The sequence below is a fragment of the Acetobacter oryzifermentans genome (genome assembly GCF_001628715.1).
GTDB classification, from domain to species: domain Bacteria; phylum Pseudomonadota; class Alphaproteobacteria; order Acetobacterales; family Acetobacteraceae; genus Acetobacter; species Acetobacter oryzifermentans.
In genome coordinates, this window is record NZ_CP011120.1 from 2,740,172 (window position 1) to 2,796,983 (window position 56,812).

Annotated in this window: 56 protein-coding genes and 4 tRNA genes (2 of these 60 cut by a window edge); 26 read left to right on the forward strand and 34 right to left on the reverse strand. The window is 50.9% G+C overall.

Translation table 11 applies throughout. The features are described from left to right. From ftsH to secA, 14 genes are all read right to left on the reverse strand, one after another. Positions 1-382 carry the start of an ATP-dependent zinc metalloprotease FtsH gene (gene ftsH / locus WG31_RS12915; protein WP_063354774.1) on the reverse strand. The gene continues 1,556 nt to the left of window position 1, outside the view, so the window shows 382 of its 1,938 coding nt (coding positions 1-382); the start codon lies at positions 380-382; its stop codon lies beyond the left edge, outside the window. A gap of 137 nt (positions 383-519) precedes the next feature. Then, complete coding sequence (gene tilS / locus WG31_RS12920; RefSeq protein WP_063354775.1) at positions 520-1,827, reverse strand: tRNA lysidine(34) synthetase TilS; 1,308 nt, start codon at positions 1,825-1,827, stop codon at positions 520-522. Positions 1,828-1,835: 8 nt separating this feature from the next. Further along, complete coding sequence (locus WG31_RS12925; RefSeq protein WP_039891593.1) at positions 1,836-2,600, reverse strand: tetratricopeptide repeat protein; 765 nt, start codon at positions 2,598-2,600, stop codon at positions 1,836-1,838. A 118-nt stretch (positions 2,601-2,718) separates the two neighbouring features. Continuing rightward, positions 2,719-3,201: a peptidoglycan-associated lipoprotein Pal gene (gene pal / locus WG31_RS12930; RefSeq protein WP_006115640.1), complete on the reverse strand. Its 483-nt coding sequence runs from the start codon at positions 3,199-3,201 to the stop codon at positions 2,719-2,721. Positions 3,202-3,524: 323 nt separating this feature from the next. Continuing rightward, entirely contained in the window at positions 3,525-4,889 is a 1,365-nt protein-coding gene (gene tolB, locus WG31_RS12935; protein ID WP_006115641.1) for a Tol-Pal system beta propeller repeat protein TolB, read from the reverse strand. A 23-nt stretch (positions 4,890-4,912) separates the two neighbouring features. Beyond that, on the reverse strand, positions 4,913-5,920 hold the full coding sequence (locus WG31_RS12940) for an energy transducer TonB (protein WP_082823220.1): 1,008 nt from the start codon (positions 5,918-5,920) through the stop codon (positions 4,913-4,915). A gap of 30 nt (positions 5,921-5,950) precedes the next feature. Then, on the reverse strand, positions 5,951-6,382 hold the full coding sequence (gene tolR, locus WG31_RS12945) for a protein TolR (protein ID WP_063354777.1): 432 nt from the start codon (positions 6,380-6,382) through the stop codon (positions 5,951-5,953). A 3-nt stretch (positions 6,383-6,385) separates the two neighbouring features. Next, the gene (gene tolQ / locus WG31_RS12950) at positions 6,386-7,126 is read right to left on the reverse strand and encodes a protein TolQ (protein ID WP_006115644.1); all 741 of its coding nucleotides are present in this window, start codon (positions 7,124-7,126) and stop codon (positions 6,386-6,388) included. 98 nt (positions 7,127-7,224) lie between these two features. Further along, complete coding sequence (ybgC, locus tag WG31_RS12955; protein ID WP_006115645.1) at positions 7,225-7,638, reverse strand: tol-pal system-associated acyl-CoA thioesterase; 414 nt, start codon at positions 7,636-7,638, stop codon at positions 7,225-7,227. Beyond that, positions 7,635-8,711, reverse strand: a complete 1,077-nt coding sequence (gene ruvB, locus WG31_RS12960; RefSeq protein ID WP_006115646.1) for a Holliday junction branch migration DNA helicase RuvB — start codon at positions 8,709-8,711, stop codon at positions 7,635-7,637. Before ruvB ends, ybgC begins: the two co-directional genes overlap by 4 nt. Then, entirely contained in the window at positions 8,708-9,319 is a 612-nt protein-coding gene (gene ruvA / locus WG31_RS12965; RefSeq protein ID WP_063354778.1) for a Holliday junction branch migration protein RuvA, read from the reverse strand. Before ruvA ends, ruvB begins: the two co-directional genes overlap by 4 nt. Beyond that, positions 9,316-9,822, reverse strand: coding sequence for a crossover junction endodeoxyribonuclease RuvC (gene ruvC / locus WG31_RS12970; RefSeq protein ID WP_006115648.1), 507 nt, complete (start codon positions 9,820-9,822; stop codon positions 9,316-9,318). Before ruvC ends, ruvA begins: the two co-directional genes overlap by 4 nt. A 6-nt stretch (positions 9,823-9,828) precedes the next feature. Next, the gene (locus WG31_RS12975) at positions 9,829-10,578 is read right to left on the reverse strand and encodes a YebC/PmpR family DNA-binding transcriptional regulator (protein WP_006115649.1); all 750 of its coding nucleotides are present in this window, start codon (positions 10,576-10,578) and stop codon (positions 9,829-9,831) included. A 39-nt stretch (positions 10,579-10,617) separates the two neighbouring features. Next, positions 10,618-13,344 carry a preprotein translocase subunit SecA gene (gene secA, locus WG31_RS12980; RefSeq protein ID WP_063354779.1) on the reverse strand — a complete coding sequence of 909 codons (2,727 nt, stop codon included), beginning with the start codon at positions 13,342-13,344 and terminating at the stop codon, positions 10,618-10,620. A gap of 226 nt (positions 13,345-13,570) precedes the next feature. On the opposite strand from secA, the gene WG31_RS12985 reads away from it, so the two are divergent. From WG31_RS12985 to WG31_RS13005, 5 genes are all read left to right on the forward strand, one after another. Continuing rightward, entirely contained in the window at positions 13,571-14,491 is a 921-nt protein-coding gene (locus WG31_RS12985) for a peptidylprolyl isomerase (RefSeq protein WP_063354990.1), read from the forward strand. A 78-nt stretch (positions 14,492-14,569) separates the two neighbouring features. After that, complete coding sequence (gene argJ, locus WG31_RS12990; RefSeq protein ID WP_063354780.1) at positions 14,570-15,817, forward strand: bifunctional glutamate N-acetyltransferase/amino-acid acetyltransferase ArgJ; 1,248 nt, start codon at positions 14,570-14,572, stop codon at positions 15,815-15,817. 57 nt (positions 15,818-15,874) lie between these two features. After that, the gene (locus tag WG31_RS12995; protein WP_063354781.1) at positions 15,875-16,504 is read left to right on the forward strand and encodes an RDD family protein; all 630 of its coding nucleotides are present in this window, start codon (positions 15,875-15,877) and stop codon (positions 16,502-16,504) included. Positions 16,505-16,654: 150 nt separating this feature from the next. Then, complete coding sequence (locus WG31_RS13000) at positions 16,655-19,177, forward strand: mechanosensitive ion channel family protein (RefSeq protein ID WP_082823221.1); 2,523 nt, start codon at positions 16,655-16,657, stop codon at positions 19,175-19,177. Continuing rightward, positions 19,170-19,922: a 2OG-Fe dioxygenase family protein gene (locus tag WG31_RS13005; RefSeq protein WP_063354783.1), complete on the forward strand. Its 753-nt coding sequence runs from the start codon at positions 19,170-19,172 to the stop codon at positions 19,920-19,922. Before WG31_RS13000 ends, WG31_RS13005 begins: the two co-directional genes overlap by 8 nt. 30 nt (positions 19,923-19,952) lie before the next feature. Here WG31_RS13005 and WG31_RS15860 read toward each other — a convergent pair whose 3' ends face one another. Next, a complete protein-coding gene (locus WG31_RS15860; protein ID WP_006115656.1) occupies positions 19,953-20,117 on the reverse strand; it encodes a hypothetical protein in 165 nt (54 codons plus the stop codon). Positions 20,118-20,284: 167 nt separating this feature from the next. On the opposite strand from WG31_RS15860, the gene WG31_RS13010 reads away from it, so the two are divergent. Further along, the gene (locus WG31_RS13010) at positions 20,285-20,698 is read left to right on the forward strand and encodes a hypothetical protein (protein WP_035353019.1); all 414 of its coding nucleotides are present in this window, start codon (positions 20,285-20,287) and stop codon (positions 20,696-20,698) included. Positions 20,699-20,764: 66 nt separating this feature from the next. On the opposite strand, the gene WG31_RS13015 is transcribed toward WG31_RS13010, so the two are convergent. Next, the gene (locus tag WG31_RS13015; RefSeq protein WP_063354784.1) at positions 20,765-21,682 is read right to left on the reverse strand and encodes a DnaJ C-terminal domain-containing protein; all 918 of its coding nucleotides are present in this window, start codon (positions 21,680-21,682) and stop codon (positions 20,765-20,767) included. After that, positions 21,679-21,849 carry a hypothetical protein gene (locus WG31_RS15865; protein WP_162853384.1) on the reverse strand — a complete coding sequence of 57 codons (171 nt, stop codon included), beginning with the start codon at positions 21,847-21,849 and terminating at the stop codon, positions 21,679-21,681. The genes WG31_RS13015 and WG31_RS15865 overlap by 4 nt, the downstream gene beginning before the upstream one ends. A gap of 279 nt (positions 21,850-22,128) precedes the next feature. Here WG31_RS15865 and WG31_RS13020 point away from each other — a divergent pair, with 279 nt between their 5' ends. The 6 genes from WG31_RS13020 (at position 22,129) to WG31_RS13045 (ending at position 26,217) form a co-directional block, all read left to right on the forward strand. Next, positions 22,129-22,431, forward strand: a complete 303-nt coding sequence (locus tag WG31_RS13020; RefSeq protein WP_035353127.1) for an accessory factor UbiK family protein — start codon at positions 22,129-22,131, stop codon at positions 22,429-22,431. A 57-nt stretch (positions 22,432-22,488) separates the two neighbouring features. Next, positions 22,489-22,989, forward strand: a complete 501-nt coding sequence (locus tag WG31_RS13025) for a type III secretion system chaperone family protein (RefSeq protein ID WP_035353015.1) — start codon at positions 22,489-22,491, stop codon at positions 22,987-22,989. Continuing rightward, on the forward strand, positions 22,989-23,810 hold the full coding sequence (gene proC / locus WG31_RS13030) for a pyrroline-5-carboxylate reductase (RefSeq protein ID WP_035353012.1): 822 nt from the start codon (positions 22,989-22,991) through the stop codon (positions 23,808-23,810). The genes WG31_RS13025 and proC overlap by 1 nt, the downstream gene beginning before the upstream one ends. Before the next feature lie 57 nt (positions 23,811-23,867). Continuing rightward, on the forward strand, positions 23,868-24,509 hold the full coding sequence (locus WG31_RS13035) for a hypothetical protein (RefSeq protein WP_006115669.1): 642 nt from the start codon (positions 23,868-23,870) through the stop codon (positions 24,507-24,509). A gap of 88 nt (positions 24,510-24,597) precedes the next feature. Next, positions 24,598-24,672: transfer RNA gene (locus WG31_RS13040), tRNA-Gln, on the forward strand. Positions 24,673-24,936: 264 nt separating this feature from the next. Beyond that, complete coding sequence (locus WG31_RS13045) at positions 24,937-26,217, forward strand: MFS transporter (protein ID WP_063354785.1); 1,281 nt, start codon at positions 24,937-24,939, stop codon at positions 26,215-26,217. 71 nt (positions 26,218-26,288) lie between these two features. On the opposite strand, the gene WG31_RS13050 is transcribed toward WG31_RS13045, so the two are convergent. Next, positions 26,289-26,558, reverse strand: a complete 270-nt coding sequence (locus tag WG31_RS13050; protein ID WP_003623313.1) for an HU family DNA-binding protein — start codon at positions 26,556-26,558, stop codon at positions 26,289-26,291. A gap of 111 nt (positions 26,559-26,669) precedes the next feature. On the opposite strand from WG31_RS13050, the gene WG31_RS13055 reads away from it, so the two are divergent. Next, the gene (locus tag WG31_RS13055) at positions 26,670-27,629 is read left to right on the forward strand and encodes a rhamnan synthesis F family protein (RefSeq protein WP_063354786.1); all 960 of its coding nucleotides are present in this window, start codon (positions 26,670-26,672) and stop codon (positions 27,627-27,629) included. On the opposite strand, the gene WG31_RS13060 is transcribed toward WG31_RS13055, so the two are convergent. Together WG31_RS13060 and WG31_RS13065 are read right to left on the reverse strand one after the other, a co-directional pair. Beyond that, positions 27,626-30,445 carry a glycosyltransferase gene (locus tag WG31_RS13060; RefSeq protein WP_063354787.1) on the reverse strand — a complete coding sequence of 940 codons (2,820 nt, stop codon included), beginning with the start codon at positions 30,443-30,445 and terminating at the stop codon, positions 27,626-27,628. The two genes, WG31_RS13055 and WG31_RS13060, sit on opposite strands and share 4 nt — an antisense overlap. Positions 30,446-30,575: 130 nt before the next feature. Next, positions 30,576-31,997, reverse strand: a complete 1,422-nt coding sequence (locus WG31_RS13065; RefSeq protein WP_063354788.1) for a beta strand repeat-containing protein — start codon at positions 31,995-31,997, stop codon at positions 30,576-30,578. 318 nt (positions 31,998-32,315) lie between these two features. Here WG31_RS13065 and WG31_RS13070 point away from each other — a divergent pair, with 318 nt between their 5' ends. Continuing rightward, the gene (locus WG31_RS13070) at positions 32,316-35,513 is read left to right on the forward strand and encodes a glycosyltransferase (RefSeq protein WP_063354789.1); all 3,198 of its coding nucleotides are present in this window, start codon (positions 32,316-32,318) and stop codon (positions 35,511-35,513) included. A 141-nt stretch (positions 35,514-35,654) separates the two neighbouring features. On the opposite strand, the gene WG31_RS13075 is transcribed toward WG31_RS13070, so the two are convergent. Further along, positions 35,655-35,729 (reverse strand) — tRNA-Gly (locus WG31_RS13075). A gap of 196 nt (positions 35,730-35,925) precedes the next feature. Here WG31_RS13075 and WG31_RS13080 point away from each other — a divergent pair. From WG31_RS13080 to ubiM, 9 genes are all read left to right on the forward strand, one after another. Further along, entirely contained in the window at positions 35,926-37,953 is a 2,028-nt protein-coding gene (locus tag WG31_RS13080; RefSeq protein ID WP_063354790.1) for an NAD(+) synthase, read from the forward strand. A 75-nt stretch (positions 37,954-38,028) separates the two neighbouring features. Next, positions 38,029-38,625, forward strand: coding sequence for an imidazoleglycerol-phosphate dehydratase HisB (gene hisB, locus WG31_RS13085; protein WP_006115677.1), 597 nt, complete (start codon positions 38,029-38,031; stop codon positions 38,623-38,625). Positions 38,626-38,779: 154 nt separating this feature from the next. Next, positions 38,780-39,436, forward strand: a complete 657-nt coding sequence (gene hisH / locus WG31_RS13090; protein WP_063354791.1) for an imidazole glycerol phosphate synthase subunit HisH — start codon at positions 38,780-38,782, stop codon at positions 39,434-39,436. Further along, entirely contained in the window at positions 39,436-40,761 is a 1,326-nt protein-coding gene (gene hisA / locus WG31_RS13095) for a 1-(5-phosphoribosyl)-5-[(5-phosphoribosylamino)methylideneamino]imidazole-4-carboxamide isomerase (RefSeq protein ID WP_063354792.1), read from the forward strand. The genes hisH and hisA overlap by 1 nt, the downstream gene beginning before the upstream one ends. After that, positions 40,761-41,537 (forward strand): imidazole glycerol phosphate synthase subunit HisF, encoded by a 777-nt coding sequence (gene hisF / locus WG31_RS13100; protein WP_006115680.1) that lies wholly within the window; start codon positions 40,761-40,763, stop codon positions 41,535-41,537. The genes hisA and hisF overlap by 1 nt, the downstream gene beginning before the upstream one ends. 8 nt (positions 41,538-41,545) lie before the next feature. After that, positions 41,546-41,980 (forward strand): phosphoribosyl-ATP diphosphatase, encoded by a 435-nt coding sequence (locus WG31_RS13105; RefSeq protein WP_063354793.1) that lies wholly within the window; start codon positions 41,546-41,548, stop codon positions 41,978-41,980. A 6-nt stretch (positions 41,981-41,986) separates the two neighbouring features. Further along, positions 41,987-42,361 carry a histidine triad nucleotide-binding protein gene (locus tag WG31_RS13110; RefSeq protein ID WP_006115683.1) on the forward strand — a complete coding sequence of 125 codons (375 nt, stop codon included), beginning with the start codon at positions 41,987-41,989 and terminating at the stop codon, positions 42,359-42,361. Between the two features lie 33 nt (positions 42,362-42,394). Beyond that, a complete protein-coding gene (locus WG31_RS13115) occupies positions 42,395-42,991 on the forward strand; it encodes a nitroreductase family protein (RefSeq protein WP_063354794.1) in 597 nt (198 codons plus the stop codon). Next, positions 42,988-44,172 (forward strand): 5-demethoxyubiquinol-8 5-hydroxylase UbiM, encoded by a 1,185-nt coding sequence (gene ubiM / locus WG31_RS13120; RefSeq protein WP_063354795.1) that lies wholly within the window; start codon positions 42,988-42,990, stop codon positions 44,170-44,172. Before WG31_RS13115 ends, ubiM begins: the two co-directional genes overlap by 4 nt. Positions 44,173-44,191: 19 nt before the next feature. Here the strand turns inward: ubiM and WG31_RS13125 are convergent, their stop codons facing one another. The 9 genes from WG31_RS13125 to mnmE all read right to left on the reverse strand — a co-directional run bounded on the left by WG31_RS13125 (position 44,192) and on the right by mnmE (position 52,162). After that, positions 44,192-44,608 carry a DUF4186 domain-containing protein gene (locus tag WG31_RS13125; RefSeq protein WP_063354796.1) on the reverse strand — a complete coding sequence of 139 codons (417 nt, stop codon included), beginning with the start codon at positions 44,606-44,608 and terminating at the stop codon, positions 44,192-44,194. Positions 44,609-44,655: 47 nt separating this feature from the next. Further along, positions 44,656-45,210, reverse strand: a complete 555-nt coding sequence (locus WG31_RS13130) for a phosphate-starvation-inducible PsiE family protein (RefSeq protein ID WP_006115687.1) — start codon at positions 45,208-45,210, stop codon at positions 44,656-44,658. Positions 45,211-45,417: 207 nt separating this feature from the next. Next, positions 45,418-46,113, reverse strand: coding sequence for a glutathione S-transferase (locus tag WG31_RS13135; RefSeq protein WP_063354797.1), 696 nt, complete (start codon positions 46,111-46,113; stop codon positions 45,418-45,420). Between the two features lie 380 nt (positions 46,114-46,493). Then, positions 46,494-46,569: transfer RNA gene (locus WG31_RS13140), tRNA-Lys, on the reverse strand. Between the two features lie 69 nt (positions 46,570-46,638). Continuing rightward, entirely contained in the window at positions 46,639-47,562 is a 924-nt protein-coding gene (locus WG31_RS13145; protein ID WP_063354798.1) for a ParB/RepB/Spo0J family partition protein, read from the reverse strand. Next, positions 47,559-48,356 (reverse strand): ParA family protein, encoded by a 798-nt coding sequence (locus WG31_RS13150; protein WP_006115701.1) that lies wholly within the window; start codon positions 48,354-48,356, stop codon positions 47,559-47,561. Before WG31_RS13150 ends, WG31_RS13145 begins: the two co-directional genes overlap by 4 nt. Then, positions 48,349-48,945, reverse strand: coding sequence for a 16S rRNA (guanine(527)-N(7))-methyltransferase RsmG (rsmG, locus tag WG31_RS13155; RefSeq protein ID WP_006115702.1), 597 nt, complete (start codon positions 48,943-48,945; stop codon positions 48,349-48,351). Before rsmG ends, WG31_RS13150 begins: the two co-directional genes overlap by 8 nt. Continuing rightward, positions 48,929-50,809 carry a tRNA uridine-5-carboxymethylaminomethyl(34) synthesis enzyme MnmG gene (gene mnmG, locus WG31_RS13160; protein ID WP_063354799.1) on the reverse strand — a complete coding sequence of 627 codons (1,881 nt, stop codon included), beginning with the start codon at positions 50,807-50,809 and terminating at the stop codon, positions 48,929-48,931. The genes rsmG and mnmG overlap by 17 nt, the downstream gene beginning before the upstream one ends. A gap of 21 nt (positions 50,810-50,830) precedes the next feature. Beyond that, positions 50,831-52,162, reverse strand: a complete 1,332-nt coding sequence (gene mnmE, locus WG31_RS13165; RefSeq protein WP_063354800.1) for a tRNA uridine-5-carboxymethylaminomethyl(34) synthesis GTPase MnmE — start codon at positions 52,160-52,162, stop codon at positions 50,831-50,833. Between the two features lie 161 nt (positions 52,163-52,323). On the opposite strand from mnmE, the gene WG31_RS13170 reads away from it, so the two are divergent. Beyond that, positions 52,324-52,788: a methylated-DNA--[protein]-cysteine S-methyltransferase gene (locus WG31_RS13170; protein WP_063354801.1), complete on the forward strand. Its 465-nt coding sequence runs from the start codon at positions 52,324-52,326 to the stop codon at positions 52,786-52,788. A 264-nt stretch (positions 52,789-53,052) separates the two neighbouring features. On the opposite strand, the gene WG31_RS15950 is transcribed toward WG31_RS13170, so the two are convergent. Continuing rightward, complete coding sequence (locus WG31_RS15950; RefSeq protein WP_063354803.1) at positions 53,053-53,469, reverse strand: hypothetical protein; 417 nt, start codon at positions 53,467-53,469, stop codon at positions 53,053-53,055. A gap of 332 nt (positions 53,470-53,801) precedes the next feature. Between WG31_RS15950 and WG31_RS13185 the strand changes: the two genes are divergently transcribed. Next, positions 53,802-54,245 (forward strand): hypothetical protein, encoded by a 444-nt coding sequence (locus WG31_RS13185; RefSeq protein ID WP_006115708.1) that lies wholly within the window; start codon positions 53,802-53,804, stop codon positions 54,243-54,245. A 112-nt stretch (positions 54,246-54,357) separates the two neighbouring features. Here WG31_RS13185 and WG31_RS13190 read toward each other — a convergent pair. From WG31_RS13190 to WG31_RS13200, 3 genes are all read right to left on the reverse strand, one after another. Then, positions 54,358-54,434: transfer RNA gene (locus tag WG31_RS13190), tRNA-Pro, on the reverse strand. Positions 54,435-54,513: 79 nt separating this feature from the next. Then, positions 54,514-55,098 (reverse strand): LOG family protein, encoded by a 585-nt coding sequence (locus WG31_RS13195; protein WP_006116589.1) that lies wholly within the window; start codon positions 55,096-55,098, stop codon positions 54,514-54,516. A 48-nt stretch (positions 55,099-55,146) separates the two neighbouring features. After that, a complete protein-coding gene (locus WG31_RS13200; RefSeq protein WP_006116590.1) occupies positions 55,147-56,379 on the reverse strand; it encodes an MFS transporter in 1,233 nt (410 codons plus the stop codon). A gap of 96 nt (positions 56,380-56,475) precedes the next feature. Here WG31_RS13200 and WG31_RS13205 point away from each other — a divergent pair, with 96 nt between their 5' ends. Beyond that, on the forward strand, positions 56,476-56,812 hold the 5' portion of the coding sequence (locus WG31_RS13205; protein ID WP_063354804.1) for an NUDIX domain-containing protein. 239 nt of this gene lie beyond the right edge of the window; the window shows 337 of its 576 coding nt (coding positions 1-337); the start codon lies at positions 56,476-56,478; its stop codon lies beyond the right edge, outside the window.

The following is a 56,812-nucleotide window of genomic DNA, read 5'->3' on the forward strand; positions in this document are numbered from 1 at the left end:
TCTGCCGCATCATAAACAGCCATGCAGCCACCAGCAGAATAATGGGCAAGGAATTCAGGAAGTAACGCAGCAGCGGGCTACCTTCCTGCTCCAGCGGCTTGGCCACAACTTCCACCCCTTTGCCCACCATGCGGGTGACAAGGGAAGGATCAAGCGGCGCATAGGTTTCAAAAGCCGTGCCATCGGTCAACGTGCCGGAAATATTGTGATTTTGCATCACAACAGACCGAACATGCCCTGTATCCACATCAGCAATGAAGTCCGAATACGCCAGTTGCTGTGCAGCGTGCTGCGTGCTCCCCGGCTGGAACATGTTCACAAGCAACAGCAGCAGCAGGATAATGCTGACCCACAGCGCCAGATTGCGGCCTAAATTGTTCATCTTGCCCGTATATCCATACCTAGTGCGAGAATGCCGGAAGAGTCTTTATCTGACCGGCTGCCGCAGAAAAAAGCAACCTCTCCCTTTATTAAATGGGAGGCCACCTGCGTATTCCTAGTCTGCGAGCCGCACATATTTTAAGAATCTTGTGCAACTGCACCATACACGCTGCTGCTGGTAACCGAAACCATAGGGCGAAAAATGAACTCTGCCCCATGCAAATCGGGCTCATCTTCCCCTACCCAGCCCAAATGCGGTACAGCAACGCGTTTGCCTGCACGCCACAATGCAGGAAGAACAGCACAAAACCTTGCTTGCTGCCCATTACGCATTTTGCGCGCCAGCCCATACCCTGCCGCTGCAACCATCAGCCCTTCTTTCTGAACTGATGTAGGAAGGCGCAACACAAACCGGTTGTCCCATACTGTGCCATTTTCTGCCTGCATGGCAGAAGCCATTGCAGCTTCTTCGCGCATCAGAGCCCATTGCTGTTCATGCCGGAACAGCCGCGTTCCAGCTAACGTGGCTTCTGCTGCCATATCTTTCAAGCGCGCCACAGCAGATTGAGAGGGCGGATATTCAGCCCCACCAATACTGCGGATAAGAGCCGCAAGCACATCAACATCTGGCAACTCCGGCCCCAGAATGGCCCATCCTTCCGGGCGCATCACAATATGCTGCGCAAGCTGCGCGGCACGTTCACGTTCCCTGCGCATCCGAAATTGGCCGGATTGCATACCGAGTTGCCAAAAATGCGCACGTTGATCGTTTTTTTGCAGCAAGTAGCGCAAACGCACACGCTCAGCGCGCTGATCTTGATTGGAGGGATCATCCACCCATTCAACATGCGCTTGCCGTAAAGTATTCCGCAGTGCCTGCCGAGAAAACCCAAGCATGGGACGAATAAGACGAATATCCGGCCGCACAGTTATCCAACCCATACCGGCCAGTCCTTCTGGCCCACTGCTGGAGTTTTGACGCATCCAGACTGTTTCAGCCAGATCATCCGCCTGATGTCCCAGCAAAAGATCTGTGCATCCATGTTCCTGGCAAGCAGCTATCAGGCGCGCATAACGGGCCTCTCTGGCTCTGTGCGCCATGGCCGAGCCCTTTTTGAGATCTGTAAGCACTAACAACTGCGCTGGAATATTCATTGCCTGTAGCCGGGCAAGAGTCTGATGCGCTTCCAACCCAGATTCAGGCCGCAAACCGTGATCCACAACCAAAGCCAGCAGGTTTTTCCGCCAAAAAGAGGCCAACCACGCAAGACATAAGCTATCGCCGCCGCCAGAAACAGCCATAGCAACAGGAGGACAATCGGATTGATCAGGAAAAAACGGCCCTAACTGGGCCATACATTGCGCAAAACAAACCGGAGAAACGGGCTGATCGGAAAAAACATCACGCCCAAAAAATACAGGAGCAGACACTTTTCCCGATACCACGCTAACCGTTATTCGCAGCCGCCTCGTTTGGCATAGACTTCTGCTGCGTGTGCAACACGTGTGGAAGGTGTGGGGAATTCTGTTTTCAACTTGGAAAGCGCTTCACACGATGCCTTTTTATCCCCCAATGCCAGAAGGGAAGCCGAAACGCCTAGCAACGCATCTGGGGCACGCCCACTTTTGGGGGCCTGCCGGTAAGCATCATAATATGCCACGGCAGACTGACGATACTGCTTTTGGCCAGCCAAGGACTGCGCCAGCAGGAATTGTGCATCTACCTTAAAAGCACCTTTGGCATTCTTAAGCGCTGATTCAGCATCAGACTGCGCTTCTGCATAATCTTTTTTCTGCAAAGCGGCCTTCCCGCTGGCAAGCAATCCATCTGGCGTGGTGGGCTTTGCAGTTTCCTTGGCTGTTGCATCTGTTGAGGCTGCAGCAGCCGTAGAAGCACCTGCGCCGCCAGCACTTGCCTGAGCTGCAAACTGATTATCTGCTATCTGCTTGGAAAGGGCCGCTGTTTTCTGTTGCAGTTCATTGGTCAGCTGGTCAATTTCACCACGCATATCGCGCTGCTGCTGCTCTAACGTGCTCACCCGGTCCAGCAACTGGGCAATCAGATCATTCGTGCCTGCGTTTGCAGTATCCCGCGCCCATGCAACTGGCACGCACACACTGCTTATTGCGGTTGCCATTGCCAACGCCACAAGCCCTGTGCGGACATGCCGCGATGCTTTGAAGCAGATTTTCATCAGGTTCTTACCCTTCCACAACATATAGGCAGAAACATCATACCACTTTGTTCTGCAAGACAAGTGCTTACAATACAAAACAGGCCGGGCTTTAACACCCGGCCTGTTTCTGCTCTGTCAGCTTTCAGAAAATTCTGAAATCTTATTTAACAGAGGTAATGGCGTTACGGTTCTGAGCCCATGCATCTTCATCATCACCCAGAGCGGTCGGACGATCTTTACCGTAGGAAATGGTGGAAATACGGGAAGAAGCTACGCCCTTGGCCACCAGGTAATCACGCGCTGCATTGGCGCGGCGCTGGCCCAGAGCAATGTTGTATTCTTCGGTGCCGCGGTCATCGCAGTTACCGGCAACTTCAACATTAACCTGCGGGTATTTTGCCAGCCAGTCAGCCTGCTTCTGCAGGGTGTCCTTGGCATCATCGCGCAGGCCGCTTTTGTTCAGGTCGTAGAAAACGCGGTCACCCACGTTTGCAACCAGATCAGCTTCACTGCCGGGAACGGGGCCGCTGATGGTAGGCTGCGTGGTAGCAGCACCATTGGAGGCACCAGTGTTTGCGTTATCGTGGGCGCAGGCTGACAGCAGGGCAACCATACCAAGCGCGGCAACTACTTTTAGTCTCATGTGTCGGATCCTGAGAATTGGTTCCTTGCGGAACTATTCGGGAGAAAAGAGTTTTAACCTTGTATCTCCGCGTCTTCTTCTGCTCCTCTCCGAACCCTTCGAAGAGCCGACGAATTTTGGAGACCAACTTGCCCTAAGCCATAGCTTATTCTGTGGGTCAAGTTGCATCTCTGTATCTCATACCTGCCATACACTGAGTGAGACGAAAAAGACACACTTCTGCTTATTGGTCTTATACGCCTTTATTGCGGCCAAATTATGGACAGCAAAAACCCCATATCACATTTTTGTGATATGGGGTTTTCTTCACAAACAGCCGTTTTTTAGCCGTTTAGTGGAGACCATGCCGGATCTGACGCCGCTTCTGGCGTGGGCAGAACGCGGTCATTAAAGCCCGTAATATCCACCATTCCAATGGTAGAACTAAAGCCCGCACCACCTGCACCTGCACGGCTCTGGCGGCAATATGCCAGCACGCGCCCATTGGGGCAGAAGCTTGGGCTTTCCACCGTAAAGCCCTGCGTCATGATTCGCTCACCAGTGCCATCCGGCGCCATAACACCAAGCGAAAACATACCCCCGGCAATACGGGTAAACGCAATCAGATCCCCACGCGGAGACCACACTGGAGACCCATACGTGCCCTGACCGTAAGAAATGCGGCGTGCACCACCACCGGAAGCCGGCATGATATAAATCTGCGGGCTGCCACCACGATCCGAGTTGAATACGATCTGTGATCCATCCGGGCTAAAGCACGGGCTGGTATCAATAGCCCCAGAAGACGTGATCTGACGGCGCGAGCCAGAGGCCAGATCCACAACATACAGATCAGACCCGCCATTACGGGTGACTGACAGCACAACAGAACGCCCATCTGGTGAGAAACGCGGCGCGAAGGAAATACCTTCAAATTCACCCAGAATCTGCTGACGGCCACTGGTCAAATCAAACAGATAAACCCGAGGGCGGTTGTTGGCATAGGACATGAAGGCAATCTGATCCTTCACTGGGCTAAAGCGCGGTGTCAGGGTCAGCCACTTGCCAGTTGTCAGCATCCGAGCGTTTGCACCGTCCTGATCCATAACGGCCAGACGCGTACGCTGGTGCCCACGTGGGCCAGAACGGGAAATAAAGGCGATCCGGGTATCAAAATACCCTTTTTCACCTAACATTCGCTGGTAAATAACATCGCCAACAATATGGGCAATTCGCCGCCAGTTGGCAGCAGAGGTGGTATAAGCCGTGCCTTGAATCTGCTGATGGCTCAACACATCCCACAAGCGCATTTCCACCCGTACAGAGGAACCACCACCAGAAACGGAACCCGTTACCTGCGCGTGTGCGCCCATGCTTTTGGAAGTCGCAAAATCTGGCGTGCCAGATGTTGTGCTGCCCGGCATAACCTTGAACAAACCTGTATTGTTCAGATCATTCGTCAGCACTTCGGCAATTTTCTCGCCCAAGCCACCACCAAAATTGGGGATGATGATGGGAATAGGCGCTGTGCGGGCCTGATCAACGGTAATTTCAGCTTCTGGGGCGCTGGCAGCCGCAAATGCGCCAACAGGCATGGCCATAATACCGCCAGCAGCCACACTGGCCCCCAGCAGGCTGCGTCGGCGCAGCGCGCCAACCAGCACATCGGCTTCCTGATCGGAAATAAAGGGGCGGGTACTCATCACCATGTGTTTTTCTCCCTAAGGCCTGCTCAAGGCCTGAATACAAACTTCAGTTGCCGTGGCTGCCCCAGCAGTTCCTTGGGAATTGGCAGCTTGGCACATGTTGGGCTTAGAACAGCGGCCCGAGCTCTTTCAGCCAGCGCACGATACGAAGAATCCGCATTCATACGGGCCTGTGTTTCTGGCGCAAACTGCACAATGCGGGCTTCACCCGTTCCATCTACCGTAACCACCAAATGCGCCACAAAACTGGCATAATCTTTGGCGGCAGTATCCTCTGTGTAGCAGCGCCTTACCGCAGCCCCGATAGCTTTTTGCTGGCCAGCACTCAGGCTGCCCGTAATGTTACTACCCACGGGGGAACCACCACCTTTGGGCGAACCGCCAGCAACCGGATTAGCGCGTGCCTTGGGTGCATGCGTCTGCTTCTGATCCGACCGGAACGTATCCAACGTTTCCAGAAGGGAATGAGACTCTGCCTGGCTCTTCTTCGCCTTGTTCGGCTGCGTGATATGAGACGGAACCGCCGCATCCGGCAGGGTATCCGTGGGCTGCGTAATGGGCGAAGGTGGCGCCACACTATTCGTCGGCTGCACCGGAGAAGGTGGAGACGGCGGTGTTTTCACGACCTCAGGAGATGGCTCTTCCGCCTTGGGGGGCAGAGGCACATCTGGCAGCTTTTCAGATTCCGGCACGGGCGGCGGCGGAACAGGCTGTGGCGGCGGAGGTGGCGGCGGGGCCTCCTCATTCGGCACATCCTTCGGAGGCTCTGGCGTTGGCGGAGCTTCCTTTTCTTCCGGCGCAGGCGGTTTGGGTTCAGCCGCAGCCGTTTCTGCCTTGGCGGCAGGGCCGCCTTCCTGTGCATCCGACTGCTCGAACTGCATTTCAATCGTAGGCTGTGGGGGCTCTTCCGGCGGCTTGGGCGGCGGAAGAGTGATCAGCAGCGCCAGCAGAAGCGCGACATGCGCGCCCCCTGACAGATAAAGCGATCGCCGGAGTATAATCTGATCAGACCGGCGTGGCCTTGCCATGGGCATTGTTCGTACCTCTCCACCCTATCGGATGGCTTAATGCCCACTGCTGGCAGGTTGCTGCGCCAGCAGAGCCACATGCGTAAAGCCGCCTTCCGTAATCTGCCCCATAACCTGCATGACCTGCCCGTAATCAATATGGGCATCCCCACGTACAAAAATACGGTGGGATGGATCATTGTTGGAGGCAGTCTTCAACTGGGCCACAAGCTGATCTGCCGTAACGGGGTTGTCCCCCAGATACAGCGTGCCATCAGACTTGATGGAAACGGTAATGGGCTTGCTGTCTGAATTAACCGGGCGCGCATCTGTTTTGGGCAGATCAACATTCACACCGCTGGTCATCATTGGAGATGTCACCATAAAGATGATCAGCAGCACCAACATCACGTCCACCATGGGAGTGACATTAATTTCGGCCATCGGACGCCTGCGGCGGCGTCCGCTTCCTCCCGACGGCATTGCCATATCTCAGGTCCTCTCTTCGGACTGGCGAGAAAGAATGGCAGCAAACTCGGTACCAAAACCTTCCAGACGATCCTGGAAAAGATCCATGCTGTTGCTGATGACGTTATACGCCACATAAGCTGGAATAGCCGTTAACAGGCCAATAGCCGTTGCAAACAGGGCTTCGGAAATGCCGGGGGCCACAACGCTAAGGTTTGTATTGTGTTCAGCCGCAATGGAGCTGAAGGAATGCATAATCCCCCATACCGTGCCAAACAGGCCAACAAACGGCGCAACAGGTGCAACCGTTGCCAGAAAGATTACCCAGCGGCGCAGGCGGTCCATTTCACGCGTGATGGTAATACCAATAGCGCGGTCAACACGTTCCTTAACGCCACCACGCACCAGATCCACACCGGGAATACGGGCTGAGCGCCGCCATTCCCCCATAGCTGCGCCAAATACGGCAGACATTGGGTTGGTGGGCTTGGCGCCATCACTTTCATACAGATCATCAAGGCTACCACCAGACCAGAAGCGATCTTCAAACCCTGTGGCTTCACGATTGATGCGACGCAACGTGACAAACTTGTCCAAAATAATTGCCCATACCATCACGCTGCAAATCAGCAGCCCAAGCATGACAATTTTGACAACAAGCGAGGCGTGCATGAACAACGCCCATACTGACAAATCTCCCGCCGCATTTACGCCGAGATTTGCCGCATCAACCGCACGATCCAATAAAGCCTCCTGCCTCTGCACCCCTTACGGGCGATCTGTCTCCGACTCGGTCGAGACACATGCTTTGCCCGACGCTCCTGCTTCTTACTTGGTTCCTCAAAAAAGCAGAAGAGGCGCTTTCATCCCTTTGATGCCAATTTCTGCAACAAATCACGCCATAACGGCGGAAATCGGGCAGGACGCCCATCTGATACCTTCACGCAGGCCAGACCAACTTCAACCTGAGCGCATATATCATCACCACGCGTGCAAAGCTGATCCAGCCGGCAACTGGCCGCTCTCAAGTCAATCAAACGGGTGGTAACTGTTACAATATCATCCAGTTTCAAGGGCATTTTGTAGGCAAGACGGGCATCACGCACTACAAAAACAAGCCCATATTCTTCCTGCAAACTGGATGCTGGCATACCCAAGCTCCGAATCGCTTCGGTGCGCGCACGTTCTGCAAACGCAAGATACCGTGCATGGTAAACAATGCCGCCCGCATCTGTATCTTCGTAATAGATTCTGAAATCTATGGAGTGGGTGGTCATTCTTCCCCCTCATCCTCGCCTGCAAGAAAATCCATTTGCTGGTTGCCCCCCGTAGCCGAAGCCGGAGGAGTAAGCCCCAGATGCCGCCAGCCGCGTTCACCAAGAACACGACCGCGGGTGGTACGCAGAACAAGACCTTCCTGGATCAGGTAAGGTTCAATGACATCTTCCAATGTATCGCGCGATTCGGCCAGAGCTGCCGCCAGCGTTTCCACCCCGACAGGGCCACCATGATGATATTCGGCAATCCGGCGCAGATAGCGCCTATCCATGGCATCCAGCCCAAGTGCATCAACCTCTAGCCGCTTGAGAGCCGCATCCGCCACTTCCGTTTCTACAGGCACCCCGACAGGCACAGTTACAGATGCAAAATCCCGCACTCGGCGCAACAACCGCCCGGCAATACGTGGCGTACCGCGTGAACGACGGGCAATTTCCATTGCACCACCTTGCGTAAGGGCAAAATCCAGCTTTTCTGCCCCTCGTGCCACAATTTTACACAGTTCTTCCGGCGTATAAAAAACCAGCCGAAGGGGAATACCAAACCTGTCCCGCAATGGCGTGGCCAAAAGGCCTGCGCGCGTGGTAGCTGCCACAAGCGTAAAGGGCGGCAGATCAATACGGACAGACCGCGCAGCCGGGCCCTCACCAATAATCAGATCAAGCTGGAAATCTTCCATCGCAGGATAGAGAATTTCCTCAATAGCGGGCTGAAGGCGATGGATTTCATCAATAAACAGCACATCGCGGGGCTGTAAGTTGGTAAGAATTGCTGCCAGATCACCCGCACGCTGGATAACGGGGCCAGATGTGGCCCGAAAACCCACCCCTAGTTCGCGCGCAACAATCTGGGCCAAGGTTGTTTTACCCAACCCCGGCGGCCCATGCAGCAGAACATGATCTAAGGCATCACCACGCTGTTTGGCGGCCTTGATAAAGATGGAAAGATTTTCCCGACTGGCCTTCTGGCCTGTAAAATCATGCAGAGTTTGCGGGCGAAGTGTGGATTCGCCAACATCTTCCTCCCGCCGTGCTGCATCAATTTCCCGATCAGGCGTAAACTCCGCACTCATCGGGCAAGATCTTTCAGGCTGTCACGAATCACCAGATCCAGTGTGGCGGCAGCCCCGTGCGTATCCATCACTTTCCGCACCACAGGCGCCGCTTCTGCCCGACGGAAACCCAAGCCTGCCAGCGCCATAAGGGCATCTGCTTCTATGCTGCCCGCAGGGGTTGCCATGGCCGGAATAGTAATACCACCGCTCCCACCACCAGGCATTTTACCAGCTTTATCACGCAGTTCTGTCAGAATCCGCTCTGCCAACCTGCCACCCACACCGGGTGCACGCGTAAGGCTGGCTTTATCGGATGTCATCAACGCGGCCACCAACTCTCCCGGTGAAAGGGTGGACAGGATACCAAGAGCAACCTTTGCCCCCACCCCTTGTACACTTGTAAGCAACCGGAACCATTCACGCTCTGCACTTTCCATAAAACCGTACAGAAGAATAGCATCTTCGCGCACAACGGTTTCTATCAGAAGCCGTGCTTTTTCTGGAGGATTGGGTAAGGCGGCCAAAGTGCGTGTAGATGCAGCAACAAGATAGCCAACACCGTTTACGTCTATAACGCAGCTTCCCAGATCAACTTGAATGACCAATCCGCATAAAAACGCAATCATGCCATTCTTACCCCGGCTGCAATATGACGTGCACTGGCACGATGATGCGCGTGGCAGATAGCAACTGCCAGTGCATCCGAAGCATCTGCACGGACAATTTCTGCTCCGGGCAAAAGCCGCCGCACCATCATTTCTACCTGTTTTTTATCTGCTGATCCGGTACCAACAACCGATTTTTTAACAGAAAGTGCGCCGTATTCCGCCACACTTACCCCTACCAATGCGGGCACCAACAACGCCACACCACGCGCATAACCCAGCTTAAGGGTGGCCGAACCATTACGGTTTACATAAGTTTCTTCAACCGCTGCTTCTGCTGGTTCCAACCTGTTTATCAGCATCAGCAGGTTGTCATGCAGCACCTTTAAACGGTCTGGCACGCTATCGGCACTATTGGTTGCAATAATGCCATTTTCAACATGCCGGAGCCGATTGCCCTCGACATCAATCACGCCCCACCCCGTAAATCGCAGGCCGGGATCAATGCCGAGCAGACGTACCATTATACTCTAGGCCGAAAGTTTTTCGGCCAGATCATCCGGCAGGTCAAAATTGGCGTACACATTCTGTACGTCATCATGATCTTCAAGCGTATCTAGTAGTTTGAACAGGCTACGCGCTTTATCTTCATCCAGCGTTACGGTGTTTTCCGGGCGCCAATCTAGCTTGGCGCTTTCTGGCTCACCAAAGCGCGCTTCCAGCGCATCCTTCACCGCAAAGAAGGATTCTACTTCACACGTCACTTCATGCGATGTTTCTGTAGAAACAACATTTTCTGCGCCAGCCTCAATAGCTGCTTCCAACATTTCATCTTCAGAAGCTACAGACGCCGGATACGCAATCACGCCCAACCGGCGGAACATGAAGGAAACGGAATTGCTTTCCCCCATAGACCCGCCGTGTTTGGAGAAAGCAGCGCGCACATCAGATGCCGTACGATTGCGATTGTCGGTTAGGCCTTCAACAATAATCGCCACACCAGCAGGGCCATACCCTTCGTAGCGCACTTCCACATAGTCATCACTACCTGCGGCACCAGATGCCTTTTTAATGGCGCGTTCGATCGTGTCTTTAGGCATATTTACTTCACGCGCAGCTGAAATAGCTGCACGCAAGCGCGGGTTTGCTGCTGGATCAGGCAAGCCTGAACGCGTTGCCACCGTAAGTTCCCGAATAACCTTACCAAACTGCTTAGAGCGTTTTGCATCCTGCGCACCTTTACGGTGCATAATGTTCTTAAACTGGGAATGACCAGCCATCTTCCTTACCTTGTCGTCTGCAACAGTGCCGGGCGGGCTTTAGACAAGCCGCCCGTGACAATGCTTGTATTTCTGGCCCGAGCCACATGGGCAGGGCGCGTTACGAGGTGTCTCACCCCAGCTTGAAGGATCATCCGGCATAATGGCGCTACCACCGATAGGCGCAGCCATTTCCGGCGATGCACCGGGTGAAAGACCAGGCCCCGGTTCCGAGGCGTATCCCTGCACTTCCGGATCAGCATGGATTTCTGCCGTATCGGCAAACGGATCAACAGCCGCTGGCGGAGGCGTTACTTCCACCCGCGCCATCAGCCCAACCACACGCTGGCGCATTTCTTCCAACATGAATGTAAATAGCTGGAAAGCTTCGTGCTTATATTCGTTCAGCGGATCTTTCTGGCCATAAGCACGCAAGCCAATGCCCTGCCGCAACTGATCCAGCGCATGCAGATGCTCTTTCCACACCGCATCATATGTTGTCAGTAAGATCTGCTTTTCAATAAAGCGCATTAAGTCTGGGCCGATATTGGCGGCTCGGGCAGCTTGCGCCTGTGTGGCTGCTTGGCTGATCCGATCCGCCACAGCCTCGGCGTCCATGCCATCTTCCTTGGCCCAAGCTGCTATCGGCAGATCCAGACCGAAGGTTTTTTGCACATCTTCCGTCAGCCCAGCCACATCCCATTGTTCCGCAAAGGATTTTTCTGGGATACGGCGCGCTACTATCGCATCAATAACATCTTCCTGCGCTTCCGTCACAATGGAAGATACATCCTCAGTCGCCATAAACTCACGGCGCTGAGCATACACTTCCTTGCGCTGGTCATTCATCACGTCATCATATTTGAGCGTGTTCTTGCGCATATCGAAGTTGCGGGCTTCGACTTTTCTTTGTGCCCGTTCCAGCGCCTTGCTCAACCATGGATGAACAATGGCCTCGCCTTCCTTCATGCCCATTTTCTGGAACATTCCGCTCATGCGGTCTGAACCGAAAATACGCATCAAGTCATCCTGAAGCGAGATAAAGAATTTGGAATTACCGGGATCACCCTGGCGGCCAGCACGACCGCGTAGCTGGTTATCAATGCGCCGGCTTTCATGCCGTTCCGTGCCAACAACATACAGGCCACCAGCCTGCTGCACGATATCATGATCTCGCGCAACGCGATCACGGATTTCTTTTTCAGCCGCGTCACGCTCTGGGGAATCTTCCATTTCTCCCAAGGTTTGGGAGATCAGCATTTCCACATTGCCACCGAGCTTAATATCCGTGCCACGGCCAGCCATGTTGGTGGCAATGGTAATGGCGCCCGGCGCACCTGCCTGCGCCACAATCTTGGCTTCCATCTCATGGAAACGAGCGTTCAACACGTGATGTGGGATAGCTTCGCTCTTCAGCAGATCTGAGAGCGCTTCACTTTTTTCAATGGACGTGGTGCCGACCAAAATCGGCTGGCCACGTTCGTGCACATCCCGAATGAGTTTAACAACAGCAGCAAACTTTTCCTGCTCTGTCAGATAAATCTCGTCGTCTTCATCCTTACGCGCAACCGGACGATTGGTGGGAATAGCCACCACATCCAGATTGTAGATTTCTGCAAACTCATCCGCCTCTGTCATGGCGGTGCCGGTCATGCCGGAAAGCTTAGGATAAAGGCGGAAATAGTTCTGGAAGGTAATGGAAGCCAGCGTCTGATTTTCCTGCTGAACCTCCACGTGTTCCTTGGCTTCCAGCGCCTGATGCAGGCCATCGGAATACCGGCGGCCTTCCATCATACGGCCAGTGAATTCGTCAATAATCACCACTTTGCCATCACGCACGATGTAATCCACATCCCGCGAGAATAACGTATGCGCGCGCAAAGACTGCTGAACATGATGCACCACAGCTACGTGCTGCAGATCGTAAAGGCCGCCTTCATCCAGCACACCTGCCTGACGCAGCAGATTTTCCACATGGTCCGAACCTGCATCCGTCAGAATAACAGTGCGGAACTTTTCATCTTTTTCAAAGGTAGTGGGGTCCTGCACAAGCTGGGCGACCACGGCATCTACTGCGCGATATAGATCTGAACTGTCTTCCGCCGGCCCGGAAATAATCAGGGGGGTACGGGCTTCATCAATCAGAATAGAATCCACTTCGTCCACAATGGCGTGGTAGAAGGGACGCTGCACCATTTCGCCCAACTGGTACTTCATATTATCACGTAGATAATCGAAGCCGAATTCGTTGTTTGTGCCGTAGGTAATATCAGACGCATAAGCTTGGCGGCGCGCGTCATCGGGCATATTGGGCACAATCACGCCCGTTGTTAGGCCCAGAAAACTGTAAAGCCGCCCCATCTCTGCCGCGTCACGCGCGGCAAGATAGTCGTTCACAGTCACAACATGCACGCCCTTGCCCGCCAGCGCGCTGAGATACACAGCCAGCGTGGCCACCAGGGTTTTACCTTCCCCGGTGCGCATTTCTGCAATTCGGCCAGAATGAAGCACCATGCCGCCAATCAACTGCACGTCAAAATGCCGCATCCCCAACACCCTGCGCGAGGCCTCACGGCACACAGCAAAGGCTTCGGGCAGCAGATCATCCAGACTTTCGCCTTTGGCGATCCGATCTCGGAATTCCTGCGTTTTGCCGGAAAGGGCGGTATCATCCAGCGCCTGTACCTGTGGTTCAAGCGCGTTGATCTCCGGCACCCGGCGTTGAAATATCTTAAGCGTCCGGTCGTTGGCGGTGCCGAACAGGGCGCGGACAAAGCGTGAAAGCATGAACACCTTTCCGGAACAATGCGGCCCCTTACCCCTGCACTACCCCAAATGGTAATGCAGCAAGGGACACTGGCATGGCTGGCTTGCCGTGCAAAATAGGACCGGGGCGGGTTGCGGTCAACCAACCGTACCGGTGGAAGCAGGATTGAAACAGGGGTTGCCGGGTGGAAAGCCCTCCTTCATACAGGATAAATAGGTTTTAATGGCTTTAAAGGTTTTAATACACATGCGGCTTATTCCCCACGCGTTTGGCCTGGCAGCAGCAGCTCTTTTTGCTACCACCACCCTTTGCACGCCCTCCTTTGCAGCAGACCCTGCTCCCGCAGCTTCGGTCGCACCTGCAAAGCCAGCAGACCCCAACGCTGTGGTAGCCACCGTGAATGGTGAAAAAATCACGCTGTCTGATGTGCAGACGGCCATGATCTCTTTGCCACCGCAGATGCGCCAGCTTCCCCCGAACCTTATTTTCCCCATGCTGGTCAACCAGTTAGCAGATCAGAAAGCCATTCTGATTACGGCGCAGAAAGAAGGGTTGGACAAAAAGCCTGAAACCCAGCAGATGATGGTGAATGCTTCCAACACCGCATTGCAGAATGCATGGTTGTCTGAGCAGGTTATGCCACACCTGAATGATGATGCCATTAAGCAGTATTATGATCAGAATTATGCAGGCAAGCCAGCCGAAAAAGAAGTGCATGCCCGCCATATTCTGGTGAAAACCGAAGCAGAAGCTAATGATGTTATCAAGAAGCTGAAGGCTGGTGCAGATTTTGGTAAATTGGCCGCAGAAGTTTCTACCGACAAGGGCAGCGCCCAGCAAAACGGTGGTGATCTGGGCTGGTTCAAGAAAACAGACATGATCCCGGCCTTCTCTGATGCTGCATTCGCCATGAAAAAAGGTGAAATCAGCAGCACTCCGGTAAAAAGCCAGTATGGCTACCATGTCATTCAGGTGCTGGACACACGCACAGATCCGGTTCCCACACTGGATTCTGTACGGGACAAAATCCGTCAGGCTCTTATCCAGAAATATGTACGTGAAGCTGTGGATAAAGCCACCAATCAGGTTAAAATCGTGCGTTTTGACCCCAATACCGGCAAGCCGCTGGCTGATGCACCAGCACCGGCTACCGCACCCAAGAAATAAAACCATTAAACCGCAAACCTCGCCCTTAGATATGCAGGGCGAGGTTTTTGCACAGATACCCTTTAAGGATACCGCCAGATGGCGCAGACAATCCCCGTTTCCCCCCTGGCCCTGCCAATGCCGGAACTTGGTGTTGTGCGTGGGATTCGCCTTGGCGCTATTGCGGCTGGTATTCGTTATAAAGGCCGCACAGATCTGGTTCTGGCTGAAATGGCCCCCGGCACCACAGTTGCGGGCGTATTTACCAAATCCAAATGCCCCGGCGCACCTGTAGATTGGTGCCGTGCTATTCTGCCAAAAGGGGAGGCCCGCGCATTGGTTGTAAATGCCGGGAACGCCAACGTATTTACTGGCCAAGCCGGACGCAAAACATGTGAAGCCACAGCAGAAGCCGCAGCCAAACTGGCAGGCTGTTCTGCCAAAAATGTTTATTTAGCTTCTACCGGTGTTATTGGGGAAATTCTGCCTGCTGAGCGCATCACCTCTGCGCTTCCAGCACTGCATACCGCCCTTTCAGAAAACGGGTGGGAAGATGCCGCACGCGGGATCATGACCACGGATACCTTTCCCAAAGTGGCCGTGCGCAAGGCCACACTCAAAGGCACGGAAGTTATTATTCAGGGTATTGCCAAAGGCAGTGGCATGATCGCGCCAGACATGGCCACCATGCTTGCCTTTGTTGCAACCGATGCAAAGCTGCCTGCATCTGTGCTGCAAACCCTACTGAGTGCAGGTATCCAAAAAACCTTCAATTGCATTACGGTGGACTCGGACACCTCAACGTCTGACATGGTGCTGCTGTTTGCAACCGGGGCCGCGCAGAATCCTGATATTGCCGCCACCACAGATGCTCTAACAAACCCAGAACTGGCTGATTTCCGCACCGCGTTGAACGCCGTTCTGCATGATCTCGCCCTGCTGGTTATTCGGGATGGTGAGGGCATTACCAAGCTGATGAGCATTCAGGTCAGCGGCGCTGTATCCGATCAATCTGCATGGCGTGTTGCCATGGCTATTGGCAATTCCCCACTGGTAAAAACCGCCGTAGCAGGGGAAGATGCCAACTGGGGCCGCGTTGTGATGGCTGTTGGCAAATGTGGGGAACCCGCAGACCGCGATACGCTTTCTGTCTCTATTGGTGGTGTCTGCATTGCCCGTAATGGCACCGTTGTAGAGGGATATGACGAAACCCCCGTGGTGGCGCATATGAAAGGGCAGGAAATCGATATTGCAGTTGATCTTGGCCTTGGCACAGGCACCGCTCAGGCTTGGAGCTGCGATCTGACCCACGGCTATATTGATATCAACGGATCTTACCGCAGCTAAGCGCCACTATCTGCCCCAACTGTTTATTTACTTATCTTTCCTGCGGAGCAGGCCCTTATGTCCAATTCGGCACCGCCCCCCGGCTGGGGGGCTCCTTCTGGCGATTTTTATGGAATGCAGCCCGGCACGCCCGCTCCTGTATGGATTTACGCTGGCTTCTGGTGGCGGGTATGGGCCTTTCTGATTGATGGCATTATTCTTGGGGCCATAGAAACCGTTCTGGGGTTTTTTGTTGCACCCAATGTCACTGTCAATTGGCAGGAACTGCCCCTTGATGGCTCTGGGCAAAGCATGAATGTGGTGGATGTTGCCTCCTTCGTGCAGCCTGAAAATATCTCCGTTCTTATTCCGCACATTCACACAGGGCCTTGGCCACTCGCCAGTCTGCTGCTCGCCCTTATTCCGGCAGTTTATTACGTGTTGTTTGAGGCATCTTCCCTCCGTGGCACACCCGGCAAACGGGTATGCCGGTTGGAAGTCGTCACACTTTCAGGCGGGCAGATCAGCTTGGCACAGGCTATTCTGCGCTTTGTCATTAAGGCGTTTATTTCTTTCCCACTGCTGTATATCGGCGTCATTATGGTTGCGTTTACGCGGCGCAAGCAGGGGCTGCATGATCTTATAGCTGGCACATTGGTTATCCGGGCAGAAACACAGCAAGTTGCGCCCTTCCAACCACACCGGTAGTTTATCCACTCCCTTCTGAACAACTGCTATCAGCACGCATCATCTTGATACCGCCCAATTTGCCTCCTACCCTAGAGGCAGACTGGGCATGGCTGTTGCTTGCGTGCCCTTGGATATTTTTACCCGTTCAGCAAAGGATGCAGCGCCCCCATGGCGGCCAATAGTCCGGATCAGAGTCTATCCTTTTCACCCTCTCCGCCTCAGTCGCCTTCCTTGGCTGCATGGCTTTGTCGGCTTTTTTGCCTGTTTGCGTTGGGATTGGGGTTTCTTTTCCCTGTTACGCATGCGCGTGCGGATACGGCAGCAACTGTTCCTCAAACCACCGGTTTGACACAACAGGACGCGCAGCAGTTACTGAACGTTCTGAACGATCCGCAAAAGCGGGAAGATTTTTCCAAAACCCTTTCCCTTATGGCCAAGGGCTTACCTGCCGCCATACCTAAAGCGGCACCTGCCCCAGCGGCTGCCAAACCACAGGCAGATAACGCTGTTATAGACAGCGATGTCCATTCAGAATTGGATACTCTGCAAAGTTCGATCCATGGCTACCTGAACAATTTTACCAGTCTTTTTAAAGATTTGAGTATTGTTGGCCCGTGGTTCAAAAACGAAATCCGCAACCCGGCCTCTCGGCAGACCCTGATTGATGCGTTTAGCCGTGCCCTGCTGATTATTGGCCTTGCTCTGGTTCTAGAACGCGCCACCAGCATTGCAATGCGCAAACCGCTGAACTCTGTAACGCAACATGCAGAAAACCGAGAAAAGCGGCTAGAGGCCTCTGCCGAATCTGCTGCCGCAGCTGATAGTAGCGATGCCGCAGCAGCAAATGATGCGAATACCACCCAAACGCGTGAAAATGACCAGCGGCGTGGCACCGAAGTTTTACGCTATTTAGTTCGCGTACCGTATAATGCACTGCACTTCCTTATCAAACTTCTGCCTGTTGGGGTGTGCCTGCTTGTTGGTTATTTGGGCGCAGAATTTTTAACCACCACAGCGCAAGCTCATACTGTTTCTCTCACCCTTATTAACGCTTACGCCATTGCGCGTGGGCTATATCTGGTTGTGGAAACAACATTGGCACCCCGTTCCTACGCTATCCGTCTTATTCCTGCATCGGATGAAACGGCACGCCTGCTCACACGCTGGTGGAACGTGCTGGTGGCTGCCCCTTCCATTGTGATCTGCCTATCTACCTTGGGGAGTGAGTTTGACCTCAGCCCTCGCGGTGTAGATGCCATGCAACGTGCTGTGGTGCTGATCCAGCATCTAATTATTGCAGCCTTTATCTGGCGGCTCCGCCATATTGTGGCACGGGCCCTGCAACCCTCATCCAACATGCGTAAAAATGCCCTCTGGGCTTTTGCCGGCACGCTGGCGCATGTGTGGTGGGTGCCTGTGATGTTCCTGGACATGGCGCTGTGGTTTGTCTGGGCCGCACATCTTAAAGGAGGCTATCAGTGGATCCTGCGCGGAACACTGTTGACCTTCCTCTGCCTGGTGCTTTCCCGCGTTATTGCCCTGTTGGCTTATGGTTTGCAGGATAAGCTATTCCGTATCAGCCCCACGTTGGAAGCCAGTTATCCGGGCATGCAAAAGCGCGCGGATTTCTATTACCCGTTCGTGCGCCGGATTATTACCATTGCCATTATTTTTATTACCGCCATCTGTCTGGCACAAAGCTGGAGCATCCCCAGCTTCCGCTTCTTCTTTAGTTCTGCGCTGGGTGAACGTCTGATTGGTGCCGCCATCTGCCTGCTTATCGGCATGACAGTTGCTGCTGTTGCATGGGAGGTCGTAAACGGCCTGCTGGAAAAACAGATTACCCGTTACACATCCAGCGCACAGGCTGCGCGCGCGGCACGCTTGCGCACTGTGCTGCCTATTATCCGTACCGTTTTGCTGGCCGTTATTATCATTTTTGTAACAGTCACCACGCTGTCTCAGATTGGTATTAACGTTACCCCCTTGCTCACAGGCGCTGGTATTTTGGGGGTTGGTCTTTCCTTTGGTTCACAGAGCCTGGTTAAAGACGTTATCACCGGCTTCTTCATGCTGGCAGAAGATGCCATTCAGGTAGGCGATTGGGTAACTACCGGCGGGATTGCTGGTATTGTTGAGCATCTTTCCATCCGTACATTGCGCGTTCGCTCTGTGGATGGTGACTTGCATATCATCCCCTTCTCATCCGTAACCTCCATTGCCAATACTGCCCGTGGGTTTAACCAGGTTATTGTGCATCAGACGGTGGATCTGACCGAAAGCAGCGAACGAGTTGCCAAGATCATGCAGGACACCGTTCAGGAAATGCGCAAGGAAGACGCTTACAAGAACATCATCTTGTCTGACTACGTTGATCTGGGTGTTGATAGTTCAGACGGAAACGGCGCTGTGCTGGTTGGCTCCATCAAAACCGCACCTATGATGAAGTGGAAAGTGCAGCGCGAATTTTACCGCCGCATTGCAAACCGCATGGCTGCTCAGGGCGTAAAATTCTATACCCCAACATCCTACTCCACCACGCCGCCTGGCACCCCGGTCCATTTGGCAATGGATACAATGCCGCCAGAACTGCTTGAAAAAATTAACCAACGGGCCGCTCAGGTGCAGGAAGAAGCCAAATCTTCTGCTCCAGAAGCACCGCCTGCAGCAAAAGAACCACCACATGCCTGAAACAGGGTTGAACCTTTCAGGAGGGGCAGCCCCTCTTGATTGTATTGAAAAACCGCTGGCGCAGGAGGGCTTCGCCTTCCTGCAAGCAGCAAGTATGCACCCCATCCTGCAAGGTTTTGGGTTAGCTGATTGGGACCAGTTTGCCGCAAGCTGGAATGATCTGGGGTGTGACCGGTATATGGCAGATGGTGGGCGCTATCGCCGCCGCCGCTATGCCACGTTCTCACTTTCTGATCAGGAAATTCTGCGTAAACCACATCAACCCCATTACCAGAGCCGTGATTACAATACGCTGAATGGGGGGATTGAACGTTGGTTTCAACCGGTATTACCAGAAATTGGTAAGAACCCGGCTTTACTGTCCATTCTAAAACTTATGCACCAGCTGGCCGTGGATATGACGCCAGCCAAACAGCGCCCTCCGGCATGGCATGCAGAAATTCATCAGTTCCGAATTGAAGCCAGTAAAGATGCTGCCGGGCAACCCACGCCGGAAGGTTTGCACCGAGATGGCGTGGACTGGGTATGTGTTGTGATGATCCGCAGAGAAAACATTGCTCGCGGAGAAACATCCATTCACGATCTCAACCGCCAACGCGTGGGGGGCTTTACGCTCACCAACCCGCTGGATACAGCTTTTGTAAATGATAGCCGGGTGTATCATGGGGTTACCCCCGTACAGGCCGTAAACCCTGCCTTACCGGCTTATCGTGATGTGCTTGTTGTGACGCTTCGCCACGAGTAAAATAAAAAGGCCGGGGAACCGGCCTTTTTGTTAATACCCTGCGTAATAAATAGCGTGCAGCCCCAAAGCCAGACAAGAAAATACAAAAAACATGGCGCCAGCCATCTGGCAGCATTCTTTAAAAGAAATGGTATTGTAAGCAGAAACTGCAGAAGCAGAAGAAACCACACTATTTTGCTGTTCTGCTTCGCTCATGCCTGCGCCCTTTTCGTTTTATGCAATGCTGATTTGTTCATAGCACTTATCTGGCTACGATTGTCTCTTTCGTCAAGGGCCATAGGGTTGTCCCATTCCCTAAAATGGGGTGGACGCCACCCCTGCCCGGGGTTCACATAAGAAGAAATTCATTTGGAGTTTCAGACTTGAAACAGATTGCTTCGGCCCTTCTTGCCACCAGCCTCCTTGCCTCCCCCGTGTTTGCCCAAACCCCAGAGAAACCGGCTACAACAGAAAAAGCTGCACCAGCCCAGCCTTATTCCATTGCAAGTTTTATGGGTAAGTGGGCCGTCACAATGGTTATGGAACCCATTACCATTATGGGTAACCGCGCTGTTGGCCCCGCAGCACGCTTAGTGGTTGTTGTACCGGACAACATTAGCAAAGTTGTAAAGCAAAACCACTTTGCCCTGGCGCGTAAATCCAACGAGGTATGGGAAGGACAGCAAGAAGACGTAACCGCTACGCTGACACGTCTTTCAGAAAATACAGCTCAATTGGTTCTGGTTCAAAAAGATGGGCATAAAATGGAGATCCCACTTTACCGCGATGACGGCTGATATCTGAATTTCCGCCACTTTCCCCGCCCAAAATATAATGGGCAGGGAAAGATTTATCGGCCTGAATTACTTTTCTTCTGCAGGATTCCAATTTTTCAGGAACTCCTGCAAATCGGCATCTGGTGTGCCAATTTTCACTTGCAACGTCACATACAGATTACCTGCTGGGCGGGCCCCGTGCGCCTGCACGCCTTTGCCACGAAGCCGCAATACGGTGCCCGTATCTGAACCTGCAGGCACATTCATCTTCACCGTTCCTGTGGGGGTTGGCACCATGATAGCCCCACCCAGCACAGCGGTTTTAAGATCTACATCCAGATTTTCCCGCAGATCATTCCCTTCCCGCGTATATGTGGGATCAGACATCACGGTAACGGTAATAAGCGCATCTCCGTCTGGGCCACCTTGCACACCGGGGGCACCTTTACCACGCAGACGCAACACTTTGCCGTCTTCTATCCCCGGAGGGATTGTCACATTCAGCGTGCTGCCTTCTGGCAAGGTAATACGAGATTTACCGCCGTTTACAGCGTCTAGAAAACTGACCTTAAGCGTATAGGATCGATCTTCCCCTTTACGTGGGCCAGAACGCCGCGCCCGGCCACCGCCACCAAACATGCCTCCAAACAGATCGCTCAGATCTTCTTCTGTAAAGCCGCTTGCACCACCGGGGCCGCCACTATAGCGGAAGCCACCCGCACCTCCGCCAAAATCATTAAACCCGCCGCCTCCGCCGCCAAAACCGGGGTGCCGTTCCTGCCCGGCAGCATCAATTTCACCGCGATCAAAACGTGCGCGCTTTTCTGGATCAGATAGCAGATCATTGGCCTGATTAACGGCCTTGAATTGTTCTTCGGCCTTTTTATCATCAGGGTTCAGGTCGGGATGGTATTTTTTGGCTAATTTACGATAGGCCTTGCGCACATCATCTTGGCTGGCACTTTTAGAAATACCTAGCACGTCATACGGATCACGCACGCTCATGCGGCACCTCCCTGCTGAGCAGGGCGGGAATCGGAAAAATTATCCGTATCCAGCAAACTCATAAGCAGAGCAATCACAACATCACGGGAATACCCGGCCTGTTCTGCCTCTTTCACAAAAGCTTCCAGACGGGGTTTAAGATATGCCTCCGCCGTTAAATTGTTCATAAATCACTTTCTCCATATCCCTGAAGGCCGCATAAAAGAGCATGCGCGTGCCCACAGTTTTTTCATGACATTACTTATAATAATGGGAACGCTCAAAGGCACGGTCAATGGATGCCCGGCACCATATGAATAGCTGATACCCATATATCCCGCAGCCGCTAAAAGTAAGGCGTGGCATCTGGCGCTCATACTCTTTATAAAGCCCAGAATGTAAGATAACGGCATAAACACACTTTGCTAACGTTTATGCCGCAAACCAGAATGATGGAGAAACCGGCTATGGCTGACAAACCGCGCTTTTTTGATGATCTTGCCGGCGTGGCCGGTGGAGCTTTTTCCGCCCTTACAGGTGTGCGCGAAGAAATTAACGCTATTGTTCGCAGCCGTGTAGATGAAGTGTTGACTGGCCTACAGGTTGTGCGCCGTGAAGAATTTGAAGTGATGCGTGACCTAGCCGCCCAGGCGCGGATTGGCCAGGAAGAGGCCGAACGCCGCTTGGCTGCGTTGGAAGAACGCGTAACGGCTCTCGAACACAAGCTGGCCCATAACAACAACGATCATGGGCACCAGCACCACGGCTGAAGCCGCACTTCCCCTTAAATATTCTTTTCTGCCTTCCCGCAGGCACGGAGCACCCCCATGCCAGCATTGACCTCTGAAGCATCCTCCATGCTCACCAACCCGCTTGATCTCATGGAACAGGTAATTGGTGGGCATGGCTGGACATTTGAACGCTGCACCCCAACGGAAATGGCAGCAGAAGCCCCTTCCCGCTGGTGTGATTACGGGCTGTTTTTTTCATGGTCAGCCGAACTGGGCGCTATTCTGTTTACCTGTGCGTTTGATCTTAAGGCAGCCCCCACACAGCACCCCGATCTGTACGAACTGATCGGGCTGGCGAATGAGCAGATATGGGTTGGCCATTTCAGCCTGGATACAGAAGACGGCGTTCTGCTCTTTCGCCATGCTCTGCTGTTGCGCGGTACACCATCCGTTACCGATGTATTCGAAGATATGATCGACATTGCATTGGCTGAATGCGAACGTTTTTACCCTGCTTTTCGTTTTTTTCTGCACGCAGGGTTGGATGCCAAAACGGCACTCGCAACAGCCATGATTGATTGTCAGGGAGAAGCATAATGACAAACACCCCCCTCCTGCCCTCCATCCTTCTCGTCGGTTGCGGTAAAATGGGTGGTGCCATGTTGGAAGGCTGGCTAGCGCATGGGTTAGCCCCTTCTGTAGTTATAGACCGGCATCTGGCAGAGCTTCCTGCTCCCCACCGTGTTGTGCGCTCTCTAGAGGCCATTCCGGCAGATTTTGCGCCAGATATTATTCTGGTTGCCGTCAAACCCCAAAAAGCCAATGGCGTTCTGGCAGAACTAGCCCAACACTTCCCTAACGCCACACTGCTTTCCGTTATGGCTGGCCGCACCATTGCCAGCCTACTGGCAGCTTATCGGGAAGGGAACGCTGCGGCCTCTCCTATTATTATCAGAAGCATGCCCAACACTCCCTCGGCTTTAGGTGCAGGCATGAGCGGGCTTTATGCACCGCCCGAAGCCTCCGCAGAGCAGAAAAAGCAGTGTGATCAACTCCTCAGCGCTGTGGGTAAAACCGTATGGGTGGATCAAGAAGGGTTAATTGATTCCGTAGCCGCTATTTCTGGCAGCGGGCCTGCTTATGTTTTTCTTCTAGCTGAACTGCTAGAACAGGCTGGCATAGAACAAGGGTTGGACGCACCAACCGCCCGTGCGCTGGCGCGCGGCACCATTTATGGTGCGGGGCAGATGTTGCATCAGCTTCCCACAGATGCCGCAGAGTTACGCCGGAACGTTACAAGCCCCGGCGGCACTACAGAAGCCGCATTGAAAGTTCTGATGGCCTCCGATGCATGGCCACAGGCCGTTTCAACCGCCATTGCTGCTGCCGTTAAGCGCGCCAAGGAACTTGCATCCTGATTTTTGCCTTTATGCCCATTGATTATATTTTCTCTTTCTTCTCGCGCAGGTTTTTAAATGGACAATGATGATTTTGATGCAGCGCTGGTTTCATCAGCTCTAACACTTTCTGCAGAACGTGGTTGGTCGCACATTTCTGTATTGGATGCCGCGCGTGATGCAGGCCTTTCCCTGCGTGAGGCACGGCAGCGCTTTCCGCTTAAGGCTTCCATCTTGCTTCGTCTTGGGCGCATGGCGGATGATGTCGCGTTGGCTGATGACACAGTAAGCGGCAACACCCGTGAACGCCTGTTTGACCTGTTGATGCGCCGGCTGGATGTATTCCAGCAATACCGTGAAGGCCTCAGTTCTGTGCTGCGCAGCCTGCCGATGGACCCTCCCCTAGCTATCATTCTAGGTGGTGCCACGCTTGAAAGCATGCGCTGGATGGCAGATGCCGCAGGCATTAGCGCCAACGGGCTAGGCGGATTTGTACGCGTGAACATAATTGTGGGCATATGGACCCACACTTTGCGTGCATGGGAAAAAGATGACAGCCCCGATATGGGCAGCACCATGGCGGCTCTGGATCTGGCGTTAGACAAAGCTGGCCGTTTTGGCCTCTTTCCCGCAGGTGATGAAGCGGCCTCTCTGGATGACGGATTGCCAGATCTGGAGGCTCTTCCGGATGCAGATTCTAGCTTTGCAGAAGGCCATTAATTTTTTCTTCTGACAAAGATCTGAAAAACAGACTTTACGAAAGCTGTCAGTTTGCCTTAAAAGAGCGGCACTGGCAGCTTAATGCTGATGGGGCGTAGCCAAGCGGTAAGGCAGCGGATTTTGATTCCGCCATGCGGAGGTTCGAATCCTCCCGCCCCAGCCAGAACCTAATCTCTTTAAAAAATATTCGTGTTTTTATTTTCATAAAAATTAAATGAATATATTCACCCACAATGTATTGTTGAAATTTGTATTTTCTAGAAATGAGTATAAATAAATTCTATATTTATTTATACGATCTTAACATTTAACACACTTTCAGAATACTTTATTATGAAATGTAAAACTATTCTGAATAAGTTTTCTGATACTCACACTTACTCTTGACGTTACGGAATATTCCTTTCTCTGATAGAAAACACCATTAGTGCTTTTTCTTTTGCTCTATCAGACTGCCCCCGTTGTCATGACACATCCTTCTGCGCCGCCTCCCTCGCTTTTGAAGCAACAGGGTATTCCTGCTGTTCTGGGAGGAAGAACACTTTCTGCCTTTGCATCTCAAGTACAGGCAGTAGCTGTAGGGTGGCAGGTTTATGCTCTTACCCATAGTGCAGCCGCATTGGGTTTTGTGGGGCTGGCACAATTTCTACCTATGGTACTGTTTATATTCCCTGCCGGGCACGCAGCAGACCAGCATAACAGGCAACGTATTGTTATCTCGTGCCAGGTGATCGAGGCGCTTGCTACGGCGTTCATGGCGTATGCCTCATTCTCGCATCACCTCACCTCCCTCATGATTTACGGGCTTGTGGTGGTATTTGGCATCTGCCGCGCCTTTGAAGCACCCGCGCAGCAAACGTTTCTGCCTTCTCTGGTTCCTCCTGCACTCTTTCCACGTGCAGCGGCTCTTTCTTCCTCTCTGTTTCAGGTTGCCTGTATCGCAGGGCCATCTTTGGGCGGATTGCTATACGGTTTGGGCGCAGGGGTATGTTATGCATTGTGCGCGCTTAGCTTTGCTATTGCCGCATTTTGTACTTTTTCCATGAAATTGCAGTTTCCAACCCGCGCCAAACAGCCTGCAACCCTAGCCGCTGTTTTTGGCGGCATTGCTTTTCTACGCCGCAAGCCCACTATGCTAGGCGCTATTTCTCTAGATCTATTTGCTGTGCTGTTGGGCGGGGCGACAGCCATGCTTCCCATTTTTGCAAATGATATTTTGCATGCAGGCCCTTGGGGATTAGGCTTGCTGCGGGCTGCTCCTGGTATTGGTGCATTATTGGTGGCAGCTATTTTAGCCCGTCATCCTTTAGGGCGACATGCTGGATTGTGGATGTTTGCAGCCGTTGCCATTTTTGGTTTTGCCACCATTGCCTTTGGTTTTTCTCGCTCCATCGCCGTTTCAGTTGTCATGTTGGCAATATTAGGCGGAGCGGATGTAATCAGCGTTATGGTACGCGGAGCACTGGTTCAATTAGGCACGCCAGATGAAATGCGTGGCCGCGTTTCTGCGGTGAACATGCTTTTTATTGGTTCATCCAACCAGTTGGGGGAATTTGAAAGCGGTATGCTGGCCGCTGCTATTGGCCCCATTCCTGCCGTTGTATTAGGCGGTATTGGCACATTATGCATTAGTGGAATCTGGATGATGCTGTTTCCCGGCCTGCGCAAACTGGATAGGCTGGAAGACATTACCCCAGAGCATTCCTGATAAAAAAGCCTTACGGAACAATATCCGTAAGGCTTTTTCCAAAGCTTATGCAGCTACCCGATCGTTCAGGCTTAAACAGCCTTTTTCAGATTCGGGCTTGCTTTAAAACGTACCGTTTTACCAGCTTTGACCTTTACCTGCTCACCCGTGCGAGGGTTCAAGGCCTTACGAGCTTTGGTCTTACGCACTGTAAACGTTCCGAAAGAAGGAAGTGTAAAACCACCTTCACGCTTCAGTTCTTCTACAATCGCATCAATAAGGTCATTCGCTGCCTGATTGGCGGCAACGCCGGTGCAGTTGATCGAGTCCTGGATCACTGCTGCAATAAAGGCCTTGCTCATGAAGTACTAACTCCCTTTCAGACAGAACTGTATGCACAAGAATTATTTGGCTATCATGCCTATGCTTTAAGGGCTTGTAGTCACATTTTGATGAAAAAACCAACTTAAAAAATGCAGCATCTTTTAAATCCTTCCGATCCTGTCAGCAAAAACGGATCATGTGGCTTTTCAGACACAGGTTTACCGGCGGGGTCTGTATGTCTTTTTGCTGCATTCGCACCAGACGGTATTTTACCGATTTTTACACGGTTTTACCTAAAAAACATTTTGGATTGCGGTTTTATTCTGCATCTGGTTCTTTCTGGTGAAACCCCAATAGATAAAGAAACCATTGTTTTCTGTAAAAAAAATAATATTCACGTTTGGCAACGCCCTAACGGAGGGATGGACTTTGGAGCATGGCGTTTCTTGTTCCAAAAAAACGTTGCAGATCAAGCTCCTTACGTACTTTTAGCGAATGACAGTGTCTTCGGGCCATTTCGACCTCTTGCCGATGTAGTAAAACAAGCACACGCATATACGTTACCTGCTTGGGGGCTTGTTGCCTCCCGCCTTATCACACCACATTTGCAATCATGGTTTGTTGGGCTTTCGCGGCACACACTGCAAGCAGCACCAGTGCAGCGTGTTTTTTCCCTCCCATTTGAACAAATGAGTCGGAATGAAATTATCTGGCATGGGGAATTAGGGTTATCCGTTGCGCTGCAAGAAGCCGGAGTTCCTCTTCAGGCAGCCTGGAGCGATCTACAGTCACCTCTAGCTCGCTTTCTCCCCACCAACCCTATGCACACGCACTGGTATTCTGTTGCTGCTTCTGGGCAGGTGCCTTTTATCAAGCGGGAACTCTTACGGAACAACAGCTTCGCTATCTCGAACTTACACCGGTGGCCAGAGGTTATTCCCCCAACGTCCAACTTTGATCACCAATGGATCATGGATAGCTTTTGCAAAAACGAATCCAGGTCAGCCCCTGCTGCCACAACAGCAAAAGGGCGAGCGCTTTATAATGTTATCAGCACAGCAGATAGCCTACGCTGGAAGATAGGCCATCTGAAACGTTCAACGCGTTAACCTGAGACTTGCGCCACTTCGTACAGCCATTTTCCCAGCTCTGCACTTTGCTGTTCAAATGTGGCAAGGGTCGCTTTATGAGGATTTACATAGTCCTGCATAAATCCGGGTGTATCCAAAAGGTTTTCCACCGCCATATGCAGGGTTTCTGGCCTGCCATCTATCGGAATAAGGGTGCCATTCACTCCATCCTCAATATCCTCCGCCTGGCCACCCGGAGCAGTAGAGATTACCCATACATCGCGCGATAACGCTTCACGCACGGTCAGGCCATAGCTTTCCTTCCATTGCGAAGGAAACAGCAGCACATCAATGCTATTGAAAAAGTCGTCTATTGTCTCACGCGTATAGGCTGGAATTGTGGAAACACGCCCCTGTGTTTTCCATGCTCCTGTGTAAACAGATTTGATACCCAGATTCAGCTTGTTATCAACAATAACCAGTTCCCAATCATCTCGTTCCAGCGCTTCAAATGCGCGTTTTACAAGAGAGTATCCTTTTATTTCTTCTGTGCCGCCTACGTAGCCAAAGCGTAGTTTTTGGCCGGGAAGACGTTGTGGATGAGAAGATTTGGGCCACAAAAAACCATTCCGGTTTACCCGAATTTTATCTGCCGGAATTCCATTTGCAACAAAAAGTGCACGATGCTCGGCACTAGGAGTCAGCAATAGTGCGGCATGCTGCATGGCCGTTATCATCAATATCTGACGTTCCGCCAGATGCCGTGCATGCGGCACACAAAGCTGGCACGTATGCAGATTGATTTTTTCCTGAAAGCAATAATGTCCATCGGCTTTCACCATGAACTGCCGCTCACATAACCACCATGCATCATGCAGTGTAATGACGTAAGGAATGTTTTTTTCCATACATACCCTTACACAACCTAGCCCCAACCCTTGTGTTGCATGAAAATGCACAATTGAAGGGCGGAATGCCTCCACCCACTTTTTAAAGGCTTGCGTGGCATCGGCATTATCCAACCCTGCTACGGCATCATGATCTGGGGGCGTGATAACACCCAAAATATCTGTGCCTTCCATACAATAGCGGATACTCGCCTTGCCGCGCTGCGCCAAAGGAGGGCGTGATGTAAACACGGCAACCTTTGTGTTTTCCTGCTGCTGAAGCCTGCGAGCCATTTCCTCTGCAACAAATGTTGCGCCGCCAAAAGAGCGTGGCTCGTAATAAATATTCGCACATAAAATGCGTAATTCTGATGACTTCTGAACTTCCGGCTTGCCGAACGCTGGCAAAACCTGGTTTTTCACAATGGCTTCTGGGCTATAATGATCCAGAACATCCTTACGGGCTTGATCACCAAGTGTTTTTCGTAATGTGCTGTCAGCAGCCAGCTTTAAAATGGCATCACACCATTCTGTATCGGTCTGTGCGACAAGCCCATTTTTACCATCTTGTACAATCTGCATAAACGCATCGCGCGGTGAGCAGACCACAGGCAAACTTAGAATAGCGGCTTCCAGAAATTTGATATTGCTTTTGGCATCATTGAAAATCGTAGGTTCTAATGGGGCAATCGTAATATCTGCCTGCGCCAACAATTGCATATAAGCTGCGTAATCTAACCCTATCTGGGTTTGCACTCGCCCACCCAACGCATCAAACTCTGATGGCAGAGTAAGATCTCCGATAATATGCAGTGTAAGGTGTGGGTCTGCTTGCATGGCTGCAAGAATACCTGCTGCCGCCAGCTTAAAATCTGCATCATGCGTACGTGTGCCAGAACCATACACAATGCGTATCTCGCGCTGCGTATCATGCTGGGGCACACCATTTTGCCGGATGTCCGCCACCACATCCAATGTCTGCTGATCCAGCGCGTTTTCTATAACAACGGTATGCTGAATACCGGCTTTTTGCATAGCCTGTGCCAACACACGTGTAGAGGCAATGGCCTTATCGCAAGACAACAAACATTTACGAAAAAGCCGAACGCCAAACAGAAGCTCTTCTTGCTCCTGTTTGTCCAAAGTGGCCAAATTGCCATTCTGCTTATAATCTTCCGCAGAAAAGATAAGATCATCCACTTCCCACCAAGGGGAAAGCTCTAACCGCCTTGTTTCCTTAAGGAGTGTTTCAACCGCAGGAAAAGCGGGAACACGGTAAAAAATAACCTCTGTGCATACCTGAAGAGCTGAAAGAGCTTCTTCTGTTTCTCGCCAATCAACAACCTCTACAAGCCACCCTAAAGACCGTAGTTGCTCTTCTTTCTGCCAAACGCGATATTTGGCACATTGGCGCAGAGATAACTCTGCAATAATCAGAACCCGAGGCGTCAAATCTTTTAAGCGTTCCTTGCCAACATTTGCAGAATAAACCTGATTTATTTTTTCTTCATGCATTAAAATACTTGTATTTTTCTTGTCCCCACCCTCAACAGTAGTACCCACTGTGGCGGGCTTACGTTCAAATAGACGTTCAGCTGCACGGCCAATGGATGAACGTGCCAAACGATGAGAGATACGAAACCGCACCCCTGCCACACCTTCATCCTGATAAATTTCTTGCAGCCTATGGTAAACGTCCGAAATTTTTCGGCCTGTTGGTAGCTGCCCTTTACTTAAATGCCGAACCACCCTTAACGGAGCCGTAAGACGCCAGGATAATGTATGCTGCCAGATACTAAGCTGACGTTGTGACTGTGAAAGTTCATGCCGAAGGTAAGAGGCTTCATGGACTATGCCATCCATGCGCATAGCCTGAATACGCATACTGGCCCGATAACTAGCGGTAAGGGCTTCTTCGGTAGATTGCTGCTTTTCTGGCGTGTCACACGGTAATTTAGAATACGCCATAAGCTTTAATTCTTTCACAATACTTTAGAAATATCACACAATCTTTTTATACAACCTATTTCAAAAAGAAAAGCCGGACCCTAAGGCCCGGCTTTCCTCTTAAGCAAGAACGTAAACCTGTTCTAAAGACTTACTTCAGACCAGAAAACTGGTTTTGGTTCAGGGTATCAACGTTCACAAATGTAATCTGGCTGTGGTCAGACAGAGTAATTGTGGTGTTGTTACCGTTGTGTGTTGCTTTATCCAGAACGTCTGTCTGGAAAGATGCCTTGGTGTAGTCGTAGTCAACCAACAGAACAGAGTTGTTAGCAGCGCTACCAAAGTCCTGAATGGTGTAATCTGCGCCAGCAACACTGTTACGGAAACCGAACACGTTAGCTGCACCACTACCACCTTCCAGGGTGGCATCGCCTACACCGGCAACCAGCGTATCGGAAGCAGTGCCACCGATGAAAGTCTGGGTGCCTGTTGTGCCTGCGTTGTTACCGAATGCCTGGAACCCGAATGCAGAAGACGCACCATCCAGCGTTTCGTTACCATCGTTTGCAACGAACAGGTTATTCGCGCCAGAACCATCGATAAAGCCCTGCTGGCTTGCAGCAACATGGATATCCAGACCGTTGGAACCGAAGATCGTAGCGTGACCAGCCGTAATGGTGGTTTCGCCCGTGCCGCCAATGAAGGTAAGATTGTCGGAAACGTTGATCAGTGCAGAATCGGTGTTTTCGGTCTGCAGGTTGCCATGAGCAGCGGAAATCGTGCTGTTCTGGCCACCTTCAACAGTGCCTGTAGCACCGGAGAAGTTGATGTAATCCAGAGAACCACCGGTAACGGTGGAAGCACCACCAACCGTGATCTGCTGGCTACCATTGGCATCCACAACCAGAGAGTTATCAGACAGCTGAACCGTAGAGCTGCTGCCAGACAGGGTAACGCTCTGACGACCAGCGGTTGCTGTAATGGTGTCCTGACCATCGGAATGAACATAGTTCATGCCCGAGCCCAGATCGATGGTGTTGTGGCCCTGACCTGCAGAGATGGTGTTGTTACCTGCACCACTGTTCACTGTGTCATCACCGTTACCGGTCATGATGTTCCAGTTACCTGCGGTGGACAGGCTATTGCCTTCGAACAGGTTATCACCAGATCCAGCCAGGAACTGGCCGCTCTGATCACCTGCACGGAAAGCAATACCTGTGTTGGTGCCGCCAAGAACGGTCATGCTGGAGGCAGTGCCACCGTATGCATTAACGTTCACCCAGCCATCAAGAGCCGTACCCGGCTGGCTTTTGGCATCGGAGCCGATGCTCAGGTAATCAACATTACCAGCAACGCGGTAAGAACCAGCTGAGGTAATAACCCCGTAGCCTGCCTTATTGCTATCGCTAAAGGTTGTATCCCCAGCAGAAAGATTCTGTGCATCAAGAGTGCTGATGACTGAGCTCAACTGCTTCGACAGGTCATTGGCCTGGTTGTACAGGGCCGAATTCTGTGCGCCGTCTACGGTAACCTGAACATTACCGGACGCACCGACAACCGTGATAATCGGCATGTATCCGTCCTTTTTCTTTACATTTTGCCGCGCCAGCCAGAAATTCCAACCCGCCTACGGCAATCTAACGCTATCCTTTCCTGCTTCGCAAAATACTGCACGAAACGCAAGCAGATTATAGCGTTATTACTTCGCTAACGGCCAACATTGCACAGCGTTGCCAGCCGTTAGCACTGTAAGAAATTTCTCTCTTTGATGAAATAAAAAATACCCAATCTATAATGGTAAATATTTATAATTTTCCTGATAGTTGTATAGAATAACCCTCTAGTGTTGTTTGTTATTTTTCATCACCACAACTGGACTCGTGCCGGACACATGCCTGTAGTGCCTTCCTCCCTCGCAGAATCTCTTTCATCATTGGAAGACTCTCCGCTTTTCACCCCAACTATACTCATACAAAATAGTACATTTGGATGTGAAAACATACCTTTCCTATCATGGATTCTTAAGGAAGCATTTTTTAGCGGGTTATTACTGGTTGGAAGCAGCCTTTCCATTAAGGAAACACTGAGCTTTCGCTTTAATATTCATCCCTCATCTTTCCAACTTACATTTCAGGCAGAACTTCCATCTTCAATCACTCATAACAATCAGGTTATTTATATAGCTGCCAGAATGTGGCAGTCAGCAGAACCCATTCAGCATCTTCTAAATACTGCCCCAGAAGGCACGCTCCTTCTATTAGAAGGGATAAAAGACTCGCGGCGTGCAGGAGCATGGGAACATCTTTCTGCTCTTTTCCCTGCCTTTACGTTCCCTCAAGGAACAGGATTAGGCATTCTAGCAGCAACAGAGGTTGCCTGCCTGTTTCCCCTACTCACACCGGATTCCCGCCTTTCGGACACAGAAAAAACCACCAAAAGCCTGCTGCGTGAACGCTTCGCTTTTGCCGGAGAATTCTGGTTCAATAAGGCGCTCCTCACTGCTGCTCATGCCCAGATAGATACGCTCAAACAGGATCTGGTACAAACGCGCAGTCATGTTTTTTCCCAGCAAATGCTGACGCACCACGAGAGCGACCAGAGCGCACAGAAAATCGACTCGCTACAAAAAACCCTTCAACAAACCCAGAAAAACGAACAAGCTCTTATTCAAGAAAAACAGGAAATTACAGACCGCTTAACTAGCTTTATCAGCACAGTAAAACAGAGAGAGCTTTGTTATCAGCAACAAACAAAAACCATTAACAACCACATACTCACCCTGTCTGCATATATAGACTCCTTGAAACAAACGTATTCTGCTTACTCCCAGCACATTCATGATCTATGGGGCAGATTCGCGCAGGAAGTTCTTGACCGAACCGAAGCGCAAGATGCTCTCAAAACGTATCTTTCAACACCTTCCGGCGTTATCCGTTCTATTGCTCGCGCTTTGGTAAAAGGTGTTGTTGTTCCCTACGTGCCAGACCTACCTCAACCACCCCTAGTAGAATCCCCTCCGCAACTCCCTCCGGCTCCGCCTCCACTTTTGCTGGAACACAGCTCAGCCGCGCCACTTACTTTTCCTGAAGTTCCAGAAGCCGCTTCAATTTCCATTATTGAACAACCTTCACAACCTTCCGGATTCAACGTTCTTTTTGTTGCGGGTGAGCCAGATTCCCCGGGTGTAAATTACCGTTGCATCCGCAATGCGGCTGCCTGTTCTCTTGCTGGTTTTCCCGCTCAGTGGAAGCGCTGCGCAGACGTTGGCCCCGATGATATCAACTGGGCGGATGTCATGATTTTATGGCGTGTTGAATTCAGTGGCCATGTAGACATTATGCTACGGCTGGCGCGGGAACAAAACATGCCGGTTATTTTTGATACAGATGATCTCACGTTCATTCCTGCCCTTGCACGTATGGATATTATTGATGGCATACGCAGCATTGGCGCCACAGAAGAACGTATTGAAACAGTCTTTACTGATATGCAGCGCACCCTTTTACGCACAGATATCGGGTTTGCCCCAACCGATGCTTTAGCGGATGCTATGCGGGTTTATCAGCCCGTTACTTATACTGTACCTAATATATATAATACAGAATGTCTGGCCTTAAGCCGCAAAGCGTATCGTATGCGCCAGCTTAACCCGGATGAACAGATTATTCGTATTGGCTATGCAACAGGCTCCCGCACACACCAAAAAGACTTTGCTCAGGTTAGTAGTGTTCTCGCCCGCTTGTTGCACGAAAAACCCAATCTTCGGCTTGTACTATTCCGCGAAACAGGGAATCATCGCCCAGTTCTGCTCATGAACGAGTTTCCTGAATTTGAACCCGTGCGTGATCAGATAGAATGGCGAGACATGTGCACCTTGCCTGCCCTTCCTTCTGAACTGGCCCGTTTTGATATTTCAATTGCACCACTGGAAACACAGAATCCATTCTGTAACGCCAAAAGTGAATTGAAATTTTTTGAGGCCGCTTTAGCTGGCGTGCCTTCCATTGTTTCTCCAACGGCACCCTTTCGCCAATGCGTGCAAAACGGCCGCACCGGGTTGTTTGCCACCACACCTGAAGAGTGGGAAACCGCGTTACGCACACTTATTGAAAATCCGGATTTGCGCCACCGCATGGCACGAAATGCGTATCATGCTGCCTTGTGGCACTTTGGCCCACAACGCCAAGCCATTCTTTTAGGTACGATTATGGAAAGCCTGAAAGGAGAAAAACAGGCAACCCAAACCACTGAAATACAAATTGCACGCGGCCATTATCTGGCACGCAATCTACCGGATATTCCTGATTGCAGCGTAATGTTCCTGCATGATGCTCTGCAAGAAGCAAACGTTACCGTTATTATTACATCTTATAACTACGAAAACTTCATTCTTGAGGCATTAGAATCCGTTCGGCTGCAAACCATTCCAACCCTTGATCTTGTTGTTGTTGATGATGGTTCTACAGATGGATCACTCAACCAGATCAAAAGCTGGATGGAAAAACAGACGGCGCGCTTTAATCGCCTTATTTTACTTCAAACCAATTCCAATGCAGGGTTGGGTGGCGCGCGTAACTGTGGTGTTGCCTACGCTGAAACCCCATTCTTCCTGCCATTGGATGCAGATAACCGGCTTTTACCACATGCATGTGAAACACTTTTAAGTGCGACAGATGAATTAACAGCTTACGCCTACCCAATTATCCAACAGTTTGGAGACCCCGCCCAACATCCAACGTTAGGCCAGGAACCTTTCCGCCCCATGCAACTGGTGGCAGGCAATTATATTGATGCCATGGCTCTGGTAGCCAAATGGGCCTGGGCCGCCACCGGTGGTTACTATGTAAGCCGTGACGCAATGGGGTGGGAGGATTACGACCTTTGGTGCACCATGGCCGAATACGGTTTGCGCGGCACCCATGTACCGGAAGTGCTGGCTGAATATCGTGTGCACCAAACATCCATGACCAACAATGTGACGGAAAAAATGGCACATAAACAGCGCGTGGTCTCACTGATAGAAGAACGCCACCCGTGGATCAGATTGGTGCAAAAAAGCGCCAAACAGCGTGAAGTCACAACAAGCTAAAAATGACCGATAAAAACGCTAAGCCCGCAAACAGGCATACTGTTTGTGCGGCTTGGTATTTCGACACTGTGAAACGAGCACAAAAAAAACAGAATCCCATTTCTGGAATTCTGTAAACCGCTCTGATTTTTTAGGAAAATCTGGAGCGGGCGATGGGATTCGAACCCACGACCCCAACCTTGGCAAGGTTGTGCTCTACCCCTGAGCTACGCCCGCATTGGATGGCCTCCTTTTACGGATGATCATTCAGATAGGCAAGAGGGAAAATGAAAAAAAATGCCTGAAATTGCATTTTCTTTCTCCAGCCCTTTCCTACTTGTGTTGGAAAGGGCTGTTGGCGCTTTTCAGCCTGTGCTGATACTGATGCTCAAATGCCTTTACGCAGCAAGGAAGGAAAACCGTGTCTGCTTCCATGTTCCGATCCCTTTATCATCAAGGGTTCGTCCGCGTAGCTGCCTGCACCTTGCCCGTAGCACTGGCAAATCCAGCCATAAACGCGCAGCGTATCCTAGAATCTGCCAAAGCATGTGCCGCAGATGGTGCAGTTTTATGTGTGTTCCCTGAACTTGGGCTGTGCGGATATACACTGGAAGACTTGCTACAGCAGGAAACGCTTCTGGCAGAAACCAGAACAACCCTTCTCTCCTTGGCTCAGGCATCTGCCACGTTGTGCCCTGTGCTGGTAGTAGGCGCACCGTTGTTATGGAAGAACGCTCTTTATAACTGCGCAGTCATTATTCATTCCGGCAAAATTCTGGGTGTGGTTCCTAAAAGCTACATCCCAAATTATCGAGAGTTCTATGAGGCACGCCATTTCCGCTCCGGCGCAGATATTCGCGGGCAGACAATCAAGATCAATGGGCACACCGTACCATTTGGCGTGGATCTACTGTTTGAAGCGCAGGATGTGCCCTCATTCAGCCTCAGCGTAGAAATTTGTGAGGATATGTGGGTACCTATCCCACCCTCGGCACACGCTGCACTGGCTGGCGCTACAATTATCGCCAACCTTTCAGCAAGTGACATTACGGTTGGCAAGGCAGAAACCCGGAACATGCTCTGCCAATCCCTCTCCGCCCGCAATATTGTCGCTTACCTTTATGCGGCAGCCGGAGAAGGTGAATCCACCACAGATCTGGCGTGGGATGGCCAAACCGCTATTTTTGAAAATGGCATCCTGCTGGCAGACAGCGAGCGCTTTCCCTCCGGCGCAACCGCTGTAATTGCCGATGTGGATCTTACGCTTTTGCGGCAAGAACGCCTGCGTATGGGAAGCTTTGCTGATGCAGCGCGCCAAGCAGATACATGGCGGCACATTAGCTTCACCCTCACGCCTCCTTCTGCAAACCTTGGGCTCAAACGCCCCCTTGCCCGCTTTCCTTTTGTACCTGCCGCTCCAGAACGCTTGGCACAAGATTGTTTTGAGGCCTTTACCATTCAGGTGTCCGCACTCAAGCAGCGCCTTAAAACAAGTGGCGTTAAAACAATGGTTATCGGTATTTCCGGTGGCTTGGATTCTACGCACGCCCTACTGGTGGCCGTGCGTGCAGCGGATGAGCTGGGTTGGCCACGCAGTGCTGTGCGGGGTTATACAATGCCCGGCTTTGGCACAACGGACAAAACCCTTGCCAGTGCCAACGCACTGATGAGCCAGTTGAATATCACGCACGAAACGCTGGATATCCGCCCGGCTGCGGAGCTGCTGCTACGCACCATTCGGCACCCTTATGCAGATGGGCAACCCGTGCATGACATTACTTTTGAGAACGTTCAGGCTGGCCTACGCACAGATTTCCTGTTCAGGCTGGCCAACCAACATCATGGCATTGTCATCGGCACAGGAGACCTTTCCGAGCTAGCATTAGGATGGTGCACCTATGGTGTGGGCGACCAAATGGCGCATTACAATGTGAATGCGGGTCTACCTAAAACCCTTATCCAGCACCTTATCCGCTGGTGCATTGCTTCGGGCCATTTTGCTCCTGCTGTTGGCAAGGTGCTGACAGACGTTCTGGCTACAGAAATTTCTCCCGAGCTTATTCCTGTCGGTAAAGATGGCCCTCAAAGCACGGAAAGCATCATAGGCCCTTATGCTCTGCATGATTTCGCGCTGTTTTATATTCTGCGCTACGGTTTCAGGCCGTCCCGCGTGGCCTTTCTAGCGGAACAGGCTTGGCAGGATGCCTCAACAGGCCAATGGCCTCCGGGTTTTCCCGCATCCGAGCAAAAAGCTTATGATCTTCCTACCATTCGCCACTGGTTGGAAATATTTGTGCGCCGCTTTTTTGCAACCAGCCAGTTCAAACGTTCTGCCATGCCAAATGGCCCCAAAGTTATGCCCGGCGGCAGCCTTTCCCCCCGAGGAGACTGGCGCGCACCCTCCGATGGCAACGCCCGCCTCTGGCTGGATGATCTGAAACACAATGTGCCCGAAGCCTGAACCACAAAAGAGAGGTTTAGCCCACTGCTGCCCTCATGGTATTATGCCCCATCTTGGGCTATACTGGTTTCTATTATGAAAGCATCGCGCCAAGCCACCATCCATCGCGTTACAAGCGAAACCGATATCGCCATCACCCTTGATCTGGATGGATCCGGGCAGGCCGATATTCAGACCGGACTCGGTTTTTTCGATCATATGCTCACGGCATTAGCCAAACATGCCCTGTTCGATCTGAAAGTAACCGTAAAAGGTGACCTCTATATTGATGGTCATCATAGCGTTGAAGATACAGGCATTGCCATTGGCATGGCCCTAAAACAAGCTTTGGGGGACAAGCGTGGCGTGCGCCGTTTTGGCCATGCCCTTGTACCGTTGGATGAAGCTTTGTGCGAAGCTGTGGTTGACCTTTCCGGTCGGCCCTTTCTGGCATTTGATGCCACGTTTACGCGTGACCGCATTGGGGATCTGGACACCGAACTGGTGGAAGAATTTTTCCGAGCCTTTGCCATGTCCGCCATGCTCACACTGCACCTGACAGAAAAAGCTGGTAAAAATTGCCACCATATTGCCGAGGCCGCGTTCAAGGCACTTGCACGTGCATTGCGTATGGCTGTGGAACCAGACCCACGGGCGCAAGGCAGCATTCCTTCCACCAAAGGCGTGCTATAATTTTTTATACGGGTTAATAACCCAGCCCTGCCCGATACACCTGTTTTGCAGCGCTGGGCACAACCGAGAAAAACGCAAACCTGTCTGGGCTGCATGCACCTTATTATATTGGTCAGCAGAAATCAGACAGGGTCACCAGCAACAAGAGGGTTCCATGACCCAGCCTCTTTCCATCGCCGTTGTTGATTATGAAGGCGGCAATCTGGCGTCCGCTGCCCGTGCAGCCCTTCGGGCTGCTGAGCTTTCGGGAATTGCAGCCGATGTTGTTATCACCAACGAACCTGCGGCTGTCCTGCAAGCAGACCGTATCATCCTACCCGGGCAAGGCGCGTTTGCAGATTGCGCCCGTGGGCTGGAAGCTATCCCCGGCCTGAAAGATTCTATTCTGAACGCCACGGCCAATGGTACACCCTTTTTAGGTATTTGCGTTGGTATGCAGCTTATGGCTGAACGCGGGCGGGAACATGGTGTAACAGAAGGGTTTGGGTGGATTCCGGGGGAAATTACCCTCATGGAAGCCACTGGCCTGCGCCTTCCCCAAATGGGCTGGAACGAGCTGGAGCTTCATACACAACACCCTCTTACCCAAGGCTTGGGTAAGGCGCCGCATGGATACTTTGTGCATTCCTACGCACTCCAAAATACTGCGGCAGATGTTCTACTTGCCACCACAGATTATGGTGGCAACGTGCCTGCCATAGTGTGCAAGGGGAATGTTGCGGGTACACAGTTCCATGTTGAAAAAAGCCAGACAGTTGGCCTCAAGATTCTCGCCAATTTTCTGAGGTGGGATCCGAAAGCTCCCGTATAATGACCCGGAACAAACGCGTTCAACGCATTCTGCACCTAGAAGAAGATGACCTTCAGGCCTTATGTGAAGCCGTAGATGCTTCCATTCTGGATGGTGGCGGCTTTGGCTGGCTTCAGCCACAAGGGCGGCAAGTGCTGGAGCGCTACTTCAAAGGCCTGCTGCTTGTGCCAGAACGTATGCTGTTTGTTATTCGGCATAACGGCGTGATTGTAGGATGTGCACAGCTTGTACGCAGCGCCCGTAATAATGAGCTGCAAGCCATGTGCGTTACTCTGGCACATTTGTTTATTGCGCCATACGCGCAGCGTCAGGGCCTCGGCACAGCCTTATTGCACGAAGTGGAAAATGCAGCCCGCAGCATGGGCTTTCGGATTATGAATACCGAAGTGCCTGAAACACAGGATGGCGCCATTGCCCTCTTCCGTAAGGCAGGTTTTCTGCATTGGGGCACACACCCCCTCTATACCCGTTTGGGCGACACTTACCTGCGCGGTCTGTACTTCACCAAATCATTAGATACAGACCATCTCCCCCTTTCCTCTTCCTTTCAGCAAACGCGGCCTGAAACCATGACAACAGCACCCTCCATGCACCCCCTTACCCTTTACCCAGCCATTGATCTCAAGGATGGAGCCTGCGTGCGCTTACGCCGTGGGGAAATGGATGATGCCACTGTGTATTCAGACAACCCCGGTGCGCAGGCTCTTGCATGGGAGGCCGCAGGCTTTAAATGGCTGCATGTTGTGGACCTGAACGGTGCCTTTGCTGGACAATCTGAAAACGCAGATGCCGTACGTTCCATTGTGGAATCAACAGATATTCCCGTCCAGCTTGGTGGTGGCCTGCGAGACATGAAGGCTATTGAAGCATGGTTGGAAGCCGGTATCAGCCGCGTTATTTTGGGCTCTGTTGCCGTAAAAAACCCCACCCTTGTGCGTGAAGCCTGCCGTGCTTTCCCAGGCCGCATTGTTGCGGGCATTGATGCCCGATCTGGCCGCGTTGCAACCGAAGGCTGGGCCGAAGTTTCTGACATGCAGGCAACTGAATTGGCCCTCCGTATGCAGGAAGCTGGCGTTGCATCCATCATCTTCACGGAAATCAGCCGTGATGGCATGCTGGAGGGACTGGATGTGGAACAGACCGTTACATTGGCCAATACGGTTTCCATTCCCATTATTGCCAGCGGTGGCGTTGGCAGCATTGAGCATCTGATTGCTCTGCGGGAAGCCACGCAGGACGCTCCGGGCATTGAAGGCGTGATTGTGGGCCGCGCGTTATATGATGGCCGCGTAACCCCAGCAGAAGCCCTGAAGGTATTAAGCTGATGCTGAAACTACGCGTTATTCCATGCCTGGATGTTAAAAACGGCAGAGTGGTCAAAGGCGTTAACTTCGTTTCCCTGCGCGATGCGGGAGACCCTGTTGAACAGGCCGCTGTTTACGATGCCGCCGGGGCTGATGAACTAACATTTCTGGATATCACCGCCAGCCATGAAAACCGTGATACGATTCTAGAAGTTGTTAGCAAAACAGCCGAAAAAATCTTTCTGCCCCTTACAGTCGGAGGGGGGGTGCGCACAACGGATGATATGCGCCGCCTTCTGCTGGCAGGCGCAGACAAATGCGCCATGAACTCCGCCGCGGTCAACCGTCCTGAACTGGTCAATGAAGCAGCCAACAAATTTGGTAGCCAATGCGTTGTTGTTGCCATAGATGCCCGCCAGACAGCACCGGGGAAATGGGAAGTATTTACCCACGGTGGCCGCACTTCTACCGGGCGAGATGCCATAGACTGGTGCCGTGAGGTTGCAGAACGTGGCGCTGGGGAAATCCTACTCACCTCCATGGATCGGGATGGTACAGGAACAGGCTTCGATCTGGAACTTCTTAAAGCTGCAACACAGGCCGTAAGGCTTCCCATTGTTGCATCTGGCGGTGTGGGTAAGCTGGAACACTTTGTAGAAGGCGCCAAAGCCGGAGCAACAGGCCTTCTGGCAGCAAGTGTTTTCCATTTTGGCCAGTTCACTATTCCCCAGGTTAAAGCCGCATTGTCAGAAGCAGGCTTGCCGGTTCGTCCTTCCCCCGCCCCTTTTGCAGGTTAACCCGTATCATGATAAAAAAAGCACCTTCTAAAACAGAAGCAAAAACAGACACAAAATCCAAAAAGAATAAAGAGGTTCTTTCTCTTCCAGAAATTTCAGAAGCAGATATTTCCGTTCTGAACCGCCTTTACGATGTTGTGCAAAGCCGCAAAGGCACAGATCCTTCTGTAAGCCACTCAGCCCGCCTGCTTTCCCGCGGCACTTACAAAATTGCCCAAAAGTTTGGGGAAGAGGCTGTAGAATGCCTGATTGAAGCCGTAGCTGGGCGTAAGGATCTGTTAATTGGTGAAAGTGCTGATGTACTCTACCATCTTATTGTTTTGTGGGTAGATGCTGGCATTACCCCAGATCAGGTTTGGGCAGAACTTCAGCGCCGTGAAGGCACAAGCGGTATTGCAGAAAAAGCTGCACGTTCCAAAACAACAAAATCTGTAAAGGAATAATCAGAAATGGCTGTAACAGGTAGAGGGCCATATGACCCGCAAAATGTTTTTGCAAAAATCCTTCGCGGTGAAATCCCCTGCAAAGCTATTTTTGAGAACGAATGGGTTCTGGCATTTTATGATATCGCGCCCAAGGCACCTGTTCATGTTTTGATTATTCCCAAAAACCCTTATGTTTCCTTTATGGATTTCAGCCAAACAGCACCCGCAGAAGAAATTGCAGGTGTTATGCGTGCTACAGGCCAGATTGCGCTTGATCTTGGATTGGAAGAAAACGGCTATCGGTTGATTACGAATGCGGGCCTCCATAGTGGGCAGGAAGTGCCTCACTTCCACATACATCTTCTTGGTGGAAAAGCATTGCCAGCCTTTCCGGCCTGATCTTTTGTTTCTTATCCAGACGGACATATCCCTATGACACCCATGGACATGCTTTTATCCCGTGCATCAACGGATCATCTTCAGGCTCCGGCACCATCTGAAGCGCAAATGGCCGAGGTTTTAGCTACCGCTATGCGGGCTCCAGATCACGGAAAGCTACGTCCATGGCGCTATGTTATTGTAAAAGATGATGCACGTTCGCTACTGGCTGAGCGTATTGTTACCAGTATGGTTCGACTTGACCCGGACGTACCCGAATTTAAAAAAGAAAAGCGCCTTAAAAGATTTTCCACAATTCCCATGACACTCGTTTTGGGCATGCACCTACGTCCAGGACATAAAATTCCTTTATGGGAACAGGAAATGACTGTAGCCGCAGGCGCCATGAACATCCTGAATGCATTGCATGCATTAGGATTTGGTGCTGTTTGGGTTTCTGGTGATGTTGTGAATGACCCTGTTCTTGCTAAAGAACTCGGCTTTCCTGCACCCCATAAATTAGCAGGTTTTTTGTTTATCGGCACGCCAGATGCACCGCTTCCCACACCCAAGCGCCCAAACCCGGCTGAGTTTACAGCTACATGGCAAGGTCAGCCGGTAAATTTTGCAGCTGATGGAAAAACACCATGACACATATAACAGACGCCGTTGTTATTGGTGGTGGTCCGGTTGGGTTGGCAACAGCCCTTTCATTGGAAAAAGCCGGCCTTTCTGTAACCGTACTAGAACGTTCTCCACTCCCTGTATGGGAAGAACCTTCCTTTGATGGGCGGGAAATAGCCCTTACGCATTATTCTATGCGTATTCTTAAAGAATGCGAAGCATGGGATCATATCCCGCAAAGCGTTATCTGCCCCTTACGGGAAGCGCATGTGGAAACAGGACGTTTTCGCCATCCGCTTACATTTGATACAAATGGGCGTGGAGAAGAAGCTCTCGGCTGGCTCGTTTCCAACAACCACATTCGGCGTGCCCTCTTTGCCGCAGCAAGCGAGAAAGAACGTATTCACCTACAGCCACACACCAGCGTAGAAACAGTAAGGCAAGGCCAAGATTATGCCGCCGTCCATCACTCAGGCGGACAAATCAAGGCGCGCCTTGTCGTTGGAGCTGATGGTCGCTTTTCTCCTACGCGCAGGCGCGCAGGTATTGGCGCTATTGTGCATGATTTCCACAAATCCATGCTGGTTTGCCGCATGGCGCATGAATCTCCCCATCACAACATCGCCCTGCAATGGTTTGATGAAGGACAGACGATAGCTTTGCTGCCAGTGAATGGCATGGCGTCCTCTTTGGTTCTTACGCTTCCTGCAAACGAAATACAGCGCCTGCTCGCAACACCGCGCGATGAATTCAATGCGGAAATTACCCAACGTGTTGGGGCTAGATTAGGACAAATGCGCCTTGTCAGCACACGCCATGCTTATCCACTTAAGGGTGTATATGCGCATCGCTTTGTAGGTCGGCGTTTAGCTTTGGTTGGAGATGCCGCCGTGGGGATGCATCCCATCACAGCACACGGTTTCAACCTGGGGTTGAAGGGGCAAGAAACGCTGGCACAATGCATTGGCGCAGCCTTTAACGCTCAGGCAGATGCCGGGAATGCACGCGCCTTGCAGCAGTATGAACGGCAACATAGGCGTGCAACTGCTTTGCTATTTGCCGGCACGAATGGCATAGCCTCCCTTTACACGCATGATGCGTTGCCATTTAAACCCATTAGGCAAGCGTGTATCCGGCTGGCAGACAGGTTTACGCCCTTTAAACAGGCAGTCACTACGCTTCTGATGGATAAAAAAACAACGGCTTGATTGTAAAAAGGCAGCCTAATTAGAGGCTGCCTTTTTTATTTTCACGTTCTAATTCACGTTCCAGCCACCCCATAATAACAGCAAGCACATAGGTCTGCTGTATTGGAGAAAGAGGCTGATGTTTTACGAAACCATGCCATTTTTCCAAGCATGATCTACAACACGTGCCCGTAGCATGTTGCGCTACAAAAACAGGATGACCCTTCCATGGAGTTTGTTTGCCATCTTTTTTCGGATTTGCCGGAGCAAGGCGCCGAGCAATAAAGTCTCGTCCATGTTCAGCCACCACAGGCAAGCCTTTGTCTGTCAGATATGTCATATCCTGACAGTTTAAGTGAAACCTACTCCGAAAAGATGACCTTGCAAGCCGCCCCCACAAAGCGTCTGATACCGCAGGAAGCCTTTGCTCCTGCGGAAAAAGCTCACCCTGCTGCACTATTATGGTGTTCCTGAAAAGCAAAATACAACATTACAACAATGTGGCTATTGCTCATCTGTTTTTACAGGGGGAACAGGTGCCTGTGCAATGAGCTCCCCCTTACCAGTTGCAACACGAATATCTTGTTCACGGATCAACCAGTAAACAACACCCAAGGCCAAAACAGCCGCAGAAAACGCCAGCATCTCAGCAGGCCTTACTTCGTGCAGATCCAGAATAATAAACTTACGAGAAACAGCCAGAAGCGCAATGAGCACAATTGTACGTACACGCACCACATCCCGACTATGCGACAAACTGATACGCAGCGAACTTTTAAACTCCAGAGCAATAATCACCGTAAAAATATTGCCAAACACTTCCTGAAAAGCTGGCATGTTTGAAGCATCTATTTGTGATGACATCACCAGATACCAAACTTCCTTGGTAAGGTGCCATGTTGCAATGGTTGTAATAACCATGATCAGGCCAGTAAGAACCAGCATGATCAGAAGTTCAAATCCTTCATAAAGATTCATCTCGAAAAAGCTTTTCCGCAACCGCGATGCTTCACGAGAAAAAGGATCTTGTGATATCTGATTATGATCTGGACTGCTCATGTTTCTCTATACGTTTGGTAAAAAAGGATTTGCACTTCCTATCAGAATATTCTGAAGAAGTTTCAGTTATGATGATTATTCCCTTTTTTAACTTAATCCCAGAGGCTTCCATAAGGCGAGGAGCGTGAAATCCTCCCTTCGGTAAAACACATTCATCCTATGATAAGCCAGATACGCTTTCTGTTGTGGTCAAATAAATGATCGATATCAGGGCACAGACTCGCTGGCATTATGAGCGTAAGTGTATATGCCGCCACGATATAGGGCGCGCTGATAAGCCGGACGGTTATGAATACGATGCAAGAAGCCTCTTACATGAGGCCGATTGTCTGTTGCTCCAGCACGTGCGGCTGCCGCCTCCAGAGGAAAACTCATCTGGATATCTGCTGCGGTAAAGTTATTCCCAGCAAACCATTCATTTTCAGACAGGCTATGTTCCCAATAATCCATATGCAATTTGAGCTGCGGATTTATAAACTGTACCTGCGCTCCTTTTGAAATCAGAAAAGCAAACGGGCGGAAAGGTAAAGGCGCCTGTTTGGGCAGCATACCGAATATCAATTTGAGTAAGAGCGGTGGCATGGCAGACCCTTCCGCATAATGCAGCCAGTATATGAAGCGGATATATTCGGGTGTGTCACACGCCGGTGCTAGTCGGCCATGACCGTATTTATTGATAACGTATTCGATAATCGCTCCGCTTTCTGCCAGCGTTACGTTCCCATCCGTATCTGTTATGACCGGAGCCTTGCCCAATGGATGAATGGCTTGCAGGGATTTGGGGGCCATCATGGTTTTAGGATCGCGTTTGTAAAACTGGATATCGTAGGGAAGTTCCAGCTCTTCCAACAGCCACAGCACCCGTTGTGAACGGGAATTATCCAGATGATGCACGGTTATCATTACATGCGGCCCTTCTTTTAACTGAGATAAATCTCCCGCCCAGCCTTATCCGTCCTGATAGACTGGTTATGGCGTATAAGCCTTGGGGCAGAACTGCTTATCAGCTAAAAGAAGAATTTTTGAACTTTAGTTCCCGTGTGCCAACCGAGTAAAGCAAGAATAATGGCAACATCCATTCCTTGCTTTCCCCTTTGCTATAAAAACACGTGGAAACTCTTGATAATAGAGGAACAAACCGCGCAAGCCGCTACAGGCAAAAAAAACCTCCAGCCCTGCCAGCAATAGGCACTATCTGTTTCAAATAACTGCGGATTGAACTCGGAAGGCTGGATTGCTTGCCAGCCTTACACTTAAAAACCACCAAAAATTTTAGAAAAGATTGGTGGGCGCACAAGGGCTCGAACCTTGGACCCGCTGATTAAGAGTCAGCTGCTCTACCAACTGAGCTATGCGCCCTTACAGCATATAACTGCTGAAGTGAGGCAGTTTTTACCACCTCTAAATCATTAAGACAAGTCTGAAAATTCAGGTTTTTAACATAGCCAGCACAGCATCCAGCTGATCCAGGCTTTTGTAATGAATTTGCAAAGAGCCACCTTTGCGTCCATCAAAATGAACGTGCACCTTAAGCCCTAAGCGCGTGCCCAAATCCCGCTCTAAGGCAGAAATTTCGGGATCTTTCATCACTTTAGGTTCTTTGGTTTCAACTTTTGTATTTTTTGCCTGCTCAAGGGCTTTCTGAACCAAAGCCTCTGTTTGCCGTACAGATAACCCTTTGGAAATAACCTCTGCTGCGGCCTGTATGGGGTCTGGATGCGCTAGCAACGCACGCGCATGCCCAGCAGAAAGGGTGCCCTTTTTAAGCTCCTGCCGCAGCACATCAGGCAAACGCAACAAACGCAGCGTATTGGCAACATGGGGGCGAGATTTGCCTATAGCTTTTGCCAGTTCATCCTGGGTCAGGCTATATTCTTCCATCAGTCGGCTAAAACCTTCAGCTTCTTCAACCGGGTTCAGATCTGCTCGCTGGAGATTTTCAACCAGAGCAGCTGCCATAGCATCTGCTTCTGAGAGATTCCTGACATGCACAGGCACATCATGGCACTGCGCCAACTGTGCAGCACGCCAGCGACGTTCCCCCGCAATAATCTGATAATGGCCCGTTTTATGAGGGTCTGGCCGCACCAGAATAGGCTGGAGAATACCCCGCTCCCGGATAGATTCAGCCAGTTCCTGTAATGCTTCTGGCTCCATATCCTGACGTGGCTGAAAAGGCCCTGGCGCCAGAACCTCAATCGGTAATGAGCTTGCTGTAGGCGCAGCCTTACTGGCGGATTTATTAGCAGAAGATGCAGGGTCATCTACAGAAGCGACATCACCCAGCAACGCAGCCAATCCACGCCCAAGCTTAGGACGAGCGGAAGATTTACGTGATGATTGACCACTCATGATACCGATGCCCTCTTCATGACTTCTGCTGCCAATGCCTGATAAGCGGTTGTTCCACTGGCTCTGGAATCATACAGCATAACAGGCTGACCATGGCTTTGGGCTTCTGAAATACGAATATTACGTGGGATAACCGTTTCCAGCACATCTTTACCAAAGAAGCTTCGCGCATCCGCAGCCACAAGCTCAGACAAATTATTTCGTCTGTCATACATGGTCAGCACAATGCCTGCCATTTTCAGTTCTGGGTTCAGGTTTTTCTGCACCCGCCCAATGGTCTTTACCAGATGCCCCAAGCCTTCCAACGCAAAGAACTCACACTGTAGCGGAGCCAGCACACCATCTGCCGCCACAAAAGAATTCAGCGTCAGAAGCCCAAGGCTTGGGGGACAATCTATAATCACAAAATCCACAGTCTCGCGCAGAGGTTCCAATGCCGTGCGTAATCTGGTTTCTCGGTGCTCAGCATCCACCAATTCAATCTCAGCACCAACCAGTTCTGTATTGGCCGCGATAACTGAAAGATTTTCAATCTCGGTAGGCTGTAAAAGATCATCCGCGACTTTTTCATGCATTAGAAGCGCATAAGAGCCACCTTTGCGGGAATCATAATCAACTCCCAAACCCGTTGAAGCATTCCCCTGAGGGTCCATATCCAGAAGCACAACTTTAGCGCCATCGGCCGCCAGAGATGCTGCCAGATTAATGGCGGTAGTGGTTTTGCCTACGCCCCCTTTCTGGTTTGCAACAGCAAAAACGTGGCAGGCTTTCCCGCTTTTCTTAACCTTAGACACGATTAAAATTTCTCACTTCCAGAATCATACCATCAGAACTTGTCTGGCTTGGATATGTTTGCACATCCATTTGCCAAACCTGTTCCGCTTCTTGGATTTCCTGCACAGCCTGTTGCCCCTTAAGAAAAACAGCTTTTCCTTTTGGTTGTAACAGCGGGTGCGCCCACTCCAAAAGTTTAACCAACGGGGCCAAGGCCCGCGCTGTTACTACAGGCGCAGGCTGAACTTTTACACTTTCAAGCCTGCATGGCAAAACTTCCAAATCCGTTTGGGTAAGCCGCGCGGCTTCACGCAAAAAAGCAGCCTTCCTTTGATCCGATTCAATCAATACCCCAGGTATTCCTGTGGCAATCCCTACCACAACAGCCGGGAATCCACCCCCAGAGCCCATATCAATAAATCGGCTCTGGCCTTGTATCAAAGGAACAAGTTGAAGACTATCCAGAACATGCCGGCTCCAGACATTCTCAATATCCTTGGAAGAAACAAGGTTGATACGAGGGTTCCACTTTTCCAGAAGGCTCACAAAGGCAGAAAGTCTTTCTTCTGTTTCACGTGAAACATGAACACCCTCAGGCCACTTGTGCATGGTGCTGCCCTTTTTTGAGATAAGCCAAAACAGCCATAAGGGCAGAAGGGGTTATGCCCGGTATACGTTGTGCAGCACCAAAGCTTTCAGGGCGTGCCTGCTCTAACCTTTCCTGCATTTCTGCACTCAGGCCACCTATTTTTCTAAAATCCATATCTTGAGGGAAGCGAATTTCTGTTTCTGCCTCAAGCTGTTTAATCTCGCGCTTCTGCCTTACCAGATAGCCGCTATAACGTGCTTCTGTCCTTACATAACTGCGCGCACGTTCAGAATACTCCTGCACCCAAGGTGCCAAGGCTTCTATAGTATTTTCAGGAACTGCCTGCCCGATAACTTCCAAAAGATTTCTGCGGCGGCCATCCTGCGCTACTTTAATACCAACCTGAGCAAGTGCTTGTGGTGGCCAACTTTCTGATTCTGCTTTTTGAGTCAATTGTTCTATCTCGCGCATATCTCTCGCAAAGGCTTCACGCCTCTCTGCACCGATACACCCCCAATCCAACCCTATTGGAGTTAAACGTACATCTGCATTATCAGCCCGCAATGTCAGACGATATTCAGCACGCGATGTAAACATACGGTAAGGTTCACTCACCCCTTGCGTGGTTAAATCATCAATCATGACACCCAAATAGGCTTTGCCACGATCAAGGCTAACAGCCTGCTGCCCCCCTGCTCTTCTTGCCGCATTTACCCCAGCAAGAAGCCCCTGAGCACCGGCTTCTTCATACCCTGTGGTGCCGTTAATCTGGCCCGCCAAGAATAAATTAGGGCACTTTTTAAGTTCCAAAGAAACCGTTAGTTCACGCGGGTCAACGTAATCGTATTCTACAGCGTAACCATATTGCGCAATAACCGCCTTCTCCAACCCTGGAATGGAGTGGATCATGGCATCCTGCACATCTGCTGGCAGGCTGGTTGAAATACCATTGGGGTAAACGAGATCTCCCCCTTCGTGATCAGGAAGTGCTTCAGGCTCTAGAAAAATCTGATGCCCTGTTTTTTCTGAAAACCGCACAACCTTATCTTCAATAGAAGGGCAATATCGCGGCCCGCGGCCTGAAATAGCTCCGCCATACACGGCAGACAGATGCAAATGCTCCCTGATAATATCGTGGGTTTTTGGAACTGTTGTCGTTATGCCACACACCATTTGCGGATTTGTGATAGATGCCGTCAATCGGCTAAATGGTTCGGGGGATGTATCCCCCCTGTCAACAGCAAGAGATGTCCAATCTATTGTATCGCGCTTGAGGCGTGCTGGCGTTCCGGTTTTCAAACGCGCAATTCGCAAGCCCAGTTTTTTTAACCGCGATGCTAATGCAACCGAAGGTTGTTCTCCAATCCGCCCCGCCGGCTGGCTTTTATGTCCAATATGAATAACTCCATCTAGGAACGTACCTGTTGTTAAAACAACAGCACCAGCAGCCCATTGGCGGCCATCCTCACAGGCAACACCAGCAACGCGGTTTTGATCATCACAAATCAGATCTGTTACAGCGGCTTCTTCAATATCAAGCCCTGCTGTGTCCGCCAAAATATCCTGCACAGCTTGACGGTATAAAAGACGATCTGCCTGAGCCCGTGGCCCCTGCACAGCAGGCCCCTTGGAGCGATTAAGAAGTTTAAAGTGAATACCGGCCCTATCTGCCGCCCGTGCCATAACACCATCCAGCGCATCAATTTCACGCACCAGATGGCCCTTCCCTATACCGCCTATGGCAGGGTTACAGGACATGGCGCCAACCGTATTTTTATGGTGCGTCAACAAAAGCGTTTTGGCACCACAACGCGCAGCAGCGGCAGCGGCCTCGCATCCAGCATGGCCTCCCCCTACCACAATAACATCGTAAGCCTTGTTCATTGCTTGCCCTTCCTGCACACCTTACTTTCCAATACAAAACTGGCCAAATATCGTATCCAGCAGATCTTCTACACCAACATGCCCGGTTAACCGTCCCAATGCCCGCATAGCTAACCTTAGTTCTTCGCCGCGCAATTCTGGCCAGTCCTGCTGCAACGCAGCATGGAGGCATTGTACAGCCTCCTGCACACCAGCTTTGTGCCGCGCACGTGTAAGAAGCGGTGCGCCTGATATAGATGCCGCCGTTAGTTCCTCAACTTTTCTTTGCAGAAAAGTGTAGAGTTCCGGCAGCCCTTCTCCTGTTTTCAAACTGATAGCACGAACATTCTTACCTTGAATGACTTTTGGAATTTCTCCGATATCAGCTTTGTTCCCTATCAAAACCGCATCGGGGAAAACATCATCCGGCGGCTCATTCGCTGGGAACATTTGTAACACACAGTCAGCCTGTTTCACGTGAAACAATGCGCGGCGTACCCCTTCAGCTTCAATTTCATCATCTGTTTCTCGCAAGCCTGCGGTATCAACAAATGTCACCTTTATCCCGGCAAGAATACAGGCTACCTCCAAAGCATCACGCGTTGTCCCAGCCTTGGAAGATACAATGGCGGTATCCCGTCCCGTAAGCCAATTTAACAAACTGCTTTTGCCTGCATTTGGTGGGCCAGTAATGGCAAATACCACCCCTTGCCGTATCCTCTCTCCATGTTCTCCATCAGCTATATGCTGTTGCATTTCAAACTGAAGTTTCTGAATTTCCTGATTGATGCCTTCTTCCACTTCAGACGGCAAACCTTCATCTGGAAAATCTATAAGGGCTTCCTGAAAAGCGAGAACTTTTTTTAACCGCTCGGACCAGCCTGAATATAAATGGCTTAATGCACCATCTGCCTGCGCCAAAGCTAACTTTCTCTGTCCATCGGTTTCAGCGGCAACCAGATCAGCAATACCTTCGGCTTCAACCAAATCCATACGACCATTTACAAATGCTCGTCTTGTAAATTCACCGGGCTCCGCTGGGCGCGCGCCTAGCTGAACCAAAGCGTCGGAAACAGCACGAATAATAGCTGGCCCTGCATGCAGATGCAGTTCAAACCCATCTTCCCCTGTATAACTCTGCGGCCCGGGAAACCAGAGAACCAGTGCTTCATCTAGCAAGTCATCCTGAGCAGATGCGTTTTTCCAAATTTTGCGAAGAACCGCCTTACGCGCTTCTGGCACCTTGCCACAAAGCTGTAAAAGAATATTACGGCTGCCTGCGCCACTCACACGCAAAACTGCAATTGCCGCACGCTCTATTCCTGTTGAAAGCGCAAAGATTGTATCTTCAGCCTGATACCCCAACGCGGCCATCCTTCCCGTTATCGTATGCCTGTTTCTTCTTGCTGCTTCTAATGCAGTTTTTCATGCAAACGTAGGGTTAAAAAATGATAGCCTCCCTCTTGCCCTCGTGATGAACACACTCCGCTCACACAACACCACAAGATTTTAAACAAAAGTAAGGTTATCTTTTTATGCCCCAACTCTCGCTGCACTCTCCTTTAGGCCCGATCACTTTGTCTGAGGAAGAAGGAAAAATTATCTCTTTGGATTGGGGATGGGGGCGAGATCAAACCGAAACCCCTCTGCTCTGCCAAGCGCGTGAATGGTTGGATAATTGGTTTGATGATCCTCAGGCAGTAGGTGCTTTTCCATTCCCGCTAGATCCGTATGGAACAGCTTATCAGAAAAAAATTTGGGCAGCATTGCAGGAAATTCCTGTAGGCGAGACAACCACATATGGAGAACTCGCCAAAAAAATCGGCGGTAGCCCTCAGTCAGTTGGTCAAGCTGTCGGGAGAAACCCCATTCCTATTCTTATTCCCTGCCACCGCGTTGTGGGGGCTTCTAGCTTAGGAGGATATTCTGGAGATGGTGGTGTGGATGATAAAGCATGGCTTCTCCGCTTAGAAGGAGCCAAATTTCCATACCACACCTAAACTGTTCTGATACGGATTCTAGCCTTACAGAATAAGCTTCTGTTTCCTATTTTCTGTCACAGCTTTCTGTGCGGGTATTAAAAAATTTTCCGGCACTACATCTAACAACAGACGATGAATCCGTATCATTTCCATAACTTGTGGGGGGTGGATAAGAAGGCACACTCTCCCCCTGCTGCGCACCATTATAATAATAGGATGGCGGGGCATAAATGCTCTGCTGTGGCACCGAATTATACTCGGATGCCGCAGCACTTCCTATCGCTAGACCAAGCACAGAACCGAACATAAACGGAGCCCCCCAGCCCCAACCACCACCCCAATAAGGGTATCCCCACGGGCCGCCATAGCCCCAACCATAATACGGATACCCCCAGCCCCACGGGCCACCTCCCCAACCACCGTACCAACCGCCGCCCCACGGGCGCCCTCCCCAGCCGCCGCCACGCCACGGGCCGCCACCCCAACCACCGGGGCCACCCGGACCTCCACGTGGGCCACCGAATCCACCACGAGGAAAACCTCCTCCGGGGCCACCAAAGCCACCATGACCAAAACCGCCACCACCAGGACCGCCGAAGCCACCGTGGCCAAATCCACCACCACCGGGACCGCCAAATCCACCGTGGCCAAATCCGCCCCCTCCACCAAAGCCACCCCCGCCTGGCCCGGGATGAGCATGTGCTGAAAATACAGGAACGCTAAGCCCACATACCAAAAGGGCTGCCAACCCTGTTTTTTTGGATATTGCAGTCCACATAACACCGGTGCCCTTTGCACTTAACTTCGGATACTGCTGCACGACATAATGCCGTAATGTGTCTTTCTTCTAACTATTACATGGGCATTAAAAGACAATTTGCCACTGCTTTTTCTCCTGATCTGCTAGGATAAAAGCTCAGATTCATGTTGTGTTTTTTGCATTCCTGATATACATTTTAATCATTGGAGGAAGCGGAAAAGAATTATCTTCTGCTTTGCCCCCTAACACCCCAAATTAGGAGGCCGGACTCATGGCATGGAAAAAAGCAACTTTTGTTTCTTTATGGCTAGCTGCCCTTAGCCTGGCCATCTGCTCCACTTTTATTTTTATTGCATGCGGGCTTAAGTTTTCTATTTTTCATTCTGGTCTCACTGTAAACCAGTCTGATTTTGTAGATAACACGCCTTTTTCTGTATATTTGTGGCAGATGTTGCCAGAAACAACACGTTGGAATGATTACGTGTTTTCTGGCCCAGGTTTGATTGGTCTGGCAGCTTTCTTGGCGAGCATTGGCTTAGGTTCTTATGCTGCCATTAAGTTGGAAGAAATCAACCACGCGGCACTTGTGGCTAAAAAGACAGAAATGCACCGTTGGGATTCTTTGCTTATTGGCTCTTCCTTGGAAGACACATTGCAGAATTTTCAACATTCAAATGCATCAGATGTGCAACCTTACGCCGTTAAAAGTGCCTGATAACAGAATATAAATGTATGAAAATGCTTCTGCTTGGAATCTATTCCGGGCAGAAGTTTTTTTTATGCAATATGCATTGCATAACGCATCATAACAATTTTAAGGAAAAACTTGGTCGGAGTGAGAAGATTCGAACTTCCGGCCCCTGCGTCCCGAACACAGTGCTCTACCAGGCTGAGCTACACTCCGATTACACGCTGCCTATACAGCGCTCTGGCCTGAGAAGCAAGAGTAGAAATGAGCCTTCCTACCCTTGCTCCATTTTATTTTACATCACATCCATACCCAACGCTTCTGTATGCTCTGTAACGCGGGAGCATTCCAGAGCCGCGGCAGCATTCGGCACAACGCTCAACAAAGATCTCGCATCTACTGAGGCAAATCCTTGTTTCACCGCCTCATCAAGCATGGCTACAACCTTATCGCCCCATCCATCTACGTTAATAAGCACGATGGGCTTATCGTGGCGTTTAAGCTGTCTCCATGTCAGAATTTCCAGAAGCTCTTCAAATGTTCCAAAACCACCAGGCAAAATCCAAAAAGCATCGGCACGTGAAAACATGATCTGCTTACGGGTATGCATGGAATCTGTAACGATCAGTTCAGAAACGTCTTCATTCATTTTTTCACGGGTTTTTAAAAATTCAGGGATAACACCCGTAACACTGCCACCTGCTTGAATAACAGCATGGGCCACAACCCCCATCAGCCCATTTGCACCGCCCCCATATACCAGCCGGATTCCGGCCTTGGCCAATTCTTTGCCCGTTTCCTGCGCTGCCTGCTGATACACAGGCTTTGCCCCCATGCGGGAACCACAGAACACGGCGACTGCACGCACATCAATTGTCATTCTTTATGTTCCTCCAAATAAGTTTCTAAAGTTTTAGAGATCTGTTTCTTACGGTAAAATGGATTGTCCATTTTCCTTACGATAAACAAAAGCACATATTCCCACACCCATCAGGCTCATAAGTGCTGTTGTTAAAAACAATCCCTGATATCCCCAAAACGGAATAATAAAGCCTAAAACGGGTCCTGATAGGCCAAGGGCGATATCAAGAAAAACAGAAAATGCGCCTACAGCAATACCTTTATTTTCTGGCTTTGTGCGGGCTACAGCCCCTACCCCCAAAGCAGGAAACAAAAGTGAAAAACCAGCACCCGTTAACGCAGCCCCTATATTTGCCCAAACAGGTGAATGCCCCATAGCCAATACACATAAGCCCAAACTTTCTATGAGTAAGGAAACCAATGCAACAATTGTGCCACCACGTTTTGTTATCTGAGTTGTAAAACCAAACCGTGTCAAAACAAAAACACATCCAAAAATAGATAATGCAGTTGCAGCTCCGCTCCAGTTCTGATCAGCAAAATACAACGTCAGCAAGGATGAAATAGCGCCAAACCCAATAGAACCCGCAGCCAGAGCCATGCCATATGGTGCAACCTGACCAAAAACTGTCATAAAGGAATGGCGCTTACCCGTAGATGGGGAAAGCGGTTTAACTGCTACCTGATGCCATGCCCACGGCACCCCCAAAAGCAGCATCAGCATACAGCACAGGCCTATGCCCCAAAAACCACCTAATGCAGCATGAGACTGATAAATCATCATGGCAATAGGCGCCCCTAATGCAATGCCGCCATAAGAACACACACCATTCCAGGAGATAACACGGGCGGTTCCGGGTGCCCCTACCCTCTGAATGTTCCAGACAATAACACCAGTCGCAACCCAGCTTTCAGATATGCCCAAAAAAATACGGCCCAATAGAACAATTGCCAAAGCCCCTACAGGCCAGGCCATCATGGAAGGCGCAAGCATGATGAACAAACCAGAAAGCGCACCCAGAAAAAGCCCTGCAATGACAACCCTTTTAGGGCCACGTGTATCTATCCGCCGGCCAGCTCCTACACGGGATATAAATGTGGCCAGATACTGAACGGAAACAGCAAACCCTGCGAGCGCAGAGCTAAATCCCAACTGTTCTTTTACAAACAATGGCACAACTGCCATTTGTAAACCGATTTCTACGTAACAAAGCAAAGTAAAAACCACGATGGCAAAAATAGACCATAGCGTTTTTCCTGCTGTATCTGGTGCTCCTTCAATATTATTATTTCCGTTCATTACATTCCTTCATGGTAATGGTATGGCATAATCAGAATCCGTACCAATTTGCTCGCATATGATAGGCGAATGCAAAGCAAAACTTAGGAATCCAGCATGAATATGTCTTCACCTGATGATGAAGGTTACATCACCATTTCCACCCGCATTGCTTATGAAAACCCATGGACCCGTGTGCGGGAAGACATCATCCGCTTACCTAATGGTAAAGATGGCCTTTATGGCATTGTAGAAAGAGGCGAATTTGTTGTTATCCTTCCTTTGGGCACATCTACAGATGGCCACCCAACTGTAACTTTGGTCAATCAATACCGTTATCCCATTAAAAAACGGCTATGGGAGTTACCAATGGGCATGTGGGAGGCTCAACCAGATGCCAAAATAGAAGATGTTGCCGCAGGTGAATTACGAGAAGAGACAGGCTTACGAGCCC

What these genes read in the sequence shown, in the direction of transcription:
- WG31_RS12925 (WP_039891593.1), bottom strand. Translation starts at nt 2,600, where the DNA reads ATGTTGTGGAAGGGTAAGAACCTGATGAAAATCTGCTTCAAAGCATCG.
- pal (WP_006115640.1), bottom strand. Translation starts at nt 3,201, where the DNA reads ATGAGACTAAAAGTAGTTGCCGCGCTTGGTATGGTTGCCCTGCTGTCA.
- tolB (WP_006115641.1), bottom strand. Translation starts at nt 4,889, where the DNA reads ATGGTGATGAGTACCCGCCCCTTTATTTCCGATCAGGAAGCCGATGTG.
- WG31_RS12940 (WP_082823220.1), bottom strand. Translation starts at nt 5,920, where the DNA reads ATGCCCATGGCAAGGCCACGCCGGTCTGATCAGATTATACTCCGGCGA.
- tolR (WP_063354777.1), bottom strand. Translation starts at nt 6,382, where the DNA reads ATGGCAATGCCGTCGGGAGGAAGCGGACGCCGCCGCAGGCGTCCGATG.
- ybgC (WP_006115645.1), bottom strand. Translation starts at nt 7,638, where the DNA reads ATGACCACCCACTCCATAGATTTCAGAATCTATTACGAAGATACAGAT.
- ruvB (WP_006115646.1), bottom strand. Translation starts at nt 8,711, where the DNA reads ATGAGTGCGGAGTTTACGCCTGATCGGGAAATTGATGCAGCACGGCGG.
- ruvA (WP_063354778.1), bottom strand. Translation starts at nt 9,319, where the DNA reads ATGATTGCGTTTTTATGCGGATTGGTCATTCAAGTTGATCTGGGAAGC.
- ruvC (WP_006115648.1), bottom strand. Translation starts at nt 9,822, where the DNA reads ATGGTACGTCTGCTCGGCATTGATCCCGGCCTGCGATTTACGGGGTGG.
- WG31_RS12975 (WP_006115649.1), bottom strand. Translation starts at nt 10,578, where the DNA reads ATGGCTGGTCATTCCCAGTTTAAGAACATTATGCACCGTAAAGGTGCG.
- secA (WP_063354779.1), bottom strand. Translation starts at nt 13,344, where the DNA reads ATGCTTTCACGCTTTGTCCGCGCCCTGTTCGGCACCGCCAACGACCGG.
- WG31_RS12985 (WP_063354990.1), top strand. Translation starts at nt 13,571, where the DNA reads ATGCGGCTTATTCCCCACGCGTTTGGCCTGGCAGCAGCAGCTCTTTTT.
- argJ (WP_063354780.1), top strand. Translation starts at nt 14,570, where the DNA reads ATGGCGCAGACAATCCCCGTTTCCCCCCTGGCCCTGCCAATGCCGGAA.
- WG31_RS12995 (WP_063354781.1), top strand. Translation starts at nt 15,875, where the DNA reads ATGTCCAATTCGGCACCGCCCCCCGGCTGGGGGGCTCCTTCTGGCGAT.
- WG31_RS13000 (WP_082823221.1), top strand. Translation starts at nt 16,655, where the DNA reads ATGGCGGCCAATAGTCCGGATCAGAGTCTATCCTTTTCACCCTCTCCG.
- WG31_RS13005 (WP_063354783.1), top strand. Translation starts at nt 19,170, where the DNA reads ATGCCTGAAACAGGGTTGAACCTTTCAGGAGGGGCAGCCCCTCTTGAT.
- WG31_RS15860 (WP_006115656.1), bottom strand. Translation starts at nt 20,117, where the DNA reads ATGAGCGAAGCAGAACAGCAAAATAGTGTGGTTTCTTCTGCTTCTGCA.
- WG31_RS13015 (WP_063354784.1), bottom strand. Translation starts at nt 21,682, where the DNA reads ATGAGCGTGCGTGATCCGTATGACGTGCTAGGTATTTCTAAAAGTGCC.
- WG31_RS15865 (WP_162853384.1), bottom strand. Translation starts at nt 21,849, where the DNA reads ATGAACAATTTAACGGCGGAGGCATATCTTAAACCCCGTCTGGAAGCT.
- WG31_RS13020 (WP_035353127.1), top strand. Translation starts at nt 22,129, where the DNA reads ATGGCTGACAAACCGCGCTTTTTTGATGATCTTGCCGGCGTGGCCGGT.
- WG31_RS13025 (WP_035353015.1), top strand. Translation starts at nt 22,489, where the DNA reads ATGCCAGCATTGACCTCTGAAGCATCCTCCATGCTCACCAACCCGCTT.
- proC (WP_035353012.1), top strand. Translation starts at nt 22,989, where the DNA reads ATGACAAACACCCCCCTCCTGCCCTCCATCCTTCTCGTCGGTTGCGGT.
- WG31_RS13035 (WP_006115669.1), top strand. Translation starts at nt 23,868, where the DNA reads ATGGACAATGATGATTTTGATGCAGCGCTGGTTTCATCAGCTCTAACA.
- WG31_RS13050 (WP_003623313.1), bottom strand. Translation starts at nt 26,558, where the DNA reads ATGAGCAAGGCCTTTATTGCAGCAGTGATCCAGGACTCGATCAACTGC.
- WG31_RS13055 (WP_063354786.1), top strand. Translation starts at nt 26,670, where the DNA reads ATGCAGCATCTTTTAAATCCTTCCGATCCTGTCAGCAAAAACGGATCA.
- WG31_RS13060 (WP_063354787.1), bottom strand. Translation starts at nt 30,445, where the DNA reads ATGGCGTATTCTAAATTACCGTGTGACACGCCAGAAAAGCAGCAATCT.
- WG31_RS13065 (WP_063354788.1), bottom strand. Translation starts at nt 31,997, where the DNA reads ATGCCGATTATCACGGTTGTCGGTGCGTCCGGTAATGTTCAGGTTACC.
- WG31_RS13070 (WP_063354789.1), top strand. Translation starts at nt 32,316, where the DNA reads ATGCCTGTAGTGCCTTCCTCCCTCGCAGAATCTCTTTCATCATTGGAA.
- WG31_RS13080 (WP_063354790.1), top strand. Translation starts at nt 35,926, where the DNA reads ATGTTCCGATCCCTTTATCATCAAGGGTTCGTCCGCGTAGCTGCCTGC.
- hisB (WP_006115677.1), top strand. Translation starts at nt 38,029, where the DNA reads ATGAAAGCATCGCGCCAAGCCACCATCCATCGCGTTACAAGCGAAACC.
- hisH (WP_063354791.1), top strand. Translation starts at nt 38,780, where the DNA reads ATGACCCAGCCTCTTTCCATCGCCGTTGTTGATTATGAAGGCGGCAAT.
- hisA (WP_063354792.1), top strand. Translation starts at nt 39,436, where the DNA reads ATGACCCGGAACAAACGCGTTCAACGCATTCTGCACCTAGAAGAAGAT.
- hisF (WP_006115680.1), top strand. Translation starts at nt 40,761, where the DNA reads ATGCTGAAACTACGCGTTATTCCATGCCTGGATGTTAAAAACGGCAGA.
- WG31_RS13105 (WP_063354793.1), top strand. Translation starts at nt 41,546, where the DNA reads ATGATAAAAAAAGCACCTTCTAAAACAGAAGCAAAAACAGACACAAAA.
- WG31_RS13110 (WP_006115683.1), top strand. Translation starts at nt 41,987, where the DNA reads ATGGCTGTAACAGGTAGAGGGCCATATGACCCGCAAAATGTTTTTGCA.
- WG31_RS13115 (WP_063354794.1), top strand. Translation starts at nt 42,395, where the DNA reads ATGACACCCATGGACATGCTTTTATCCCGTGCATCAACGGATCATCTT.
- ubiM (WP_063354795.1), top strand. Translation starts at nt 42,988, where the DNA reads ATGACACATATAACAGACGCCGTTGTTATTGGTGGTGGTCCGGTTGGG.
- WG31_RS13130 (WP_006115687.1), bottom strand. Translation starts at nt 45,210, where the DNA reads ATGAGCAGTCCAGATCATAATCAGATATCACAAGATCCTTTTTCTCGT.
- WG31_RS13135 (WP_063354797.1), bottom strand. Translation starts at nt 46,113, where the DNA reads ATGATAACCGTGCATCATCTGGATAATTCCCGTTCACAACGGGTGCTG.
- WG31_RS13145 (WP_063354798.1), bottom strand. Translation starts at nt 47,562, where the DNA reads ATGAGTGGTCAATCATCACGTAAATCTTCCGCTCGTCCTAAGCTTGGG.
- rsmG (WP_006115702.1), bottom strand. Translation starts at nt 48,945, where the DNA reads ATGCACAAGTGGCCTGAGGGTGTTCATGTTTCACGTGAAACAGAAGAA.
- mnmG (WP_063354799.1), bottom strand. Translation starts at nt 50,809, where the DNA reads ATGAACAAGGCTTACGATGTTATTGTGGTAGGGGGAGGCCATGCTGGA.
- mnmE (WP_063354800.1), bottom strand. Translation starts at nt 52,162, where the DNA reads ATGGCCGCGTTGGGGTATCAGGCTGAAGATACAATCTTTGCGCTTTCA.
- WG31_RS13170 (WP_063354801.1), top strand. Translation starts at nt 52,324, where the DNA reads ATGCCCCAACTCTCGCTGCACTCTCCTTTAGGCCCGATCACTTTGTCT.
- WG31_RS15950 (WP_063354803.1), bottom strand. Translation starts at nt 53,469, where the DNA reads ATGCTCATCCCGGGCCAGGCGGGGGTGGCTTTGGTGGAGGGGGCGGAT.
- WG31_RS13185 (WP_006115708.1), top strand. Translation starts at nt 53,802, where the DNA reads ATGGCATGGAAAAAAGCAACTTTTGTTTCTTTATGGCTAGCTGCCCTT.
- WG31_RS13195 (WP_006116589.1), bottom strand. Translation starts at nt 55,098, where the DNA reads ATGACAATTGATGTGCGTGCAGTCGCCGTGTTCTGTGGTTCCCGCATG.
- WG31_RS13200 (WP_006116590.1), bottom strand. Translation starts at nt 56,379, where the DNA reads ATGAACGGAAATAATAATATTGAAGGAGCACCAGATACAGCAGGAAAA.